At 64.6% G+C, this 57,671-nt stretch carries 50 protein-coding genes and 1 pseudogene (2 of these 51 running past the window's edge); 19 read left to right on the top strand and 32 right to left on the bottom strand.

Annotated elements, in window-relative coordinates; all coding sequences use genetic code 11:
• The 4 genes in view from CXQ91_RS18250 to CXQ91_RS18235 are tightly spaced (at most 59 nt apart) and all read right to left on the bottom strand, a layout consistent with a single transcriptional unit that may run on beyond the window.
• A protein-coding gene (locus CXQ91_RS18250) for an FAD-dependent oxidoreductase (protein ID WP_104175302.1) crosses the window boundary here: on the bottom strand, positions 1-840 show its 5' portion. 285 nt of this gene lie to the left of the window's left edge; only the first 840 of its 1,125 coding nucleotides appear in the window; it begins with the start codon at positions 838-840; its stop codon lies off the left edge, out of view.
• 59 nt (positions 841-899) lie between these two features.
• Positions 900-1,937 carry a cyclase family protein gene (locus CXQ91_RS18245; RefSeq protein ID WP_104175301.1) on the bottom strand — a complete coding sequence of 346 codons (1,038 nt, stop codon included), beginning with the start codon at positions 1,935-1,937 and terminating at the stop codon, positions 900-902.
• Positions 1,934-2,878: a fumarylacetoacetate hydrolase family protein gene (locus CXQ91_RS18240; protein WP_104175300.1), complete on the bottom strand. Its 945-nt coding sequence runs from the start codon at positions 2,876-2,878 to the stop codon at positions 1,934-1,936. Before CXQ91_RS18240 ends, CXQ91_RS18245 begins: the two co-directional genes overlap by 4 nt.
• A gap of 6 nt (positions 2,879-2,884) precedes the next feature.
• Entirely contained in the window at positions 2,885-3,904 is a 1,020-nt protein-coding gene (locus CXQ91_RS18235; protein ID WP_104175299.1) for a VOC family protein, read from the bottom strand.
• A 215-nt stretch (positions 3,905-4,119) separates the two neighbouring features.
• Between CXQ91_RS18235 and CXQ91_RS25785 the strand changes: the two genes are divergently transcribed.
• Both CXQ91_RS25785 and CXQ91_RS18230 read left to right on the top strand, forming a co-directional pair.
• Entirely contained in the window at positions 4,120-4,332 is a 213-nt protein-coding gene (locus CXQ91_RS25785) for a helix-turn-helix domain-containing protein (RefSeq protein WP_374953678.1), read from the top strand.
• Positions 4,329-4,910: a substrate-binding domain-containing protein gene (locus CXQ91_RS18230; RefSeq protein WP_104175298.1), complete on the top strand. Its 582-nt coding sequence runs from the start codon at positions 4,329-4,331 to the stop codon at positions 4,908-4,910. Before CXQ91_RS25785 ends, CXQ91_RS18230 begins: the two co-directional genes overlap by 4 nt.
• Before the next feature lie 196 nt (positions 4,911-5,106).
• Here the strand turns inward: CXQ91_RS18230 and CXQ91_RS18225 are convergent, their stop codons facing one another.
• Positions 5,107-6,792, bottom strand: a complete 1,686-nt coding sequence (locus CXQ91_RS18225; RefSeq protein ID WP_104175297.1) for a cytosine permease — start codon at positions 6,790-6,792, stop codon at positions 5,107-5,109.
• A 218-nt stretch (positions 6,793-7,010) separates the two neighbouring features.
• Positions 7,011-7,688 carry a GGDEF domain-containing protein gene (locus CXQ91_RS18220; RefSeq protein ID WP_258074104.1) on the bottom strand — a complete coding sequence of 226 codons (678 nt, stop codon included), beginning with the start codon at positions 7,686-7,688 and terminating at the stop codon, positions 7,011-7,013.
• Between the two features lie 20 nt (positions 7,689-7,708).
• Between CXQ91_RS18220 and CXQ91_RS18215 the strand changes: the two genes are divergently transcribed.
• The 3 genes from CXQ91_RS18215 to CXQ91_RS18205 all read left to right on the top strand — a co-directional run bounded on the left by CXQ91_RS18215 (position 7,709) and on the right by CXQ91_RS18205 (position 10,334).
• A complete protein-coding gene (locus CXQ91_RS18215; RefSeq protein WP_258074102.1) occupies positions 7,709-8,458 on the top strand; it encodes an APC family permease in 750 nt (249 codons plus the stop codon).
• Positions 8,459-8,536: 78 nt separating this feature from the next.
• Positions 8,537-8,752: a hypothetical protein gene (locus tag CXQ91_RS25385; RefSeq protein ID WP_258074101.1), complete on the top strand. Its 216-nt coding sequence runs from the start codon at positions 8,537-8,539 to the stop codon at positions 8,750-8,752.
• A gap of 568 nt (positions 8,753-9,320) precedes the next feature.
• The gene (locus CXQ91_RS18205; RefSeq protein ID WP_104175294.1) at positions 9,321-10,334 is read left to right on the top strand and encodes an isopenicillin N synthase family oxygenase; all 1,014 of its coding nucleotides are present in this window, start codon (positions 9,321-9,323) and stop codon (positions 10,332-10,334) included.
• A 666-nt stretch (positions 10,335-11,000) separates the two neighbouring features.
• Here CXQ91_RS18205 and CXQ91_RS18195 read toward each other — a convergent pair.
• Together CXQ91_RS18195 and CXQ91_RS18190 are read right to left on the bottom strand one after the other, a co-directional pair.
• On the bottom strand, positions 11,001-12,449 hold the full coding sequence (locus tag CXQ91_RS18195; RefSeq protein WP_104175292.1) for an SLC13 family permease: 1,449 nt from the start codon (positions 12,447-12,449) through the stop codon (positions 11,001-11,003).
• Between the two features lie 12 nt (positions 12,450-12,461).
• Positions 12,462-13,580, bottom strand: coding sequence for a PrpF domain-containing protein (locus CXQ91_RS18190; RefSeq protein ID WP_104175291.1), 1,119 nt, complete (start codon positions 13,578-13,580; stop codon positions 12,462-12,464).
• 240 nt (positions 13,581-13,820) lie between these two features.
• Between CXQ91_RS18190 and CXQ91_RS18185 the strand changes: the two genes are divergently transcribed.
• On the top strand, positions 13,821-14,759 hold the full coding sequence (locus CXQ91_RS18185; RefSeq protein ID WP_104175290.1) for a LysR family transcriptional regulator: 939 nt from the start codon (positions 13,821-13,823) through the stop codon (positions 14,757-14,759).
• 36 nt (positions 14,760-14,795) lie between these two features.
• Here CXQ91_RS18185 and CXQ91_RS18180 read toward each other — a convergent pair whose 3' ends face one another.
• Positions 14,796-17,426 (bottom strand): AMP-binding protein, encoded by a 2,631-nt coding sequence (locus tag CXQ91_RS18180; RefSeq protein WP_104175338.1) that lies wholly within the window; start codon positions 17,424-17,426, stop codon positions 14,796-14,798.
• 212 nt (positions 17,427-17,638) lie between these two features.
• Here CXQ91_RS18180 and CXQ91_RS18175 point away from each other — a divergent pair, with 212 nt between their 5' ends.
• Complete coding sequence (locus tag CXQ91_RS18175; protein WP_258074099.1) at positions 17,639-17,866, top strand: CGNR zinc finger domain-containing protein; 228 nt, start codon at positions 17,639-17,641, stop codon at positions 17,864-17,866.
• A gap of 65 nt (positions 17,867-17,931) precedes the next feature.
• On the opposite strand, the gene CXQ91_RS18170 is transcribed toward CXQ91_RS18175, so the two are convergent.
• Together CXQ91_RS18170 and CXQ91_RS24815 are read right to left on the bottom strand one after the other, a co-directional pair.
• Positions 17,932-19,314, bottom strand: coding sequence for an MFS transporter (locus CXQ91_RS18170; RefSeq protein WP_104175337.1), 1,383 nt, complete (start codon positions 19,312-19,314; stop codon positions 17,932-17,934).
• Between the two features lie 327 nt (positions 19,315-19,641).
• The gene (locus tag CXQ91_RS24815; RefSeq protein ID WP_374953676.1) at positions 19,642-20,424 is read right to left on the bottom strand and encodes a DUF998 domain-containing protein; all 783 of its coding nucleotides are present in this window, start codon (positions 20,422-20,424) and stop codon (positions 19,642-19,644) included.
• 161 nt (positions 20,425-20,585) lie between these two features.
• Between CXQ91_RS24815 and CXQ91_RS18160 the strand changes: the two are divergent.
• A pseudogene (locus CXQ91_RS18160) lies at positions 20,586-21,234 on the top strand (hypothetical protein); the annotation flags it as partial.
• A 68-nt stretch (positions 21,235-21,302) separates the two neighbouring features.
• Here the strand turns inward: CXQ91_RS18160 and CXQ91_RS18155 are convergent.
• Positions 21,303-22,115, bottom strand: a complete 813-nt coding sequence (locus tag CXQ91_RS18155) for an MBL fold metallo-hydrolase (protein WP_104175288.1) — start codon at positions 22,113-22,115, stop codon at positions 21,303-21,305.
• 198 nt (positions 22,116-22,313) lie between these two features.
• Between CXQ91_RS18155 and CXQ91_RS18150 the strand changes: the two genes are divergently transcribed.
• The gene (locus CXQ91_RS18150; RefSeq protein WP_104175287.1) at positions 22,314-23,369 is read left to right on the top strand and encodes a DNA polymerase IV; all 1,056 of its coding nucleotides are present in this window, start codon (positions 22,314-22,316) and stop codon (positions 23,367-23,369) included.
• A gap of 7 nt (positions 23,370-23,376) precedes the next feature.
• Here CXQ91_RS18150 and CXQ91_RS18145 read toward each other — a convergent pair whose 3' ends face one another.
• The 4 genes from CXQ91_RS18145 to CXQ91_RS18130 all read right to left on the bottom strand — a co-directional run bounded on the left by CXQ91_RS18145 (position 23,377) and on the right by CXQ91_RS18130 (position 30,206).
• Positions 23,377-24,516: an amidohydrolase family protein gene (locus CXQ91_RS18145; protein WP_104175286.1), complete on the bottom strand. Its 1,140-nt coding sequence runs from the start codon at positions 24,514-24,516 to the stop codon at positions 23,377-23,379.
• Complete coding sequence (locus CXQ91_RS18140) at positions 24,516-25,889, bottom strand: glutamine synthetase family protein (RefSeq protein WP_104175285.1); 1,374 nt, start codon at positions 25,887-25,889, stop codon at positions 24,516-24,518. Before CXQ91_RS18140 ends, CXQ91_RS18145 begins: the two co-directional genes overlap by 1 nt.
• Positions 25,890-25,978: 89 nt before the next feature.
• Entirely contained in the window at positions 25,979-29,341 is a 3,363-nt protein-coding gene (locus CXQ91_RS18135; RefSeq protein WP_258074097.1) for a glycoside hydrolase family 78 protein, read from the bottom strand.
• Positions 29,342-29,963: 622 nt separating this feature from the next.
• On the bottom strand, positions 29,964-30,206 hold the full coding sequence (locus tag CXQ91_RS18130; RefSeq protein WP_104175336.1) for a three-helix bundle dimerization domain-containing protein: 243 nt from the start codon (positions 30,204-30,206) through the stop codon (positions 29,964-29,966).
• Between the two features lie 163 nt (positions 30,207-30,369).
• On the opposite strand from CXQ91_RS18130, the gene CXQ91_RS18125 reads away from it, so the two are divergent.
• On the top strand, positions 30,370-30,621 hold the full coding sequence (locus tag CXQ91_RS18125) for a hypothetical protein (RefSeq protein WP_104175335.1): 252 nt from the start codon (positions 30,370-30,372) through the stop codon (positions 30,619-30,621).
• A gap of 79 nt (positions 30,622-30,700) precedes the next feature.
• On the opposite strand, the gene CXQ91_RS18120 is transcribed toward CXQ91_RS18125, so the two are convergent.
• Complete coding sequence (locus CXQ91_RS18120) at positions 30,701-31,945, bottom strand: cation:proton antiporter (RefSeq protein ID WP_104175334.1); 1,245 nt, start codon at positions 31,943-31,945, stop codon at positions 30,701-30,703.
• A 257-nt stretch (positions 31,946-32,202) separates the two neighbouring features.
• On the opposite strand from CXQ91_RS18120, the gene CXQ91_RS18115 reads away from it, so the two are divergent.
• Positions 32,203-38,244: an Ig-like domain-containing protein gene (locus tag CXQ91_RS18115; protein ID WP_104175283.1), complete on the top strand. Its 6,042-nt coding sequence runs from the start codon at positions 32,203-32,205 to the stop codon at positions 38,242-38,244.
• Between the two features lie 25 nt (positions 38,245-38,269).
• Here CXQ91_RS18115 and CXQ91_RS18110 read toward each other — a convergent pair whose 3' ends face one another.
• The 4 genes from CXQ91_RS18110 to CXQ91_RS18095 all read right to left on the bottom strand — a co-directional run bounded on the left by CXQ91_RS18110 (position 38,270) and on the right by CXQ91_RS18095 (position 40,705).
• A complete protein-coding gene (locus CXQ91_RS18110) occupies positions 38,270-38,701 on the bottom strand; it encodes a DUF309 domain-containing protein (RefSeq protein ID WP_104175282.1) in 432 nt (143 codons plus the stop codon).
• A 160-nt stretch (positions 38,702-38,861) separates the two neighbouring features.
• Entirely contained in the window at positions 38,862-39,731 is an 870-nt protein-coding gene (locus CXQ91_RS18105; protein ID WP_146072379.1) for an alpha/beta fold hydrolase, read from the bottom strand.
• A gap of 73 nt (positions 39,732-39,804) precedes the next feature.
• Complete coding sequence (locus CXQ91_RS18100; RefSeq protein ID WP_104175280.1) at positions 39,805-40,266, bottom strand: MarR family winged helix-turn-helix transcriptional regulator; 462 nt, start codon at positions 40,264-40,266, stop codon at positions 39,805-39,807.
• A gap of 181 nt (positions 40,267-40,447) precedes the next feature.
• Positions 40,448-40,705 carry a hypothetical protein gene (locus CXQ91_RS18095; RefSeq protein ID WP_104175279.1) on the bottom strand — a complete coding sequence of 86 codons (258 nt, stop codon included), beginning with the start codon at positions 40,703-40,705 and terminating at the stop codon, positions 40,448-40,450.
• A gap of 546 nt (positions 40,706-41,251) precedes the next feature.
• Here CXQ91_RS18095 and CXQ91_RS18085 point away from each other — a divergent pair.
• Positions 41,252-42,436 (top strand): glutamate--cysteine ligase, encoded by a 1,185-nt coding sequence (locus tag CXQ91_RS18085; RefSeq protein WP_104175278.1) that lies wholly within the window; start codon positions 41,252-41,254, stop codon positions 42,434-42,436.
• Positions 42,437-42,520: 84 nt separating this feature from the next.
• On the opposite strand, the gene CXQ91_RS25380 is transcribed toward CXQ91_RS18085, so the two are convergent.
• The 7 genes from CXQ91_RS25380 to CXQ91_RS18055 all read right to left on the bottom strand — a co-directional run bounded on the left by CXQ91_RS25380 (position 42,521) and on the right by CXQ91_RS18055 (position 46,478).
• Positions 42,521-42,649: a hypothetical protein gene (locus tag CXQ91_RS25380; RefSeq protein ID WP_258074096.1), complete on the bottom strand. Its 129-nt coding sequence runs from the start codon at positions 42,647-42,649 to the stop codon at positions 42,521-42,523.
• Positions 42,646-43,383, bottom strand: coding sequence for an aldo/keto reductase (locus tag CXQ91_RS18080; RefSeq protein WP_258074095.1), 738 nt, complete (start codon positions 43,381-43,383; stop codon positions 42,646-42,648). The genes CXQ91_RS25380 and CXQ91_RS18080 overlap by 4 nt, the downstream gene beginning before the upstream one ends.
• Positions 43,384-43,386: 3 nt before the next feature.
• Positions 43,387-44,019: an SDR family NAD(P)-dependent oxidoreductase gene (locus CXQ91_RS18075; protein ID WP_258074094.1), complete on the bottom strand. Its 633-nt coding sequence runs from the start codon at positions 44,017-44,019 to the stop codon at positions 43,387-43,389.
• 143 nt (positions 44,020-44,162) lie between these two features.
• Positions 44,163-45,170, bottom strand: coding sequence for an MFS transporter (locus tag CXQ91_RS18070; RefSeq protein ID WP_258074112.1), 1,008 nt, complete (start codon positions 45,168-45,170; stop codon positions 44,163-44,165).
• Positions 45,171-45,218: 48 nt separating this feature from the next.
• Positions 45,219-45,473 (bottom strand): hypothetical protein, encoded by a 255-nt coding sequence (locus tag CXQ91_RS18065; RefSeq protein ID WP_104175276.1) that lies wholly within the window; start codon positions 45,471-45,473, stop codon positions 45,219-45,221.
• 63 nt (positions 45,474-45,536) lie between these two features.
• On the bottom strand, positions 45,537-45,914 hold the full coding sequence (locus CXQ91_RS18060) for a hypothetical protein (RefSeq protein ID WP_104175333.1): 378 nt from the start codon (positions 45,912-45,914) through the stop codon (positions 45,537-45,539).
• A gap of 138 nt (positions 45,915-46,052) precedes the next feature.
• On the bottom strand, positions 46,053-46,478 hold the full coding sequence (locus tag CXQ91_RS18055) for an Hsp20/alpha crystallin family protein (protein ID WP_104175275.1): 426 nt from the start codon (positions 46,476-46,478) through the stop codon (positions 46,053-46,055).
• 136 nt (positions 46,479-46,614) lie between these two features.
• Between CXQ91_RS18055 and CXQ91_RS18050 the strand changes: the two genes are divergently transcribed.
• The 3 genes from CXQ91_RS18050 (at position 46,615) to CXQ91_RS18030 (ending at position 49,389) form a co-directional block, all read left to right on the top strand.
• Positions 46,615-46,914, top strand: a complete 300-nt coding sequence (locus CXQ91_RS18050; RefSeq protein ID WP_104175274.1) for a MerR family transcriptional regulator — start codon at positions 46,615-46,617, stop codon at positions 46,912-46,914.
• A gap of 613 nt (positions 46,915-47,527) precedes the next feature.
• Positions 47,528-47,719: a hypothetical protein gene (locus CXQ91_RS24810; RefSeq protein ID WP_181038945.1), complete on the top strand. Its 192-nt coding sequence runs from the start codon at positions 47,528-47,530 to the stop codon at positions 47,717-47,719.
• A 248-nt stretch (positions 47,720-47,967) separates the two neighbouring features.
• Positions 47,968-49,389 (top strand): MFS transporter, encoded by a 1,422-nt coding sequence (locus CXQ91_RS18030; protein WP_104175273.1) that lies wholly within the window; start codon positions 47,968-47,970, stop codon positions 49,387-49,389.
• Between the two features lie 53 nt (positions 49,390-49,442).
• Here CXQ91_RS18030 and CXQ91_RS18025 read toward each other — a convergent pair whose 3' ends face one another.
• The 4 genes from CXQ91_RS18025 to CXQ91_RS18010 form a co-directional block, all read right to left on the bottom strand.
• Entirely contained in the window at positions 49,443-50,180 is a 738-nt protein-coding gene (locus tag CXQ91_RS18025; RefSeq protein ID WP_104175272.1) for a fumarylacetoacetate hydrolase family protein, read from the bottom strand.
• A 373-nt stretch (positions 50,181-50,553) separates the two neighbouring features.
• Positions 50,554-50,763, bottom strand: coding sequence for a hypothetical protein (locus CXQ91_RS18020; protein ID WP_104175271.1), 210 nt, complete (start codon positions 50,761-50,763; stop codon positions 50,554-50,556).
• 28 nt (positions 50,764-50,791) lie between these two features.
• Positions 50,792-51,814, bottom strand: coding sequence for a D-isomer specific 2-hydroxyacid dehydrogenase family protein (locus CXQ91_RS18015; protein WP_104175270.1), 1,023 nt, complete (start codon positions 51,812-51,814; stop codon positions 50,792-50,794).
• Positions 51,815-52,783, bottom strand: a complete 969-nt coding sequence (locus CXQ91_RS18010) for a cyclase family protein (protein WP_258074092.1) — start codon at positions 52,781-52,783, stop codon at positions 51,815-51,817.
• 179 nt (positions 52,784-52,962) lie between these two features.
• Here CXQ91_RS18010 and CXQ91_RS18005 point away from each other — a divergent pair, with 179 nt between their 5' ends.
• From CXQ91_RS18005 to CXQ91_RS17990, 4 genes are all read left to right on the top strand, one after another.
• Positions 52,963-53,751, top strand: coding sequence for an IclR family transcriptional regulator (locus CXQ91_RS18005; protein WP_219816544.1), 789 nt, complete (start codon positions 52,963-52,965; stop codon positions 53,749-53,751).
• Positions 53,752-53,937: 186 nt separating this feature from the next.
• Positions 53,938-55,443, top strand: a complete 1,506-nt coding sequence (locus CXQ91_RS18000) for a sugar ABC transporter ATP-binding protein (protein ID WP_104175269.1) — start codon at positions 53,938-53,940, stop codon at positions 55,441-55,443.
• A 7-nt stretch (positions 55,444-55,450) separates the two neighbouring features.
• A complete protein-coding gene (locus CXQ91_RS17995; RefSeq protein ID WP_104175268.1) occupies positions 55,451-56,557 on the top strand; it encodes an ABC transporter permease in 1,107 nt (368 codons plus the stop codon).
• Between the two features lie 67 nt (positions 56,558-56,624).
• On the top strand, positions 56,625-57,671 hold the 5' portion of the coding sequence (locus CXQ91_RS17990; RefSeq protein WP_219816543.1) for a substrate-binding domain-containing protein. The gene runs 99 nt beyond the window's last position; 1,047 of the gene's 1,146 nt are visible here — the first part of the coding sequence; the start codon lies at positions 56,625-56,627; its stop codon lies off the right edge, out of view.

Here is a 57,671-nt window from a genome sequence, read left to right as displayed (position 1 = left end):
GCCGCGGTTCCAGGGCCCGTCCACAAGGTGGGTGGTGAAGCGGGTGTAGTTGATGCGGGCACTGTGGTCCAGGTTGGCGCGGATCTCGTTCCAGGGGCCTCCGTAGGCGGCGGCGAGTTCGGCCATGATGCGGGGGCCGTCCTCGTGGTTGCGTTCCTGGGCCTTTTCGACGAGGTAGGCGTAGATGGTGTCCGGGCCGGTGGGGCAGTAGCCGGCGATGAAACACGGGCCGCCGTAGGTAAGGTCCGTGCGGACCACGTCCTCGGGCCGCTCCACAAACGCACGCCAGATGCCCATGCCGGTGGCCTGGGGTTCGACGTCGATGCCGATGGCCTTGCGGACCGCGGAGTGCAGGCCGTCGGCGCCGATCAGGAGGTCATAGCGTGCGGTGGCGCCGTCGGTGGTGCTGACGGTGACGGATTCGCCGTCGTCCTCTATATCGGTGACCGTCTTGCCGTAGCTGATCCGGGCACCGGCCTGCTCGGCCCGATCGCGAAGGATGGCCGTGAGGTCCGGGCGGTACATGCCCAGGGTGGCGGGCAGGTCATCACCGCCGGTCCGGATGTCCTCCAGCACGGCGATGACGGTGCCGGCAGGGTCGGGGGCGCGGAGGCCGAGGGTGCTGAACGGGTAGCCCTTTGCCTCGATCTGCTCCCAGACGCCGAGCTGGCGGAAGATCCGCAGGGCGTTCCCCTGAAGGGTGATTCCGGAGCCGATGGTCTGCGGGGTTTCCGCCTTTTCCAAGACTTCCACGTGGATTCCGGCGTCCGACAGGAGGATGGCTGCGGTCAGTCCCGCGGCTCCCGCCCCGACGATTCCGACGTTCTGTACTGCTGCCATCGCTGACTCCTTTGTATTGACGGCGTTACTGCTGATTCTTGTTGCTGTTGGACTGAAAGCTACCGAACGGCGATCGGGTTGACGGGCGATCCGACGGCGCCGGTGATGGGAAGCGGTGCCGCGGTGAGCAGGAAGTCGTACCTGCCGTCGGCTGCGCAGGCTTCCGCGAGGCCGTCCGGGTTCCACATTTCGCCCAGGAACAGCCCCAGGTTGGGGATGGCGATCTGGTGGAGGGGCTGGAAGGCGCCGTCGAATTCATTGGGACGGACTTCGAAGCCCCAGGTGTCGGTGGCGATCCCGGCGATTTCGCTGTTGTGCAGCCACGGCGCGGTGCTGAAGGACAGGCCCGGGGCGGATCCTCCGGCGTAGTCGCCCCAGCCGTCGCGGCGGACCCGGGTGTGCTGGCCGGTGCGGATCACCACGATGTCGCCGCGTCGCACCTTGGAGCTGGGCCCTTGCCGTTCAATGGTCCGCTCGAGGTGTTCGGGGGTGATGGCGAAGCCGTCCGGCAGTTCGCCGTCGTTCCTGCCGAGTTCCGGGCCGAGCGCTCGGCCGACGTCGAGCAGCACGCCGCGGGTGACGATCTTGGCCGCGGCGGTTTCGATGCCGGTGACCAGGTCGCCTTCGGAGGTGACCACGTCTCCTGCCGCACGGCCGTTCCAGGCCTTGCCTTGGTCGAAGATGTGGCCCAGGCCGTCCCACTGGGTGGAGCACTGCAGCGGCATCGCGATCACGTCGTCTGCGCCGCCGAAGCCGTGCGGGAATCCTTGGTTGCCGCGTTCGGCGTCCACTCCGGTGTCGGTCATGGTGTGGACGGGGTTGGTGCGGCGGCGCCAGCCCTTCTGCGGGCCGTTGGTGTCGAACGGCTGGGACAGCGAGAACGCCTCACCCGTCTTTACCAGGGCCGCGGCTTCGATGCGCTTCGCGGCGTCAATGAAGTTCAGGGTTCCCAGGACGTCATCGTTCCCCCAGCGGCCCCAGTTGTTGTGGGCTGCGGCCATGGAGCGGATGCTGCCGAGCGGGTCCGCACGCCGGATCACCGGGGAATCCATTGATTCCCCGGTGCCGGTGATGGGTGCTGTGTCCTGCGAAGTCACTGGACCTCGTCCTTGCAGCGGATCAGCTGGGTGCCCAGGCCGGTGATGGTCCCTTCCATGACGTCGCCGTCCTGCAGCAGCCGGCCCCAGTGCTGGCCGTTGCCGGCGGGGCTTCCGGTCAGGACCAGATCACCCGGGCGCAGCGGCATGATCTGGGACGCTTCGCTAACCAGCTTGGCCACGCCGAAGATCATGTCCTGCGTGGATTCGTCCTGCATGGCCTTGCCGTTGAGCTTCAGCGTCACCTGGACGTTCTGCGGGTCGCCGAAGAACATGGCGGGCACCAGCAGCGGACCGGTGGGCAGGAAGCCCGGGGCGTTCTTGGCGCGGTACCAGTCCGAACCAATGGCAGGCATGTCCTTGCGGAAGACGTACTCACGGGTGGTGATGTCGTTGACCATGGTGTAGCCGAACACGTACTCCAGTGCTTCCTCGGGGGCGACCCGGAACGCCGTCCTGCCGATGACAGCCGCCAGTTCCAGTTCCCAGTCGTGGGACGTGGAGTAGGCCGGCAGGGTGAGGTCTTCCGTGGCGGACGCGATCGCCGTCGGGAGCCCGATGAAGAAGTACGGTGTGCCCTGGCCCGCCCGGTTGTCCATCATCGCGGCGGTTTTGGCGCGTACTTCCTCCTCGTCCTGGCCCGGTTCGCGGTGGGCTGCGGCGAGGTCGATCACGTGCTTGCGGTAGTTAGCGCCCGTCTGGAGGACCTGCACCGGCTCCACCGGGGCGAGGACCTCGACGTCGGCCAGCGCCAGGCCGGTGTCTTCACCGGCGGATGCGGCGAGGGTGTCGAGCTGGCGCTCGGTGGTGTCCCAGTGCTCGATCAGGGAGTTGATGTCCCCGTCCAGCGGCAGGACCCGCTGGCCGACAAGCAGTCCAGCGCGGGCCTTGCCGGCGCCCGGCTCCTGGAAACGGATGAGGGAATACGTAGCCTCTGGCATGGCGCCTTAGCCCCGACCCTGCTTGGCGTAGGGGTTCAGGAGGGCTTCCTTCATTTCCGGTGATGCTCCTTCTTCGGTGGCGGTGAAGCCCTCGGCCGGAGGGAACGATTGGGTCATGGAGTGCGGCATGGAGCCATTCTTGTAGAAGTTGTTGGAGCCCAGCGACGGCTTCCAGGTGTTGGCATCCCAGTCCGGGACGTAGTTGCGGTAGCCACCGGAGTTGAGCTCGACGCGCAGGCCCGAGGGGTCGCGGAAGTAGAGGAAGTTCTGCTCGCCCACGCCGTGGATGGAGGGACCGTATTCCATCGGGGTGCCGTTTTCCATCATGACGTCCGCGGTGCGGAGCAGGTCCTCGGTGGCGTCCACCCAGAAGGCGATGTGGTTGACCCGGCCGGCGCGGCTGGAGGTGTCCAGGACCACGCCCAGGTCGTGGGACTTTTCGTTGGTGGTCAGCACCGAGAAGACGGTGATGGGTGCCTCGTCCAGGTCCACGAAGGCCATGACGCGGAAGCTCAGGGCCTCGTTGTACCACTTGGCGAAGCCGCGGACATCGGAGGATGCCACGGTGACGTGGTCCAGGAAGCGGGGTGCGGCGGCGTGGCTGCTGCGGCGCTCCGGGCGGTCGGGGTAGGTGGACGCGAATTCGGGTTCGGCCAGGAACTTCTCCACGTCGAAGAAGAGGCGCATGGGGTGGCCGTAGGGGCCGGTGAATTCGTAGGACTTTCCGTAGCCGTGGCCGCCGGCGGTCCAGGTGCCCTGGACGCCCGTTGCCTCAACCCGGGCGGCAGCGGATTCGAGGGCCGCCTGGGAGTTGGTGCGCCAGGCCATCCGGCCAAGGGATGCTTCGGGGCCTTCGGTGATGACCAGGCTGTAGCGGTAGTAGTCGCCCCAGCAGCGCAGGTAGACGTTGCCGTCCACCCGGTCGATAATGCGCATGCCGAACTTTTCCTCGTAGAACCGTGCGGACGCTTCGACGTCCGGGGTGGTGATCTCGAGGTGGGCAAGATGGGAGAGGGGAGTTTCCACGTTGAATTCCTTCTGGATACTGGCTGCGCTACTCGTTGCTGCAGGTCTTGAGACAACTGTGACGCACCGCATGTATTTGAGGAAGGCGAAGTTCTTGATAGCAAGTATCTGTTCAGCGGATAGTTCGTCGGATATGCGGCCATCCCATCGGGGCTCGACACGTCTTCCCAATAACGGAAGCTATAGGACATGCCCCGCACCTAAGGGGAGAGTCAGTGCTCTCCCGCGCCGTCCGCATCGTAGAGGCCTTAGGCCCGGGTGCTGCGGCGTTGACCATCACCGAGATCGGCCGACGGTCCGGGCTCCACGGAGTGAAGCCAGGAAGCGATGCGGTCGAGCCCGGTGGCCATTGCAGATGTCGCTGGCCGGTTAAGAAATCCGCGCCGGGCCAGGCAGGCGGCGGAGGCCCGAAGACGTTGCCGACATGAAGTCACTTGGCATCCGAAACATCACCCCTTCACCGGACGAAACTGCGGCCCAGGTGTCGGCTGACTTCGCCTCCGGGCCCCGGCTTCAGGCCGAGTATCTTTTGGGCCTGGGCAGCCAGCGGCTGGGTTACGTTCATCCGGCCGATCCCGGGCTCGCGGAATTCATCAAAGCCAGGCTCCAACTGGTTAACGAAGTTTGCGTCGAAGCGGGTGTCCCCCGGCCGATCGTCCGGGAGGTCCAATACCAAGATGGCTCCGGACATGCCGCGACGGCCGCGTGGAAGCAGGCAGGAGTCACCGCTGTGATCGCCTACAACGACGAGACCGCCGCAGACGTCATTGCCGGCGCGGTCCGGACCGGAATCAGGGTCCCCGAGGACCTCTCAGTCGTTGGCCATGACAACTCTCCCCTCGCGGCACGCTTCATGCCTTCCCTCTCAAGCGTGGCGGTCGATATGGAACGGCTGCGTCTGTACATGGCGGGCATCGCACTTCATCTCGCCGAAGGCCATCCGCTGCCTGAACCTCCCAGTGGAGCAACATCACTTGTGCGGAGGGAGTCGGCGGTTCCGCTGTAGGTGACCTGCGCGAGCGAAGCTAGTGAATGTGTGCCGCGAGCGAAGCGCCAGTGGAGCTCACGGATGCCGGCCCAGCCAGGCGGCCGGCCACCGTACACAGTCGTCTACGTGACGAATTCAGCCGTGAACTTCTCGGGCTCCCGGGGGGCCGGCGAGGCGCGCAGGGCCAAGTGGGCGAGCTGGGCCGGTAACCGGCCTACTTCCGGGCAGGCAGCACGAACTCGCCCGACTTGTCCGTGGACAAGGCGAGGGAGGAGATGAACTGGGGTTCGCCGTCGGGCGCGTCCTGACCTGAGCGGAGCATGTCCGGGCGTTCGAACTCAAGTCCCGTGACGTGGCAGAGCAGCTTTGCATCGCTCGGGTTGCCGTCGGCGTCGAACATTGGCAGGTCAATGCCGTCGTCGGTGCGCCGAAGGTAGTAGCGGCCCTGCGTCGCCAGCGCGAGGACTGGCGGGAGTATGAGCGCCAACGCCACGGCGAAAATCGGCGAGTACGGCTGGACCCCGGCGCCGAACGCCCCGAAGAACACGGCGATGGAAACTCCGGCCGAGACCAACATGGACACGAAGCCAACTGGATTCACTGCGTGGAGCATGCCGCGGCGGAATTCTGGGACCTTCGGCGAGATCTTGAGCAGGTACTTGTTGATGGCGATGTCCGAAGCCACTGTCACCACCCAGGCCATGGCGCAGTTCGCGTAGAAGCCAAGGATCGTATTCAGGAATTCGAACATGTTCGACTCCATGAGTATCAGCGCGATGACCAGGTTTACCACCACGAACACCATGCGGCCCGGGTAAGTCTTGGTGATACGGGTGAAGCTGTTGGTCCAGGCGAGCGAGCCTGAGTAGGCGTTGGTGACGTTGATTTTGATCTGTGAAATGACCACGAGCACCACGGCGAGGGACATCGCCAGCCACGCGGGCATCATCTCCTGGTACACGCCAAGGAACTGGTGGACGGGCTCGTTGGCGTGGATGGATGCTGCGGGATCGAGGGTGGCAATGAGGTAGACGGCAATGAACATGCCAACGATCTGCTTGATGGCGCCGAAGATGACCCAGCCCGGTCCGGCGAGGATCACAGCACGCCACCAGGCGCCCTTATTTTCTGCGGTCCTGGGCGGCATGAAGCGCAGGTAGTCGATCTGCTCGGCGATCTGGGCCATGAGTGAAAGACAAACACCGGCGGCCAGCATCACCGACGCGAGGCTTGTGCCATCCTCACCGGAAGCGCCGGTATAGGCGAAGAAGGCGTCGATGCTCTCCGGGTGGGACAACAATAGGTAGCCAACGGGAACCACCATGAGCAGCAGCCACAGGGGCGTGGTCCAGACCTGCAAAGTGGCCAGCGTCTTCATCCCGTAGATCACCAGCGGAATGATGATGACCGTGGACACCGCGTAGCCAAGCCACTGCGGGACTCCGAGCCCCAATTCCAGGCCTTGGGCCATGATGGAGCCTTCGAGCGCGAAGAAGATGAATGTGAAGGTCGCGAAGATGACGTTCGTGACCACCGAACCGTAGTAGCCGAATCCGGACCCGCGCGTGATGAGGTCAAGATCGATGTTGTAACGGGCGGCGTAATAGGCGAGCGGGAAACCCGTGGCGAAGATGATCACGGCGGCCACGACGATGCCGAAGATGGCATTCGCGGTGCCGTATGCGATGCCGATGTTGGCGCCGATGGAGAAATCGGCCAGGTATGCGATGCCACCCAGGGCACTCGTTGCCACAACCCCGGCGCTCCATTTCCGGTACGAGCGCGGAGCGAACCGGAGCGTGTAGTCCTCCAGGCTCTCCGTTGTTGCGCTCATCGCGTCGGCGTTACCCGCCGTCGTCGTCGGCTCAAGTGTTCTGGTACTCGTCAGGTCCTCGCTCATGCGTTATCACTTTCGTCGGGGGTGCGTCGTCGCCCCCGACACTAGCCACGTGCGGCAACGATCCGATCTCCAGCGTGTTTCACACCTGTAACTTCTGAACCATTCGTCCCGCCACCCCCAAACACAGACGGGCTGGACTCGCCAAGGCAGGCTTCCGGCACGTCCAGGCCAGCACCCCTGTCTCTGAAGCGACCGTCCAGGACTGGCCAGGGGCCGATCTACTGTGCGAGTTCGACGCGGTTCCGGCCGGCGGCCTTTGCCGCATAGAGTGCGCTGTCGGCCTCACCCAGGATCTGCTCGGGGCTAAGCCGGTGGCCCGTGGTGCAGGCAGAAATTCCGGCGCTGAGCGTCAACGACCCGGACGGATCGCCGGAGTGCGTAATGTCCATTGCCTGCACGGCGGCCAATGCCCTCTGGACAAGGGTTCTGGCGCCGGTCGGCGTCTGGTGCGGTAGGACGAGGAGGAATTCTTCGCCGCCGAAGCGGTACACCCCGTCGCTCTGCCGTGCCTCGTTCGCCAGCGCGGCAGCCACTGTCCGAAGGGCAAGGCCGCCGGCCTGGTGGCCGTAGATGTCGTTGTAGCTCTTGAAGTTGTCCACGTCGCACATCGCGAGGCAGTAGTCGTGCTCGTACCGCTCGCTGCGCGCGTGCAACCGTTCCAGATCCTCGGCGAGCTTCAGCCGGTTGTTCAGCCCTGTTAGGGGATCGGTGCGGGCCTGTTCGGACAATACCCTCCGGTAATGGTCCAGATCGGCGTGCAACGTGGTCACTCGAAGGGCCACGAGCAGTCTGGCGCACAGTACGAAGGGATCCAGGGGTTTGGTGACGTAGTCGTCGGCGCCCGCCTGCAGTCCCGCGAGCATGTCGTCCCTGGATCCCTGGGACGTAAGCAGCACGATGTAGGGCCATCGTCAGTTTGAAACACGGTAAATGGCTGCCCTCGCTCGGAGCCATCCTCAAGGTCGCGTTTCTGACCTTCTTCATTATCGTCACCATGGCCTATGGGCTGCAGCACGGATTCAACGGACTCGAACTCGGTTTCTTCTCACCCACCCTGGCCGGCTTCCTTGGCGTCACCCCGCTGCTGCTTTTCTCGTTTCTTGGCTTCGAGTCCGGCAACAGTGCCGCGGGGGAGATGAAGAACCCGGCCAAGGATGTTCCCATCTCGATCGCCCGCTCCTCCATGATCGCCGCCGCGAGCTACCTCCTGCCGATCCTGGCGATCCTGCTGGTGGTGCCGCTCGACCTGATCACGGGCATCGGTGGCCTGTTCGGCGCTGTGGCCACCGTCTACACGGTGTTCGGCCCGGCCGCTGAGGTCATGCTGGCCATTTCAGCGGAGATCTTCTGCTTCGTCCTTGTATCGCAAGGCGCAGCATGGATGATCATCAGCGACCGCATGCAAGCCATGGCAGCCGCCGACGGCTCCTTCTTCGGAGGCTTCTTCGGCCGCTTCCACCCCAAGCTGGGCACGCCGATCCGCGTCAACACGCTTTCCGGGGTGATGGCCACGCTGTTCATGCTCGCGGGCCATGCAGCTCAGCGGGACCAGCAGCGCACTGTTCGGGGTGGTCCTGACCATCGCCATCTCAACGTTCCTGCTCAGCTACCTTCTTGCTATCCCGGCCGCAGTCCGGCTGCGGAGCAAGTACCCCCTGGCCGATAGGCCCTTCAAGGTTCCCGTCCCGGACACCGGTTTCCGTATTTTGGGTGCCATTTGCTTCGTCTGGATCCTGATCGGCTCGTGGGTGGCGATCTTCCCTGGAACACTCGAGGTCCTCTTCGGCCTGGAGACGACTTCGAGGCAACCTGGGGCGTCTCTCAGTTCACCTTCGAGGCCTTCGCGCTCGGCACACTCGGCTGCATCCTGGCCTTGGGACTCGTTGGTTATGCCCGCGGCAAGAAGGTCCGCGACGCTGTGGCGCCAGTGAGTACGACCGCTGAGCTGATCAACGACTGACTTTTTAGGGCGTACGACGGCGGCGGGTCACCTTGGGTTCTCATGGAACTTGTTGGTGGCCCGCCTACCGTTGGCGAGCGAGGCAGCAGGGACGCCAGGACAGTCCATTGCACGGACGTCGCAACCCAGTCTCCGGCAGGGGCAGCCAACAGAAGTCGCTCTTCCGCATACGGGTTTAGCCCATCCCTGCGGGGCCCGCCCAAGCGCCGCCGGCTCCCGTCCCGCCACCGCCGCGGTCGTCATCCTTGCCGCAGCGCCTGCATCGCTTGTACAGGCCACCGTCTTCGGTGTTCTCTACGTGCCATTCGTGGCGGATATTCAACTTGCACAGCAGAGCCGAAAGCATGAGCTTCTCCGATCTGAGGGCGCCCACAATCCGTGTTGCCAAGGCCAGTTTAAGGGCGCCCTCGGGCCGCCGCCAGTGACCTACCGGTTCTGATCCTTTGGTAGCGGAGTTCGGACGGATGCGGCATTTCGAAACGTTCATGCCCGACTTAGTTGCCCGGCCGTATCATGAAAGCAGACACATGCGCCGACTTGCCAAGTTCGCTGAAAAGGACTGGAGACGTTGCCACTCGAAACACTGCCCGTAGTCGACTTCTCCCGATTGAACGCGGGCGCGGAGGAGGCTTCCCGGTTTCGTGACGAACTGCGCAACGCCATGCATGAGGTCGGTTTCCTGTATCTGGCTGGCCATGGCGTCCCGCAGGGGCTCACGGACGCAATGCTGGACGTGTCCCGCCGCTTCTTCGAATTGCCCGAAGAACAGAAGCTCGCGATCGAGAATGTCCACAGCCCGCAGTTCCGTGGCTACACCCGTGTCGGCGGGGAACTTACGGACGGTGCAGTTGACTGGCGCGAGCAGATCGACATCGGCGTAGAGCGGGACGCGGTGGCGCCAGGCCCGGGCGTCGCGGACTATTGGCGCCTCGAGGGGCCCAACCTGTGGCCGGAGGCGCTGCCCGAAATGCGGGAGATTGTCGCCGAGTGGACGGAACGGCTGAGCACGATCTCATTGACTCTCCTGCGTGCTCTGGCCGTGTCCCTCGGCGCGCCCGAGGACACCTTCGATGAGGCATTCGCCGCACGGGCTTTCCCCATGCTCAAGGTTGTACGGTACCCGGGGTCATCCCACGAGGAACCCAAGCAGGGTGTCGGCTCCCACCGCGACGGCGGGGTGCTGACGCTCCTCCTGGTGGAGCCCGGCAAGGGCGGCCTCCAGGTCGAATACCAGGGCACATGGATTGACGCACCTCAGGTGCCCGGAACTTTCGTGGTCAACATCGGCGAGATGCTCGAGCTAGCCACGAACGGCTATCTGAAGGCGACCTTGCACCGCGTGGTCTCGCCGCCGCGCGGCACCGACAGGGTCTCTCTTCCGTTCTTCTACAACCCGGCACTGGACGCGAGGATGCCGCAGCTCGCGGTGAGCCCTGAGTTCCAAACCAAGGCGCGCGGCCTGTCAGTTGACCCGACGAACAGCCCGATTCTGGAAACCTACGGTGATAACGCCCTTCGCTACCGGCTTCGGGCCCACCCGAACGTAGCCGCGGTTCACCACGCGGACCTGATGCAACGCTGACAGCGCCAAGGGCTGGACTTGGACGAGCCGCTCCTGTTTGGATTCCAGTGTTGCCTCGAAGATCCGGACACTCCGGTGCTCGGGGCGCCGTCCGGACGAGCTGTGTTGGCCGAAACCTGGATTGTGGCGCATGGCGGCCAAATCTAGTTGTTGCTGTTTGCGGGTCGTCGGTAAACGCGAACGCCATCGCTACGTAGAAACAGCGAGCGGCCCTTTCCCTCATTTTGCTGAAGCCAGAGGACGCTGCCGTCCAGGGCGAGCATGTCGATGTGTCCTGAGCTTATGGGCTGTCCGTGACTGTGGATCTCCACTTCGTCGGCTCGGGACAGCTTGGACCAGTTGGGAACTGGTTCGGGGGCCGGGGATCCGGTAAGCGGATTGGCGGCGTAAGGGCGGAAGTTCATTGGTTTTCTCCTGGGGCGGGTCGGGCTGATGGACTACGTCCGGGGATGGTTGTGGGAGGAGGCAGGGTGACCTAGTGGTCACCCTGCCTCCTGTGCATGCTGCGCAGTTCTCGCGCCCGGCTTTCGGGCTACCTGTTGCGATGGAGTGCGGGAACGGCAGCATGCGTGCCGGACGTTGTGTCCGGCCGCCTGGGGCGTTTCCTCCGAGCTGGTCCGTGGCCGTGGGTGGTTTCGCCTGGGTTGCCCGGGCGGCGTGATCCGGTCACATGATGCCGGTGGGTACCAGCAAGGCCCATGCCAGCGCCGGGGCCACCAGGACCACTCCACCGGCGTACATCATCAGTTGCTTGTAGACGCGTTGGCGGTCGTTCTCCCGGGCGTTGGCTACAACGAGGGCACCGTCGGTGGAGAAGGGAGAGACATCCACCACTGTCGCGGCGATGGCGAGTGCAGCGACAGTTCCCGAAGCGCTCAGCGAACTGGACGCCAAGAGGGGACCGGCCAGGGGGATGAATGCGGTCAGCAATGCTGTGGAGGAGGCAAAGGCCGATCCGACGCCAATCACGTAGCAGAGCACCAGCGCGATCAGCAGCGGTGCCCCCAGTGCCAGGGCTTGTTCTGCAAGGGTATCGATGACGCCTACGTGCTGCAGTAGCGAGACATAGGTGATCATGCCGGCCACCAACAGGACGGTAGACCAGGAGATACCGCCGATGAAGGTCCGGTGTTCTTTGATGTTGATCAGTGCCAGCAGGAGGCCGGCGGAGAGAGCGACAAAGCCGATGGGCATATGGAAGCCCAGGGTGCAGATAAGCATCGCAACGATCAGCACCAGCGTGAGGATTTGCTGGCCGTGGGGACGCGTGGTGCGGGGCGCGTCAGCGTCGACATGCTGGGTACCCTCGCCGTCCCGCAGTTTGCCCAAAAGCGCAAACAGGACAACCGTCAGGGCCGAAAGGATGAGATTGAGGGCGAAGCTGGCGGCGAAGAGTGCGCCTTGGGAGATGGGAAAGCCGTTTTCCAACGCGATGTTGTGCACTAGTACGCCGGCCACGGACAACGGGGAAAAGCCGCCCGCGTGGGCTCCGTTGATGATGAACGCGCCCATCAGCACGGGATGGATGCGCGACTCGTAGGCGAATCCGATGGCCGCCGGCGCCAGCAGTGCGACGGCGGCGGGGGAGAAGGTGCCCAGCGCTGTCAGCGCGGCGGCCATAAGGAAGAACACCCAGGGCAGCAGCAGCGTCTTGCCCCTGACGAGGCGCACGCAGGTCTGGACGATGATGTCGATGGTGCCGTTCCTCTGGGCCATGCTGAAGAAGTAGGTGACCCCGATGATCGTCAGAACGATGCTGGCGGGGAAGTCCGCGAGAATTTCCTTGTCGGTCATTCCGAGCATGAAGTAGCCGACCCCGAAGGACGCGACCAGCCCCATTACGCCGATGTTCAGCGGCCATTTCGTGGCGACGACGAACATCACGACGAGGATGACGAGCGGGATGATCTGGACAGCGGTCATGGTCGGCTCCGATTCCGGGGTGGCCGCCGGGTTGAAGATGGCACCCCCGAACACGAGGGCGACCAGACCCAGGATCGCGATCGCGGCTACCGATATCAGCAGGATACGGCGGCGGCGGTTGGGACGCTTGGAACGGTCTTCCCGGACTTCGCTCTCTGCCTCGGGAGCAGGTTGGTAAATAGTCTTAGTCATGATCTTGGCTCCTCATTGAGTGGCTGATGCTAGTGAGGCTTCGACAGCGCTGCCGAGGGCCTCCGGGAGGTGGATGATGGTGGTGGCGATGGTGCGGGCCGTTCGGTCGACACCGACCAGCAGGGACCCGTCGCGCTCTTCGCTCCAGGTTTCGATCACTCCCGCGGGAGTGCGTAGTCTCAGGGTGGCCGGCGGCGTGTCGCCTGTGATGCTGTTGAGTACGGTGCCCGGGGTCCGTGCGGCGAGAGTCAGGGCGATGCTGCCGGTGATGGCCAGGGCCGGGTGGGGCTTGCCCATCGAGAGCATCATGACGTTGACGTCGCTGGCCGGGTCCGACTGGGTGGGGGAGGCGGCGATGGCGAGCTTGGGGATGGCGCGGGCAGCTTCGCCGATCGTTGGTGCCAGCCCCATCCGCACGGCAGCTTGTCGACGGATGTGCTCCAGGGTTTCCAGCTGTAGCTCCACCCCGGCGACCCAGCTGTCGTACCGGGCTGGGTCCAGGCCAAGCTCCTCAGCGCGGACGATCACTACCGGCGCTCCGGCGTCGACCATTGATACAGTCCAGCGCGTTCCGCCGGCGGTCATTGTGTCGGTTGCGGCGCCGGTGGGCAGTAGTTTTCCAGTGGTCTTGCCGGCTGGATCTTGGAAGCCGAGACCGACAAGGTAGCCGGGGAACGCAACCCCGGGCATCTGAGCGTCCGGAACGATGGGCAGAGCCCCTGCGGGAGTGGCGACCCGCTGGACGATGATCTGGCCGGTGTTTGTGTTGCGGGTGACGATGCGGGTGTTGTCCCCGTGGGGGATCACCCAGCCCTTTTCGATCGCGTAAAGGCCGACAACCGCGGAGCAGTTCCCGCAGTTGCTGCCCCAGTCCACCGCTGCCTCTTCGATGCCGACCTGGGCGAAGGTGAATTCGACGTCAACATCGTCGTCGGCGGCCCGGCGAAGGATCATGGCCTTGCTGGTTGTCGAAGTTGCCCCGCCGACACCGTCAATCTGCCTGGGGTCCGGGCTTCCGAACAGCCGGGGCAGCAACTCGTCCAGGCTGGTACGGGCTTCATCCAGGTGCTCCGTTTCGAAGACCCAGCACTTGCTGGTGCCTCCGCGCATCCATTCAGCTTCAATTTTCATCGTGTTTCCCTACATCTCCTAGTGCCGCGCATACGTTCAGGGCCCGCTAATAGAATGAGCCGGATCACAAATGAAGACAATGTTCAATAATTTATGGGGGATGTAGGGATACTTAAGTCATTGCGAGGACAGGTTTCCACGTTCGTCGCTGCGGGACCTCTTCGCGACAATGTCACAAAATCAGCCGCTTGATGGCGCACGATTGAATAGAATGAACCAAACACACAGAAGGGTGAACCATTGCTTAACGATGAAGGTCAAGATTTATTCGACATACGTCGGTTGGCGCTGCTGGTGGAGGTCGTTGAGCAGGGATCGATCACGGCAGCGGCCGAGGTGATGATGTACACGCCGTCAGCCGTTTCCCAGCAACTGCGCAAGCTCGAACAAGAGGTGGGGCAGCCGCTACTGAACCGCCGCTCCCGTGGGGTTGTGCCCACCGAGGCTGGACAGGTGCTGGCCGGCCACGCCCGCAAGATTGTTCGACAGATGAGCGCAGCTCGGTCCGACCTGGACCAGATCGCCGGCCTCAATCGCGGGTCCCTGACCGTCGGCACCTTCCCCACCCTCGCCGGGTCCTTCCTGCCCCTCGTCATCAGGACCTTCAAGAAGCGCTACCCGGCCATCAGCCTGTCGCTGCGCAGCGCCCGCTTTGACGAACTTGTGTCAGACCTCGAATCGGGAGTCACCGGATTGTGCCTGCTGTGGGACTACCCCTGGAATCGCTTCCGCGACGAGTCCATCCGCGTAACCGAAGTCTTCCAGGAGAGCACTGTGATTCTGGTAGCCAAGGGGCATCCACTCGCCGGCCGCAATGAAGTGAAGATGGAGGATCTGCGCAAGGAGTCGTGGATAGTCCGCGCTGAGGCGCACCCGGTGGTGGAGGTCCTGCAACGTTCCGCCCACGACGCCGGGTTCGAACCGGCCATTGGCTTCCTGGCGAATGATTACCAAGAGGCGCAGGCCATGGTCAGCGTGGGAATGGGCGTGGCCATGGTGCCCAAAACTGCCGTGGCCCTCCAGCACCCCGACGTGAGGGTGCTCAGTCTCGGGACCGCCGCGCCCCTGCGGCGGGTATTGCTGGCCCAACGCCAAGACAAGGTCTACGCCCCGGCAGAGGTCGCCTTCCACTCCACGCTGCTGGAAATCGCCCGCGAACGGGCCAGCGATTATCTCTAGAGGACAAGGCCGCGTGAGCGGTGCTAGCCAGGGTGCTCATACGTGCAGGCTGGTTCCCGCCCGGATTTTCAGCTGTGGTATCTGGCGTCTCCTGAGCCACTTTTCCGCCAGGCCCATGGACCGGGTGGCTGCGGCCCAGTAGAGGGTGCCTGCTGCCAGGGAAGCGATGACGGCCATGCCCTTCTGCGCCGGATCCACGAGCGGGTACACCAGCCAATGAGTGACGTAAATGTACAGGGACGCGCTTGCCAGCAGGGCGGTGAGCCGGTGGAGTCCGCGCGGGACGGACAGGGTGGGAAGCCAGAGCAGGATGAGGAAGCCCGCAAGGATCGTTGCGCTACGGTACTGGTCGTCGAAGGATTCAGGGATGGTGAGCAGGGCAATGGCTGTCACGGCTGCCTGCTGCCACAGCGTCCGCGACGCGGCAGCGGCCCAACCCAGACCGAACAGCCATAGGACTGGGCCCTGGCCCGGATAGCGGGTGTCGACAAGGTCGAAGAGCAACGGCAGGTCAAAGGCTATCAATGCCAGGGCGAAGGCCCACGGCCATCTGCGCTGGGCACGATCGGCCGCAGGGATCGCCAGCAGGGCCGCGAGACCTAGCAGGATGTGAACCAGGATCTCGATGAACCAGAACCGGGAATAGTCCGTCCATCCTTCCGGACCGAGCAGGGGATTGAGCAGGAAAACATTTGCCCAAGCATAGGTATCCGTGACTGCGAAGGCGAAGCCGATAACCACAACGCTGGGCGCGACGATCCGTGCAATGCTGCGCAGTTGCCGTCGGAGCCGGGCACGGCGGGTGCCGGTCAGCTGGAAGCGCGCAAAGTTATAGCCGGCGACTGCGATGAGTACGTGGGCGGTGCCTTCCCAGTGGAAGAAACCTATATGTGTCGAGACGATGAAGATGATGGCAACGGCGCGGAGGACAATCCCTGTTTCCATGGGGGCAAGCATCCGCCGGTACCAGCCCCGCGAAGTGCGCGCGGTCCGGCCGCCCGGCCGGCCTGCAGACTCGCCTGTGGTCGCGGCCGCCGGACTCTGCGGGCGGTGCGGGGCAGGCGCAAGTTTGCAGACAGGCATCAGGTGCCAGCCCTGGGGGATGTATCCGATCGCACGTTCCAGCCGGACCGACGCTGCCACGTAGGACAGTGAGTCACCGCCCAAGGACACGAATGTGTCCGTATCGGCGATGTCCTCCTGTTCAAGGACCTCCGCGAAGATCGTCCGGACGTCAGCCGGGTGTGCTACCGGTTCCGGTCCAGTGACAGTGCCGCTGCCGCCGTCACCATTTTGGGTCGCCAGGGCCAGGACGGCGGGGTAATCCGGCTTTCCGTTGGCGAGCCGCGGTACGCAGTCCACGGAATGAAGCTGCACTGCCGAGCGCGGCAGGCCCAGGTCCTGGGCAAGCGTTTTGGCCACCAGGGCAAGGTCGTGGTTGCCTTCCACCGCGGCGACCACTGCATCGTCCGAGCCTGTAGCCGCGGCGGTCAGGCCAAGATCGGCCAACAGCCGTTCGACCTGGCCCAGGTCTACGCGCAGACCCACGATTTTGACGAAACGGCTGCGCCTGCCAACGATTTCGTAGAGGCCGTTGGACCCGCAAGTGGCCAGGTCACCGGTTTGAAGCTCTGTGATGACCCGTCCCAAGGCAAGGTCTTCCGGCCGTTCGGCGTACCCCAGCATGACGTTGGGACCTGAGTAGACGAGCTCGCCGGCGTCCAGACCGGGGACGGGCTCCAGCCTGAAGGATCCGCCGGGCACGGCCACTCCAATGGCGTGGGGGTACTCTGCTGCCAGGTCAGGGGGCAGGTAGGCCATGCGGGCGGTGGCCTCGGTCTGGCCGTACATGACGAACAGGTCCCAGCCCTGCCGGCGGCCCAGTCCTGCGTAGGAACGTACGCGGTCCGGATCCAGCCGCCCGCCGGCCTGGGTGATGTAGCGCAGGCTGGGTATGTCCATGTGCTCAAATCCCACCCGGTCGAGGAGATCGAAGGTGTAGGGCACGGCGGCGAAGGACGTCACATTTTCGGTGCGGGCCAGTTCCCAGAAGCACGGGTCCACCACTGAGAGGTCGGTCAGCGCCAGGGACGCGCCCACCACGAGGTGGCTGTTCACCACACTCATCCCGTAGCAGTAGGAGAGGGGGAGCGTGGTGGCCGCGGTGTCGCTGGGACGCAGGTGCAGGTACTGTGCGATCGCTGACGCATTGGCCTGCACGGAGTCACCGGACAGGCGAACGAGTTTGGGCGAACCGGTGGATCCGGAGGTGCTCAGCAGAAGCGCCAGCTCCGGGTGCAGCTCATGCCGGGTTTCTTCCCGCCGTACGTCCAGTACCGCCTCACCGTGGGACGTACGGACCACGACATCCGGATCGTACGCGGCAACGAGCGTCTCGGTGGCCGTCCCGCCGCCTGTGGGCAGGATAAGCAATGGATTGCCGGAAGACAGGGCGGCGAGGTAGACCACCAGGGACGGCAGGGAGTTTTCGGCCTCGAGGGCAATCAGCCGCCGGCCGGGGCCGAAGGTACGGGTCGTGTCCTCCACGCGTCGTGCCAGTTCGCTGTAGCTCACTGATTGGTCTTTGGTCCTGATGGCGGGGCGGTCTCCGAAGCCGGCCAGCTTGGCGGCGAACGAGACGCCGGCCAAGTCTGGCTGTACATCCACGCCCTGCACAGTAGAAGGGAAAGCTAACCTAACTCAAGTGGACTTTGTCACCGGCCGCGAACGTTACGCGGCTTGCGTTCGTGCGGGCGGCATAAGACCAGTCTCAACCACCAGCCTCACGAGTCCAGCCGACGCGCCCGACTCGCGGGGAGGATCTCGCTGACGACGCTTCCCGCCCCCATCTGCATCTCTTCCCTGAGGGCGATGACGTTGTGTCCCGGGTCAAGGCCGTCACGGCCGGCGGCCTGGCATTGTTCATCGCCTGGAGCGGCGGACTCCGGATCGGCACCTGCGCCCGGCCGGCCTGCGTCAGGGCGTTCATCGACAACTCCAAGGCCGGAAGGCAGCGCTACTGCAGCGCCCGGTGCGGAAACACCGACGCAGTCGCCCGCCACCGACAAGCCGCCAACCAGCCCGCCCGGAACACGGCCAGGCCGTGATGGTCGCCTGCCTGTGCGACGTATGGAACATCGCAGCTCCCTTCACCTCCTCAAAGGAGTTCACTTCATGCGCGGGCGCTCCTAAGCGGCTGCGAATTGGCGTTGTGAGCTTCGAGGTCCTCGAGGGACTTGCCCTTAGTGTCGGGGGAGAGAAGGGTGGCCAGCGCCGCGACGAGGCAAATGCCGAACGTGGTGAGCCCGATGACCAAAGGAACGTTCGTTGACCCGGGGGGAGCGACCGCCGTGAAGATGCTCGGGAAGAACGACGCGATCATGAGGCCGACATTCTGCGACACCGCGAACCCGGTCACTCGGATCCGCATAGGGAACTGCTCCTGGAAGAACGTGGCGAATGTCGCGTTCCACATCTGGAAGAAGATTCCTTGCACTATCACGATGCACACGAAGACCAGCGGCAGGCTCCTCTGGTCGATTGCCCACAAGTATCCCCCTGCCAACAGGCCGCCACCGATCCCGCCAGCCACCATGAGCCCACGCCGGCCGATCCTGTCGGACAGAGCGCCGAACAGCGGGATCGTCACTACGGCAGCCACGTTAGCCACGAGGGTTACCCAGAGGAACTCGCTGCTGGAGTATCCGATGCCGTAGCCCTCTTGGGTCGCGTAGGACACGCCAAAGATGAGGGTCGCCATGCCGATCACGTTAGTGAAAGTCATGATGACGCAGCGGACAAAGACCCGTGGGTGGGTGCGCAGGAGGTCAACGAGCGGGAACCGGGGCTTCGCCTTACTCCTACCGGACTGCGCCAGGTACGCGGGCGGCTCCTGTACCCGACGACGGATAAGGTAGCCGGCCAGGATCACGAGGGCGCTAAGAAGGAACGGGATGCGCCAGCCCCAGGTTTCGAACTGGTCGTCGGGAAGAAAAGCGGCGAGCGGAAGCAGCACAGCGGTGGCCAAGATGGAGCCGACCTGCGTGCCCTGGAGACTGAAGCTGGCGAAGAAGCCGCGCTTGGCATCGGGGGAGTGCTCAACGATCATCGCGCTAGCACCGCCGAGCTCGCCTGCGACCGCGAAACCCTGGATCAGCCGGAGGATCACCAGCAGGACGGGTGCCAGGATGCCGACCTGCCCGTACGTGGGCAAGAGTCCGACGGCGAAGGTCGCGAAGCCCATTAGTAGCATCGCGAAGACGAGCACCTGCTTGCGGCCGCGCCTGTCGCCATACGCGCCCAGGACAACAGCGCCAACCGGACGAGAGAGGTAACCCACCGCGTAGGTCGCTAGCGAGGCGATGATCGCTACGGTCGGGTTCTCGGACGGGAAGAAGATGGCGGGGAAGATGAGCGTCGCGGCCAATGAGTACAACGCGAAATCGTAGTACTCAAGGGCGCTTCCGATCCAACCGCTCATCGCGGCTTTCTTCGGGTCCCTCGGGCCGGTGTCGGCTTTGAGGTCTGCGCGGATGTCTCCGGGGGCGGTGCTCATTCGATAAGATCCTTCGTCGTCTTTGGCAAGGAACCGGAATTCCATTCTGCGGGTGTGCTTCGTGATCACGATTGTCGAAGTGGCCGGAAAGCCCTTTCCATTGAATCGATTCATTTAGCATATGAGGTGATGCGGATTACGTCAACGTCTACACGAAACTGCACCAAGGGCCCGCGTAATTGCAATAGCCGGGGGAGTGGCATTGAAGGAGACGGGCAGATGGGCGTGATGATGCGCAAGCGAAGGCGCCGGTCGCCATCGTGGGATTTCGGCGCCGGGACGTCGCCATGTCACACCATTTTCGGGTTCGGAGAACGGGATCTGAACCTAGGGCTGCGCTTGGCGGATGGTTGCCCGACCCGCGTAGCGGTTACCCAGGCGGAATGCGACCGCGAAGATCCACGTCATGAATGTGACCAGAATGATCCGTTGGACGAGGCCTTTCCATTCAAACAGTCCGTTCCCGGGCTGCTGGCTGATTCTGAGCACGGCTACTCCGAGGGTGAGGGCCATGCCGCTGGCCAGTGTCCATCCAGCCAGCGGGCGCCAGACCGGGTCACGGCGGAAGCGCCGGTAGAATACGAAGCAACTGATCGGCGCGAATGTGAATACCAAGGCACCGAAGATGCCGTGCACGATGCCGTGGACGCTGTGTTGGTCGAACATCACGGACGGGTCGGTGGTGAATGGTCCGGAGGCCATCAGGCTGACTCCGATTATCTTTATCAGCGCGGGGCCGAACCGGGACGCCGCGCCGGTGCTGAAGTGCGCGGAGAGTCCGACTCCGAACACCAGCATCAATGCGCCGGTGAGGACAAAGTTGAGCATCTGCACCCAGCCGTAGGGGCCAAGGGACAGTTCGCTGACGAACATGCCCGTCGGGGAGTATCCGGGGGACAGCCACCCGTAAATTGTGAAGACGGACACAAAAAGGACTGCCCCGATCATGCCCGCCGCGGCGGCCAGGCTGACACGATGACGTCCACGCGCCCCCCGTCCGGGGGCAGGGTTCGAGATCACAAGGTGAAGCCTAGTGCGGCCGATGAACATCAGGGCCATCAGCACCCATTGGGCACTGGGCGGCAGGTGGTAGGTGATTCCGGTGCTCACTCCCACCGTGGCGAACGCGGAGATGGATTCGAAGAGGACCGCTGTTGAAGCCTGCGGTGCGAGGAAAAACAGTGCCTGCCAGGGAAGCGAGGAATTTCCCGCCTGTACTAAGCCCGCCTAGAGTTTCGGGCCGGTTCCACTCGAAGGCTGCGAAGAGCGTGAAACCCATCACCAGGAGTGCGACCCGACAGCTGCTGACCACCGCCGCCGTGATCATGAGTTCGTTCCTGGTCACCACCAGCTTCACCACGGTGATGCTGATCCCGGAGCAGGAATTCCAGCCCGGCGGTCAGGCCAACGGACGCGCGCTGGCGTTCCTCGCGCACGAATGCCTGGGTCACGGCTTCGGCACCGCCTACGACATCAGCACCATCGCCATCCTCTGGTTTGCCGGCCCGTCCGCGATGGCCGGCCTGTTGAACCTGGTGCCCCGCTACCTTCCCCGGTACGGGATGGCCCCGGGGTGGGCCAGGGCTGTGCGCCCGCTGGTGCTGGTCTTCACCCTGATCGGGCTCCTGATCACCTGGCTGTTCGAGGCCGACGTCGACGCCCAGGGCGGCGCGTACGCCACCGGCGTGCTGGCGCTGATGACCTCGGCAGCGGTGGCCGTGACGCTCTCGGCCCGCCGCCGCCAGCAAGGAAAACGCACTGATGCCGCACACCTACTTCCGCTGGACCGAAGGGAACCCGGTCATGAACCTGCTGAAGTTCCTCTTGCTGGGCGAGGGCGAAATCGCCCCGGTCACCCGTGAGGTTCTGCGGGAAGCAGAACCCGCCGTCACCCGCCGTCCGTGGGTCCATGTCGGCTGACCCGCGCTGAGGCGCCCTGATCGTCCTGGCGCGCGGGCTTCCCTGCCCTATGGAGTGGGGATGAGCGGTCAGGTCAAGTGGTCGAAGTCTCCTCGCGCCCAAGCAGCGTGCCGTTGGGCGGAATCGTGGAGAACCGCCTTGGCTCCGGACGCGATTGCATTGTTGAAGTTGCCGTAGATCCTGTCGAACTTGAGCTCTCCGAGCTGCGCGGCGATTCGCAACGCCACCGCGCCGGATAGCGGCAAATGATTCGGGTAGCTGCGCATGAAGGCGATGGAGCGACGGTCTGGATTCGGGAACACGCTGTCGCCGGTGAGCAGAACTCCTCTGCCGGCCGCTCCGGCAGCCCAGTGCACCACTGCGCTGCCGGGGAAGTGCCCCCCGGTCTGGTGCAGCGTCAATCCTTCGGCGATGGTTTGATTGCCGGACCAGTAATCGATGATCGGATCGTGGCGCCCGAGCCATCGCCGGTCTGCATCCGCTACGAGGACAGGGATGCCACCGAGCCGATGCGACCATTCGACCTGCACCCCAAACATGTGCGGATGGCTAGCAGCGATCGCCAGGACCGGGCCCCGCTCGAGCACTGCGTTCACGGCGCTGTCATCGACATATCCGACCGGATCCCACAGCAGCGAACCCTTGGGTGTCACCACAAGCTGAGCGGTCTGGCCGATCCCGACTTTTGGCTCCGTCCTGATCCCGATAAGTCCCGGCTCGTTCTCCTTCAACAAGATCTGCTGGCCCTGCCGTCCCAGCGCGTCCAGGGTGAGCCACTTTTGTCCGTCCTCGGGCACGTACTGCCGCTCATCGGTGCAGATCGGGCAGAGTTCCGGGGTAGGTTCGTCGCGTTCGACGGCGCAGGTTGCGCAGATCAGCATGGTTGGTCCCTTCCAAGCGTCTTGTGGCCCGCTTTCCCGCCTTCTTCACCTTCGGCCGCAGGCTGGCGTGCCCAGACTATGGCATGCCAAAGTCTCCTAGGAAGAGAGATCCTTGAGGTATCAAGCCAAGCTCGGGGGAGGGCCGATGCTTGCCGGGGATGTTTAGGGCAGACTGGTGGCGTGAACGGAATCCGGTGGGTGCTGCACGTCGATCTCGACCAGTTCATCGCGGCGGTCGAAGTGCTCCGGCGGCCGGAGCTTGCGGGCAAGCCGATCATTGTCGGCGGTCGTGGCGACCCCACGGAACGAGCTGTGGTGTCCACCGCATCCTATGAAGCCAGGGCGTTCGGTGTGGGTTCCGGAATGCCCTTACGCATTGCCGCCCGGAAAGTGCCCGACGCAGTGATCCTGCCCGTGGATCAGGAAGCTTACCTCGCGGCGTCTGAAACGGTGATGGCTACCCTGCGCGCGCAGCCCGGCGCCACCGTGCAGGTGCTGGGTTGGGATGAAGCCTTTGTTGGCGCTGAGACAGAGAATCCGGAAGCCTACGCCCGGCAGGTGCAGGCCGCTGTCCTGGAACGAACTCAGCTGCATTGCAGCGTGGGCATCGGCGACACCTTGGTCCGGGCCAAGGTCGCCACCGGTTTCGGCAAGCCGGCCGGCGTCTTCCGTCTCACTGCCGGGAACTGGCTCGAGGTCATGGGCAGTCGGCCCACCAAGGACCTGTGGGGCGTCGGAACCAGGGTGTCGGGCCGGCTGGCCAAACTCGGCATCAACACAGTCGCCGAGCTCGCCGCGTCCGACCCCCAGGACCTGGTCCCGGAGTTCGGCCCCAGGATGGGTCCTTGGTACGCGGAGCTCGGCCGCGGGGATGGCGCAAGCGTTGTGGACGACACCCCGTGGGTTGCCCGCGGGCATAGCCGGGAGACCACCTTCCAGCGGGACCTGACCGAGCCCGCCCAGGTGGTGGATGCCGTGAGGGAGCTGACAGCACGTGTCCTTGAGGATGTTGTGGCCGAAGGGCGGCCCGTCGTTGGGCTGACCCTGAAGGTTCGGTACGCACCGTTCTTCACGAAGACGCACGCGAAGAAGATTCCCGAGACATTCGACCGGAACGAAATCCTGGCGCGGGCCTTGGACCTCGTAGCCGGAATCGAAGCGGACCGTCCGATCCGACTCCTGGGCCTGCGGGCCGAAATGGCAATGCCCGACGATGCCCGAAAGGGACATACGCCGACGCGCGGCGGTTGGTGACGGCGTTTTATGGCAGTCCGTAGATCCTGCGGGCGTTGTCCCGCGCGACAAGCTCCACAACGCGGCGGGCATCGGCCTCCGACCACTCGTCATCGTCAATCCACCGGCCGAAGATGGAAGTGATCGCGTTGCGCCACAGCCGCGCGCCGAGGTAGTGGAGTTCAGCCGGGCCGATGGCATCGGACGAGTAGAGGATTTTGGTGAACGGGGCGAGTTCGAAGGAGCGCGCGATGAGGCTCCGGCTTCGGACTCCGACGTGGTTCACCGCCAAGCCGACGTCGAGGTAGACGTTGTCGAAGGCCTGGGCGAGATAGCCGGCCTCACGTTCGAACGGGTAGCAGTGCAGGAGCAGGACGGGGACCTTGCTGGCCTCCACCGACCGGAGAAAGTCGAGCAGAAGCAAGGGGTTCGCCTGGTCAAGGTCTAGCTCCCGGTCCCCGAACCCGACGTGGAGCTGGAGTGGAAGCCCGAGTGAGATGGCGCAGTGCAGGCCGAAACGGATGAGGGTAGGGTCATCAAGGCGCACCGCCCCACCGGAATCGATCCGCTGCCGCCACAGCTTCGCGGACTCAGCTACCTCGCGGTCGGCCGGCCTGGTGAGGTCGTGCTTGAAGCCGGTCCGATAGGCAAGAACCGACTTCGCCCCCACGACAATTTGAGGATGGTTGGCCAGCAGCCCGGTGAACGCGTCCACGTAGCCGCCCGGATCCTGGTCCGATTGGATCAGGGTTTCGGCGAGGGTTTCCAGGCGTACGATCTCGTGGACAGCGGCCCCGGCAATTTCCGCCATTGCGGGTGGATCCAGCATGGCACCGGTCTTGAAGCCGGCATCGATTAGCCAGTGACTGACTCCGGCTGCCCGAGTCATCCGTCGGCCGATTTCCAGTTCGCCGAGTTCGCTGCGGCGCCGCCAGTAGAGATCCGCCGTGACGTGCCGGGGCAAGTCGATGATCTCCGCGCACCAGCGGCGGAGGGCGAAACCCAGCTGGGAGTCGTAGGCCGCCGACGGTTCTGCGAGGAGTTCGCTGTTGCCCTCGTTTAACGAATTCTGAAAGCGTGCTTCGTCGCCGTCGACCCCATACGCGCCGTGCACGTGATGGTCGATGAGCCGCACGGCTTCGACAAATCCGGCGAACGACTCCGCCATCAGATCGACCAGGCCAGGCGGAAGAGGGCCGCGAGTTCCTTTGGGTCCCTGGCCCCGTGCGTCTCCTGCTCATGGCGCCGCACCGCAACGGTGGCGTCGACCACCTCGTTGCCCAGCAGCCTACGGGCGTACGCGGAGTTGTCCAGGGCCGTGATGATGGCCGCCGGCGAGTCCGAGACGGTGCCGATCCCTGCGGCCTCCCTTTCCGCCGCGGTGAGGCGGCTTGGGTCGCCGGCAACTTCATCGGGCAGGCGGCTGCCGCTGGCGATGCCCTCGAGCGCGAGGGCCAGGATGGCGGCGGAGGCCAGGTATACGTTGGCGGACGGGTCGATGACCTTGACTTCGACGCTGGCCCCGTGGGGGTTGCCCGCACCGCCTTGGACGAAACGGACGGATGCTTCACGGTTTTCCAGCCCCCAACACAAGAAGGCGCCCGACCATGCTCCGGGCGCGAGCCTGATGCCGGACAGGATCGAACCGGTGAGCACTCCCTGCACCTCGGGAAGCCCTTGGATGATTCCGCCGATCGCGGCCCCGCCCTGCTCCGTGATGCCGTACGGACCGGCACCGCCGCTGAAGAGGGGCGCCCCGCCACGGGAGAAGGAGAAGTGCTGGTGGGCGCCATTGCCGACCGAGCCAGGGAAGGGCGCGGGAGAGAAGGAGGCCTGCAGCTTGTGCGCACGGGCGACCCTACCGACAATGGTCTTTGCCAGCACCACGGTGTCCGCTGCATCGAGCGGCTCCCTCGGGGCAAGGGAGATCTCAAACTGGTTGCGACCGTATTCCGCGTGAAGCTGTTCAACCTGAACACCCGAATCGTCCATGGCGGCCAGCAACTCGGCCAGGAATTGCTCCCGGTCAAGCAAACCGGTCAGCCCATACGGAGCCCAGGGGGCGTCGTCGAGCGCCCTCCCGTCGGCGGCCACGAGAACGAACTCCAGCTCGTGGCCCACGACTGCCCGATAGCCGGCGTTCGCGGCCCGCTCCTGGACGCGGGCCAGCGTGCCACGCGTACAGGCCGGATCCCGGCTCCCGTCCTGAAGGAACATGTCCGCGGGCGCCCACGCCAGGCTTCCGCCGAGACTGCGCAACCCGTTGGGATCGATCCTCAGGCGCAGGTCGCCAACGGCGCTGATGCTGTCGGTGAAGGCGATTCCGCCGTCGATGCAGAACACATGCCAGACCGGAGCGGCACCCATGCCGGCCCGGTGGAACGAGCCGAGCCGGGCCAGCGGGACACTCTTGGCAAGCGTGATTCCGGCCGCGTTCACCATTGATCCGATGACCAGTCGGACGCCGGCCTCCTGGAGTCGGCCCGCTGCCTGATCCAGGCCGGTCGCGTCGAGAGCAGGAAAACCCGAACCATCGCTCATAGGGATATTCTGCACCTTCGTCGACACCACGGCAGGTTCCTCGACGACACGGCGTCGTTGTGGTTTCTAGCCCGCCAACCGGGCCGCTCTCAGGATTTGTCGGTCGGCGTGAAGGTCCAGGTTCCTGCGTGGACCCGGAAGTCACGCGTTGTAGGTCTGTTGGTCGAGGCCGTGCTGGAACGCACGACGGCGGGTCCCGCCGTCGGCCCCTGGATTCCGTAAGTGCCGGCGGGGAGCCGGACGGTCACCGTGACGCCGGCGGGTACCGTGCATTCCAGCTGGGTTCCCGCGGCCGTCCGCCGCCAGTTGGCCGCTACGGTGCCGTTGGGCAGGGGGAGACTTCCCTCGGCGTGCTCGAGCCGGCAGAGCGGCGGTTCGATCAGCAGTTCGCTGCCTCCGGGAACAGTCACGCGCACGCCGAGCAGGGACTCGAGGATTTCCTTGACGACGGACACGGACCAGGCGTGGGACTGGCTGTAGTCGGTGCCGACCTCCAGTTCCCAGGCTTCCCAGGTGAAGCTGGCGCCCTGCTCAAGGAGCCGCGCCCAGCCGGGCTGGCCCGGGTTGGTGAGCAGGTCAAGGACGGCGTCCGTGAGGCCTTCGGACAGCAGCGCCCGCACCAGCCGGTGCACGGTCATGGGTCCCTGGCGCATGCCCTGGCTGGCGATCCTGTGCGCATCGGCACCAGCGTGCGCAGGATCGGTGATCCCGAGGGACAGCGGGAAGGACGTTGCGTGCTGGGAGGCGTGGGCGCTGGGTGTTCCGTCGGCGTGCAGCCCGTCCACCATCACGCCATCCACGCGCAGTCGGGTGCGGATGGTTTCCGCGAGGGCAGCGGCATGCCCGGCGTACCGCACGGCTGCGTCCTCCTGGCCGGCGACGCTGCAAAGCCGCGCCGTGGATATGAGGGCCGAGTAGGCCTGGGCGTTGACGGTGGTCTTGGCAGCGCACTGCATGTCATAGCCGAAGCGGCCGGGCGCGGGCCAGTCAACGATGCCGTGAAGGTAAGGGCCGGAGCCGCCGCCCAGTTCGGTGACCAGCCCCGCCGTCGGGCCGTCCGTGGGGAGGTACCGCAGCGCGTAGTCGGCGGTGTTCCGGAGGTGCGGGAGCAGTTCCGTCACGAGTGCGAGGTCGCCGGTGCGGAGGTGGTATTCCTCGGCCCATTCCGGCATCATGAGCGAGAAGTCGGGGATGTCCCGTTTGCCGTCGCCGTTAGGGTAGACCGCGTTGTAGCGCCCCCGGTCCTCGCCGGCGGTCCAGTAGCGCGCCGCCGACCAGCCGAACTCCCGTAGCGCCTGAGCCGTGTAGGCGTGCTCGCCGAAGAGGGCCATGGTGGCGTAGGAGATGTTGACGGCGTCGGCCAGGAACTGGCCTTTCTCCCGCGTGGGCGTGTCCACGAACTGCTCCTGGACCCCGTACAGTGCCGAATCGCGCAGCAGCCCGAACACGGCATCCAATGTGGGGTCCGAGCTGCTGAAGCTCCCCTCATGCGGGTGCCGGCCATGGACGATGACGGCGCCCACCCGGGATAGGTCCGACGCCTCCACACCGGGGAGTTCCAAGTACCGGAAGCCCAGGTGCACGCTGGCACGGAACTGCTGCGGGCCCTCGACCTGGGTATAGGGGAAGGACATGTCTGTGTTCTGGCTGGCCGTCTTACCGCTGTCCACCCTGCCGTCCGCGTCCAGGGAGTAGCCGGCCCGGATCATCAGGGTCCGCCCGGCGGTTCCGGCGCGGAAGTCCACTTCCGGGCGGGCCGGAATGACCCTGCCGAAGTCCGCCACGAGCGTTCCGTCGGCCGCGGTAAGGAAGGCCTCGGGGGCAACAAGAGTCTCGGACAGGAAAGTGCGCCGGGGGTGCAGGGCCGGGAAGTGGGAGATGGGGTGGGTGCCGTAGCTCAGGGTCGGGAGCATGTCCTGGCCGGAATCCAGTGCTGCCGCGGCCTCGGCGTCGAGGTGCTCCACGGGGTCGCCCTCGTCATTCCGGTAGCCCGCCTGGCGGTATGGGGCCTCGGTGGCTGTCCAGTCCGGGCCGGAGCCGAAGACCTCGCGGCGGCCGTCGGTGTAGTCCACGCTGAGCCGCACGAGCAAGCCCGGGAGACTGGCAGCCCTGCCCTGGCCGGGGCCGTACCAGTGCAGCAGGGCCGTAAGGGGAACCTGCGAGGGTTGCTGCTGGACTGGCTCTGTCCCATGGCCGGGCCGCGCAGGTGAGTCTTCCGGTGAGTAGGCGGCGAGCAGCGCGGTGACGTCGGCGGCGTCGTAATATCCCTCGCCGGGGTAGCCGAAGGAGGTGGTGCTGAGGCAGGGCATGCCGTTCACGGCAAGCTGGGCATGATGGCTGGCTGCGGCGAAAAGCCGCGCACGGGCAACGGAGCCCGTGAGCCGGATGGTGGTGCGGAAGAGCGTCCATTCATCGGGCTGCCGGTGAACCGTGGTGCGCGCCCAATGGCTCAGGAAGGCACGGGCTTCCTCCGGTCCGGCGTCGTACCTGTGGTCAACGAGCACCATGCTGCTGATGGGATCCGCAATGCGTGTGGGACCGGCGTCGGATGTGGGTCCAGCGGCGGCGACCCGCAAGGAGGCGTACTCGGCTTGGCTGCGGGGTCCCTGGTGGAGTGCCAGCGATCCCGCCTCTCCGGCAGGGGAGGGTTCAGCCATGGTAAGCAGCTCAACGCCGTCGAGGCTCACGGTGATGGTGACGCCGTCGTCGGTGACCGTCAGGTCCTGCCACGTGCCCGGGACCAGGTCCTTGCCCGGCAGTCGCTCCTGGCTGGCCACGGCGTCGTGTTCCAGCTGCGCGCTGGCCAGGACTTCGGTGTCGGGAGTAGCAGGGGTGGGGATTTCCCAGGCCGGGGCACGGCGGAGCACAACGCTGCCCGCCGTGTTCAGTTCCAGCAACAGTCCTGTGCCTGGGCCGCTGCTGCGGAGAAGCAGACCGGCCCACCCCATCACGGGCCGGAGGCGGGCCTCCAGAGTGAACTGCCGGACGGGCGTGCAAGGGACGGGAAGGAATGGCGAGCCTGCAACACGAAGGGCGCCGTTCAGGACGTCCAGCGGAGCCCGGCCGCCTGCCGCCCGGTGGAGCCAGTGGGCGCCCCACCCGCTGTCCGAAAGTCCGGTACTGAAAACCACCGATTCGGACCAGGGGCCGGGGTTCCCGGCGGCGTCACTCACGCGTACACGCCAGCTGTAATCCGCGTCCTCAGCCAGTGCCGGTCCACCGTAGGGGATCCCGGATTGGCGCGACGACGGGACGGGCCCGGAATACCAGACCTCGGCGCCAGCCGCGTCCTCGACGGCGATTTCGTAGCCGGTCTGCCGGGCGGCGGCGGGCTCGGCGTCCTCCGGCTGGCTCAGCTGCCAGCCAAAAAGCGGATACGGCGACGCCGTGAGGCAGGGCGAGATTCCGTCAGTCAGCAGGCCGGCAGCCTGTAGTTCGCTCTGGCGCGTCATGGTTGGGATTGCTTCCTGGGTGGGGGAGACGCCCATCAGGTAGCGGTTCCGTACGATGGGCGGACCGGCTCGGCTGCGGATGGCGGGGACGCGAATGAATCTCGGCGCTGGACAGGACCTGCACTCGGGGACAGTGACTCGGCGGCGGTGCCGGATGATGTTTTCAATGGATCTCCGTTTCTGCCCGCAGGCACAAGCTTGCGCCCCGGCTTCATCGTGTTGGTGCCCCAGGGCGACGAGGCTTCACCACTTTGGCCTGACGGATACGGGGCTACTTAGCATGAGCGCAACGAATCCGCGACAATCCAGAAAACGCTTTCTGCGGTCCAAGTCTGGACCACGAGTGAGCGGCGAGTCAAGGAATGTAACGATTCAAAGAAGGCCGTGACGCAAATCAACTCCTCGGACCATACGAAGTCGTCACCACCGGCCTCAAGTCCCTGGAATGAACGCAGGCGACTTCGATCTGGTGGTCGGCCCGACAGAAGGCCAGGCTTACTACTACATCGAGCGGGTCCACAGCCAGATGACCTGCGCAGATCTCACCCCCGGCTACACCGGCGTCACGGGCTTACACAATCCACTTCCGCGGGCCAGGCAGCATGCCAGCCGCGAAGGTCACTCATACGTTGGGAAGATCTAAAGAAAGGAACTGCCCCGGGGCAGTCCCGAACTCGCGTTTGAGTCTGTTCTTGGCTCCGTGTTCGACCAGGGTCGGGATGTAAGTCGGGATCCTGCTGGCATCCAATGATTCGTATTCCTCCGCGACGACCCGGGCTACGCGGGAGCGGGGGGCGTCGGGATAGCGTGCGGCGAGCCGGTCAGTGACTTTGGCGATGGTATCGCGCTTTTCCGTGTCGTCCATCAGACAAGTTTGATGCCCGGGGCCGCAGGCGTCCATCAGCTTCCTTAGGGTTTGCGCGGCCCAGGCGCGGGCACGAAGAAATCATGCGGCGGAAACTTTCGTGCAACCTTGAACGTGCACTCTGTGAGAGCCGAACGCTTCGGAAAGGATGCGACTCATGACCATGAGTGAAGAAACTGTTGTGGGTACCTGCCATGAACTCGCTGCCGGGGATTTCATCGTCGCGCGGTACAAGGGTGCCCTCGTTCACCGCGGGCGCGTGACCGAGCGGGTCCCGGACTACGGCCTGTTCTGGATCCTGGACGAATTGACCGGCGGGCGGCGTTTGCTGGACATGGCCGACCTTGAGATCGCCCTTGTGTGCAGCGGCGTCACCGCACCGAAGGCCCCGGGCGCTGAACCGGCCGCTGCCTGACGAGGGCAGGGTCCGATGAGCTCCGGTCGATGAGCTCGGCGCGTTTAGTGACGGCGCCGACGGTTTTTGGACCAGAGGCTCACTTTGGTGCACCACCGGCGACGTCGGCCTGGTCCGGTCTCCTAGGGGATTTCCTGGTGCCGCGTTGGCGCCCCGATGGTCTGCGTTGATGCTGACGGAGTGCGAGCAGGGGAAACAGGAGTACCGAGAGCGTTCCTGCTCCAACGAGTGCCGACGCGATTCCGCCTGAGATCAGCCCCTCGTCCCGGCCGATGCCTGTCACCGCCACGATAATCGGCAATCCTGTTGCCCCAAACAGCATGGCGGCCCGTTTATCGGCAGAGGTGGAGTTGGGGGGAGCGGCGAGCAAGGACGGCAGACCGCGGATGATGAGCAGGAGGAGCAGGAACAGGGGGACCAGTGCGAGAGCGGCTGGGCTTGCGGTGAGCGCGCGTAGGTCGAAGTCTATGCCGGTGTCGATAAAGAAGATCGGCACCAGGAATCCGAATGCGATAGCGTCGATTTTCGTCTCGATGACCTTCCGGTCCTGTTCGGGAGCGCGCGCGATGGCAACCTTCCAGAGGACTCCGGCGGCGAATGCACCCAGCAGCATGTCGAGTCCCAGGACCATGCTCAGCACAACGAGCACGCTGAGGATAAACATGATGGACCGGACGGCGAACTGGCCGCTGGTGTGGAGGGTCCTAGTGACTTGGGAGTGGAGCAGTGAGTGCCGTGCGCGGGAGGCGAGATAGATCGCCAGGCCGGTCAGGAGAACAAACCCGAGGAGTACTGCTGTTGCCGGTCCCAACTGCCTGCCACTAAAGAACAGCGAGATCGCAACCAGAGGACCAAACTCACCAGCCGCACCCAGTGCGGTGACCGCGATGCCGATCGGGGATTTCGATTCGCCGGCGTCGCGAAGGATAGGCAGCAGCGCGCCCAAAGCTGTGGAGCACAAGGCGACGCCGATGATCACGGCCGCCTCCGGTGTGGGGGCCAGGACGAGGCCAGCGCCAATGCCTGCCGCCAAGGAGATTACCCAGCCAGCAGACGCACGGTTGGCGGGCCGGCCGCGGATTAGGGCGAAATCAATCTCGTTGCCGGCAACGAAGAAGAGCATGGCCAGCCCGAATTCGGCCAGCGTATCCGTGAACTCGGTGGACTGTATCCACCCCAACAGGCTGGGGCCGAGCAGGATTCCGAGGACAATCTCGAACACCACGATCGGCACCTTAACCACACGATCAAGAAAGCGGGCCGCGAGGGGCGCAGCGACAGCCAGCAAGGCGATCAGAACCAATGATGTGGACAACCCTTGCATCAGCGGTACCTCCGGCACCTCGGCTGCTTCCTAGGAAAAGTAATCCAAAGCTACCGCCAACGTAAGTGGTGGCGCCATAACAGCCAACGGTCTACGGCCCCAGCAGGACCACTCAGCATTGGAACTGGATTTACCGCAGGCTGGATTACCACAGGACCGTACTGTTGCCGCCCTCGGCACCAGCGTTGGGTCCGACCCGCGTATATTGGCTTCGGGCTAATTATGAGACTGGGGGACAGATGCGGCTTCGTTCATGGGTGCGCGCAAAACAACGGGCACTGGCAGCGGCAACAACGTTTTCCGCAGTTGGACTGCTTGTTGCAACGGCAGTTATCCACCCAGGGTTCACCACCACGCACGTCGACCTGAACGACGGCGGTGTGTGGGTGACCAATTCTGGCAAGAACCTTGTGGGCCACCTGAACTTCCAGTCGAAAACCCTGGACGGCGGCCTCATGGCAGCCAGCGGCGACTTCGATGTCCTCCAACACAGCAGCAGTGTGCTCGTCTCGGATCGCGGCAATGCCTCCTTGGGCAGGGTCAAGGTCTCCAGCGTCACTCTTGAACAACCCCAGCAGCTTCCGGGAACCGCGGTCCCGGCCTTCGGGGAAAAAGCGGTTGCCGTGGCTGATCCGAGCTCGGGCCGTCTCTGGGTGACGCAGAGCAACATGCTGGGGTCCATCGACTACGACACCCAGGAACCCGTGGTCACCGACGCCCAGGGAATCGTCGCGACGGTAGGAACTGACGACGTCGTCCACGCCGCGGATCCCGCCCGCGGGGAGGTGACCTCCCTCAGGGTGAATGCAACCGGTGGAGTGGACTCCCGGGACTCCGTCCAATACGAGGCCATCCGCGACGTCGAGGACCTGCAGATCGCCGCAGTGGGGGACAAGCCAGTCCTATTCGACCCCGGGAACGGAACACTCCACCTTCCCGGCGGCCGCCAGGCGCAGTTGCCCGACGCCAAGGACGCAAAACTGCAGCAAAGCGGGCCCTCCGCTGGCTTCGTCGCCGTCGCCACGAAGACGGGCCTGATCAAGCAGCCTCTGGACGGCTCAGCCGCAACCATTGTGGAACTCGGAACCTCCGGAAGCCCTGCCACTCCGGTCCACGTCAACGATTGCGTCTATGCGGCCTGGTCCGGCGCAGGCAAATACCTCCGCGAATGCACGAACCCCGCCGATAACAGCAGCGCCGACATCCCCGGCGCGAGTGCCCGGTCCAACCTCGTCTTCCGGGTAAACCGGGACCTCGTGGTCCTCAACGATGTCACCACGGGCAATATCTGGCTGGTCACCGAGAACATGAGGCTTGTAGCCAACTGGGACGACATCATTCCGCCGCCGGACAAGACCGAGGACCAGGACGAACCGGCTGCTGATGACAACCCGGTGAATACCCTCCCGGACCGCACCAAAGAAAACCGGCCGCCGTCCGCCGTTGACGACCAGTTCGGAGTCCGCCCCGGCCGAACCACCCTCCTGCCGGTGCTGGACAACGACTCCGACCCCGACGGCGACGTCCTCACCGCGCAGGTCCAAGGCAACAACCCCGCCGTCGGAATCGTGCAGGCTGTCTACAACGGAACCGGCCTGCAAGTGAAGGTTCCGGCCGATGCCACCGGCACGTCGCCGTTCCAATACCAAGCCAGTGACGGCCGCGGCGGCACCGGTGGGGCGAAGGTCACCTTGACCGTCAAGGACCCTGCCAGCAACGAGGCGCCGAAGCAAAAGCGGGTGCCCACGATCATCCTGGAACAGGGCAAAAGCATCTCCCAGAACCTCCTCACCGACTGGATGGACCCCGACGGCGACGACCTGTTGCTGCTGGGTGCCCGCGCCACGAGCGACGGCGACCAGGTGCGGACCCGGGCCGACGGCCTCCTGACGTTCCAGGACGTGGGGGCAAGCCTGGGCAAGAAGGAAGTGGCAGTCACTGTCTCCGACGGCCGTGACCAGTCCGAGGGCACGGTGGTTGTGGACGTCCGCGCCAAGGGCAACCTTCCGCCCAAGGCCAACGCAGACCACGTTTCGGGCGTCGCGGGGCAGGACATCCTGGTCTCTCCGTTGAAAAATGACACGGATCCGACCGGAGAAGGACTCCGGCTGACCCGCGTGGCAGGACCTCCTGAGCACGCGATCACTCCTGATTACCAGGCCGGGACCTTCACCTTCCGTGCGACAAACCCTGGAACGTACTACGTGACGTACCTGGTAACGAACGGACCGGACAGCTCTGAGGGGCTCGTCAGGATCGACGTCAACGCCGCCGGAGGCGAGGGCGAGCCGGTGGCCGTCGCGGATCTGGCGCTGCTGCCGGTGGGCGGCGAAGTGCTGCTGGACGCTCTTGCCAACGACTCCGACCCAGCCGGCGGCGTCCTCGTCATCCAATCCGTGGGCCTGCCCGGGAACTCAGCGGTCTCGGTTGCTGTCCTGGACCACCACATCCTGCGCATCACCGATGTCCGCGGCCTCAGCGCTCCCACCAGCCTGACCTACACAGTGTCCAACGGCGTTGCCTCCGCCACCGGCGAAGTCACCATCCTGCCCATTCCGGCGCCCGCCAAACTGGTCCCGCCCGTGGCGGCCCCAGACGAAATCACCGTCCGGGCAAACGACGTCTCCACCATCGCAGTCCTCGCCAATGACTCCCACCCCAATGGCGCCAAGCTTCAGCTCAGGCCGGTCCTCGTGCAGGGAATCGACCCCGCCCAGGGCCTCCTTGCCGTATCGGGGGACGTGCTGCGGTTCAAGGCAGGCGGAGCAGGCGGAACGGTACACGCCATCTACGCAGTCGCCGGCCCGGACGGGCAGGAAGACTCGGCGCAGGTCACCATCCACATTCGGGGAGAGGGCACGAACTCCAGGCCGCTTCCCCAGCATGTCACCGGTCGGGTCGTTGCCGGCAACACGACGAGGATCGCCATTCCCTTGGACGGCATTGATCCCGACGGCGACTCGGTCACTTTGGTGGGACTGGAGCAGGCGCCGCGCAAGGGAACAGCGGTGGTGGGTGCCAGCTACGTGGAATACATGGCGCCGAAGAACGCCTCCGGGCAAGACAGCTTCTCCTATGTTGTTGAGGACCGGTACGGGGCACGATCCACAGCGCTGGTGGCGGTAGGCATCGCCCCCGCGCCTGGATCCAACCAGAGTCCGACGGCCGTTGAGGACAGCATCACCGTTCTCCCGGGCCGCCACGTGGCAGTGGACGTGCTGGCCAATGACTCTGATCCCGACGGCGACAACGTCACCCTCGCAGCCAACCGGCTGGAAGCTGCCGCGGAATTGAAGGCCGACGTCATCGACGGACGGGTGCAGCTCACTGCCCCGTCGCCTGCCGGCACCTCCGCCACGGCTATCGTCAGGTACGAGATCAGCGATGGCCGAGGCGGCACCGCCGTCGGCACCCTAAAGGTCCAGGTGCGCAGCGATGCCGCCGCTCTGGCGCCCATCGCCCGGGACGACCGCGTGACGTTCGCCGAGACTCTGGGCAAGACCGTCGTCGAAGTTCCCATACTGAAGAACGACGAAGACCCTGACGGGGTGGCAAGCGAACTGCGGATAACCTTCCCCGAGGGCGCACCTACGGCTGGCATCTCCGCCCCGGGCAAAGTTGCCGTGCGGCTTGGGGATCAACCGCAGATCATCGCGTACACCGTTACCGACATCGACAATCTCAGCTCGACGGCGTTCATCCTGGTTCCCGGCCTCGGAGGGCAGGCACCCGCACTGCGGAGCACTGCCCCGCTGGAAGTCGTCAGCGGCCAGCAACTGACTCTGAACCTGCAGGACCTGGTGGTAGTCCGGCCCGGCAAGAGTCCACGCATCACCCAGGATACGAAGGTACAAGCGGTCGCTTCCAATGGAGCGCCGCTGGTGAAGGACGCGACCACCATCGTGTTCACCTCTGCCGACGACTACACCGGCCCGGCGGCTGTTTCCCTCGAGGTCACCGACGGCGCGAGCGTCGACGACCCTGACGGGCGCACGTCGGTACTCACGATCGGCATCACGGTCCTGCCCGACCCCACCCGCAACCATCCTCCAACGTTCCCCTCGAGCACCCTCGAGGCAGCGGTGGGCGAGGACTCCAGCCTGGAGCTACGCGACGTTGCCTCCGACATCGATGAAGGCGACAAGGACAAGCTCACGTTCGCGCTGCAAGGCACGCCGCCTGCCGGGATCAACGCCGCCCTGGACGGCAGCCTCTTCAAGGCCACAGTCGATGGCGCAGCCAAGGGCAGCACGCTCACCGTCCCGGTCACCGTCTCGGACGGGCGCAGCGCACCTGTCGCAGGTGCCGTGGACGTCCGCGTGGTCGCGTCGAAACGTCCTCTGGCCGCGGCCAACGACGACGTCATCGCCGGTGCACGGGCCGGACAGTCCCAGCGGGTACAGGTGCTGGACAACGACATCAACCCGTTCCCGGAGGCTCCGCTGAAAATCCTCAGCGCCGCCGTCGAAACCGGAACAGGCACGGCCACAGTGGACGGTGACGCCGTCATCGTCACGCCCGCCGAGAAGTTCGTGGGCACCATGGTGGTCCGCTACCGGGTCCAGGACAAAACCCAGGACGCCGAACGCGAAATCGACGGCCGCATCCGGCTCACCGTCAAGGACAAACCGGATGCTCCGACGACGCCGACGGTCGGCGAGGTGCGCGACCGCACTGTTGTCCTCAACTGGTCACCTCCCGCCAACAACGGTGCAGCGATCACCGCGTACAAGGTCAGCGGCAGCCGAGGGTTCTCCCAGCAGTGCCCCGCCACCACTTGCACCCTCACGGGCCTGACCAACAACGTCGAGTACACCTTCACGGTGGTGGCCACGAACGAAGTGGGCGACTCCCCACCGTCTCCTGCCTCCGCGCCTGCCCGCCCGGATGCCAAGCCGGACACCCCGGCAGCGCCTGCGCTCGTTTTTGGCGATCGGTCCCTCACGGTGAACTGGGTTCCGCCAAACAGCCCCGGCTCACCGGTGGAGAGCTACAGCCTGGAGATCTCACCGGCGCCACCCGCTGGAAACATCCGGGCAAGCAACCTTACGGGCACGTCCTACCAATGGACGGGCCTGCAGAACGGGACGCCCTACCAAGTCAGGATCCAGGCCTCCAATAAGGCGCCGGACCCCTCGGAATGGAGCCCCTATTCAGCGACGGCCATCCCGGCTGGTGTACCCGGCGCCCCGGGGAAGCCGACTGTCACCCGTTCCACCTCGGGCGGCTCGGAATCGATCATGGTGGTGTCATGGGCTCCCGCGGCGGACAACGGAGCCTCCATCGACACGTACACCGTGAATGCCGTTCAGGGAGGATCCACCGTAAAAAGCAGCACGGTGTCCGGCAGCCAGTTAAGCGTGCCCGTGACAGTGAGCAACTCCACCAGCGATTACTCCTTCACGGTGGTAGCCAAGAACAAGGCAGGCACTTCGGCGGCCAGCCCGCTCTCGGACCCCCGCCGCGCATTCGGCACTCCCGGTGCCGTTCCCAGTGTCCGTGCCGATCCGCTCGACAACGCGGTGCAGCTTTCCTTTGGGGCGGCCGCGGGCAACGGCGCAACCCCGAGCTACCAGTACCAGGTCAACGGAAACGCCTTCCAAACCGTGCCCTCGGACAGGGTCATCCGCACGGGCGTGCCCAATAACGGCAATTACACCATTGGAGTGCGGGCCGTGAACAGCATGGATGGCGCAACCTACGAAGGCCCGGTCACCAACTCAAATCCGGTGGCGCCGTACGGCCAGCCGCACGCCGCGAGCATCAACCCCGTTACGGTCACCACGACGGTGAGGTTCGATGTCGGTGCCGTGGTCAACAACGGGCGCCAGGTCGTGGCGCTGGAGTACCAGTCGTCCGACGGGAAGTCGGGCGCGTTGGGGGCAGGAGGTGGATCTGTCACCACGGGGAACGGGTACGACCAGTCCATCTCCATCACAGTCACGGTCGTAGACGACCTCGGACAGCGCACGGCTGTGTCGGCGACCGGAAGGACAGCTCCCGCGAAGTACCTCACGGTGGATAACGGTTCGGCCAGCCCCGGCACCTGCGAATGGCCCACAAACGGCACTTCGGCGTCAGACACGCCGGCGAACTGCGCCGCGGGAGGCGGAACGTTCGTAGCCCAGGGCTCCCGCGTGCAGGTCCAGTGCGTAACCACCGGTGCCGCGTACACCATCTACGACGGAGCCACCGGCCAGCCCACGGGGGCCACCAGCAATGTTTGGTACAAGGTGATCAACAACCTCTGGATCCGCCCGACCGACGGGCCCGTGGATTCGGGGGTCCCGGCCTGCTGATGCAGCTTCCGGACCTGCCGGCATCTCAGTGGCCGGTGTGCATCCGATCGCGTGCGCAATTCACAACGGCGGACAAGTCGAGCCCGTAGGTCGGCCCTTCCCCGGAACTGTACTCCTCGAGGCGGGCCGCGCCGCGTTCGAAGAGCCGGAGCGCGCCAACACTGTTACCCCGGGCGGCGTGGGTCAGCCCGACGCAGATTTGGGCGAGTCCTTGCCAAAGGTTGCGTTCTTCGGCCGGCCCGGCTTTCCAGCGGGCCTCGAGTACCTCATGGGCGGCGAAGGGCCGGCCGGCTTCCACCAGACTCCGGGCTGAGACCAAAGTCTGCGCCGGCGGCAGCGGCTCTTCCGAGACCGGTTCGACGCCGGCGCTTCCGTACGGCAGCGGCCGCCCCAGCGCGTCACGCGGCCGGGCCTGTCGCGGACGCCTTGAAGCGTCCCGATCCCTGTCACCGGTCATTGCAGTTTCCGCCCTGAGCGTCCCTGGACTTTACGAACCTTCATACGCCCAATGCTACGACCCGGCCCTTCGAACATCCGTCACTCCTCGGCCATGTCAGTGGAGGTCTCCGACCCCGTCGGATCAAAGACACCTGCTGCTCCGAAGTCAAAGGAGACGTTTAGGCAGGGGATGCCATGAACGCATTGACGGCGGCTTGGGCTTCTTCGCCTGCCGGTCCGAGCCAGAACAGGTGGCTGGGCGCCGACAGTTCGACGAGCACGGCACCGGGGATGGTGTCCGCGTAGTCCTCAGCGTGGGCGAAAGCGACACCGGCATCCTGGCGTGAGCCGGTCACCAAAGTCGGGCAGGTGGTCCGGGTTTGGACCAGCCGGCGGTAAGAGGCACGATCGGGTCGGGCCTGCTGCAGATCGTTGACGAACCCGCGACCGGAGCGCATCGTGCGGAACAGTTCCCGTGCCCGACGCTTGTCCTCCACGGACCAGGTATGCCACCAGTTGGTCACTGGCGTCTTTGATAGTGCGCCAACCATCCGACGCAGCCCGGCATCGGACCTGACGACACATGCCACCATCGCCCAGGTGAGGCCCTGCAGGGCCGGAGAGAAAGCCAACGGGCCGAAGAGTGATTCGAGGCGGGTGTCTGGGTACGCGAGCGTCGAAGGGGCGCAGCTGTGCAGGACCAGTCGAGGCACCAATTCCGGCAGGGACAATGCGGCGTGAAGGGCCTGCATCCCACCGAAGGAGACGCCAACGGCCGCTGCGGTCCGGTCGATGCCCAGCTCCTGGCAACACTCAGCCACCGCGGGAACAAACTCTGCGGCATTCAGCCGTCCCACGTCCGTGTTCCCACAGCCGGGGCGCGAGAACGCCAGCACCCCGTGCCCTTCTGAGGTGTAAAGGCTCCAACCGCAATCGCTGGCCGCAGAGCAATGTCCACCGGGGAAGAACAGCACGGCCGGCTTGTCCCCGGGCCGGTACATGACTTCCACAGGACCTAGCCGCGTGTGGATCACTCGAGTCTCGCTCACTGTCCAACCCTACGGTGCTCGTCTCGAGCCCCACCATGGGAGCGGCGGTCAACGAATTCTTTCTTACCAGCGTCTAGCTTCCGGGATCCCTTGGTTCAGCGACATGGGTTGTCTCTTCCTCCCGGGCTGCGAGGCCGCGCACGATGGCCTGCAGTTCTGTACGCAGTGTGTCGGTGTCGACGTCCGCGTTTGCCAGGACTGAGCGCTCCAGGTCGCGTGCTTCTTCGCGTGCAGTGGTGCCGGCGACGGTGATGGACACGACTTGGCTGCGCCGGTCGGACTGGCTGCGCTGGCGAACGACGTAGCCGTAAGCCTCCAGGCGCATGAGGGTCTTGCCGATGGTCTGGGCCTGCACCCTGACGATCTGCGCAAGTGAAGCCTGGGTCATGGGGCCGTTAGCCGCCAAGACGTCCAGGGCGATCACCCCGGCATGGGTCAACCCGATATCGCCCAGCTTCTCGTTCCACGCGTGCTCGACGAGCCTCGCGGCGGTCGACAACAGGCGGCCTGTGGGCCAGATGCTGATATCAGGCATGGGCGCAGTATAGAACCCGGCGGGTCTGCATGGTGGTGCCTCTCGTGTGGTGCAGTCAAAGTAGACGTGAGGAGGCCTGTCGATGGGGAACCAGCGGGGCCTTCACACGCTCAACCGTACATCGGCGCGCTTTGATCAACCGATCGAATAGCTCCGCGAAGGGGTCTTGAGGGTTAGCGCATCAGACAAGGTCCGGCGCGCTGGCCAGAATGTAGTCCGTTGCCGCGGCTCCCGTCATGGCCAGATTGTTATTGCCGGGGTCTATCCGCTGTGCCCGCAGCGCCTCCCAGAGCTCGCGGGGAGGCTCGGGCTGGAGCAGGTTTATCAGGCACCAGCTGGTGTACAGCCCGTACAGCTCATCTGCGGTCAGTCCCGACTCGGATTCCCGATCCGTGGTCACCGCTTCCACGAGGAACCGTTCAAAGTGTGTCGAAGTCATATCAGTTCCTTTACGCCGTTCATATCAGGACGCCGCTGCTTCAGCGCAATTGACTCCGGTCCCATCCCGGTGATCACAACAAAATTAGTGAAAGACAGACCGTTCTGTCCACTCGGCGCTCAGATGCGCCCTTACTCCAAGTTCCGCGGACGGTCCTGCGGGTCGGTGTCGTCAGGTGTCGACAGGCGTGCCCTCCGGAGCCAACAGGACAGGGTCGTCGTCGTCATCCAGCGCAGTGAATCCATGATGGGCCAGGTCAAGAACGTTCATCGAGCGAACATACGTTGCTCCCATGAACATTCCGTGAACATACTGGCCGAGAACGCGGGGGAGGAGCCCCCAAGTTTCCCCGGCCTGCGTTGCCGCGGGCGAAGTTGGCGAGAGGTGTCGGCGTCGGACACCTGCAAACGCGGCTAGGTCCGCCTGGCGATTGGCCGCTTGGGATGGGTAAGCCTTTGGCCCGCATCGGAGGTCTCTGCGACAAAAGCTTTCGTGGACGTGGGAAGTTGGTCATTTGCTCGTGGTTTCGTGGGCCACACTTAGCACGTGCGTACTTTTGGTGTTGAGGAAGAATTTTTAATTGTTGATCCCCGCGATGGCGGTCCGCTGCCGATAGCAGGCGAGGTCCTACGCCTTCATGATTTGGGCCGTGCGGCTGAGGCTCCTCCCTCGTACCCGATGCTGGCTGTTGAGCTCCAGCAGGAACAACTCGAAGTAATCACGGGACCACACAGTCGCCTGGGCGGGCTGGTCGGCGAAATATGCGCCGGACGCTCCTACGCAGACGCGCTGGCCCGAAAAGCGGGCGCGAGGATCTCTGCCCTTGCCACGTCCCCGCTGCCGGTCACGCCCCGGTACACCCGCAACGACCGGTACGACGCCCTTCTGGCAAAGTTTGCGCTGACGGCACGGGAGCAGCTGACGTGCGGGTACCACGTCCATGTTTCCGTCGGATCGGACGAGGAAGGCGTCGCCGTCCTGGACCGGATCCGGTCCTGGCTTCCGTCGCTTATCGCATTGAGTTCGAATTCCCCGTTCTGGAACGGCGCTGACAGCGGCTACGCCAGTTTCCGCACGCAGGCCTGGAATCGGTGGTCGACGGCGGGTCCGACGGACGTGTTCGGCTCTGCTGATGCGTACCACTCACTGGTGGAGCGCCTGTCGGGCACCGGGGTCGTCGCCAGCCCGGATTTTGACGCCCGGCTGTCTGCCCGGCACCCAACAGTGGAGATCCGTGTGTCCGATGTGTGCCTTGATGTCCGGGACGCAGCCCTCATCGCGGCTCTGGTTCGGGCATTGGTGGAGACCGCGGCCAGGGAATGGGAGGCCGGACAGCCGGCGGACATGGTTCCCGCAGCGATCCTGCGACAGGGAGCCTGGCTGGCAAGCCGGTTCGGTATCGACGGGAACCTGCTCCACCCGATAGCTCACAAACCGGACACCGCAAGAAATGTTGTCACCACACTCTATGACCACGTCAGGGACGCCCTCGACGAGGCTGGGGACACGGCCTACGTGGAGGAGTCCCTGCACCGAATCCTCAATCAGGGCACCGGCGCCACGCGGCAGCGGCAGGCTTACAAACGCAGCGGCAGCCTCGCAGATGTGGTTGCCCACGCCACCGGCGTCACCCACGATGAAACCGACAATCAGCACGTTCGCGGGGAACGGTTCTTCAGAGAAGCAGAGAACGCCGGCCGACGTTCCGACTTGGTGGCCCTCTCGCACTGATACGTCCTGTACGGACCTTCTGGACCGGGCCGGACGCCAAGCACCAGTACTGGTTGCCTCCGGGGACCGATGCAGCTGTCCCGTTCAGTATCCGGTGGGCAACCGCAGGGTGTAGGGCTCTTCGAGCTGGCGTGCCTGCTCGTCGGTAAGTTGGATCTCGAGGGCGGCGGCCGCGTCGCTCAGGTGGTGGGTCTTGGTCGATGGGCTGGTCATCGTCGCTGAAGAAGCGGCGCTTGTACGGGGTCGGTGTCGGCGCGTTTGGTGTGTTCGCCCCACGGCCTGGTCAGCCGTCCCTTGGCGAGCGGACTCCAGGGGATGCTGCCGATGGCTTGGTCGGCCAGGATCGGGAACATTTCGTGTTCCTCTTCGCGCTGCATGAGGTTGTACTGGTTTTGCATGGAGACGAACCTGGTCCAGCCGTGCAGGTCGGCGGCGTGCTGCATCTTCGCGAACTGCCACGCCCACATGGACGAGGCCCCGATGTAGCGTGCCTTGCCGGCCTTGACGACGTCGTGGAGGGCCTCCATCGTTTCTTCGATCGGCACTTCAGGATCGAAACGGTGGATCTGGTAGAGGTCCACGTAGTCGGTGCCGAGGCGGGACAAAGACTCGTCGATTTGTTCCATGATGGCTCTGCGGGACAGACCGGATCCGCCAGGGCCGTCGTGCATCTTGAAGTGCACCTTGGTGGCGAGCACGATGTCTTCACGGCGGGTGTATTTCCTGATGGCGCGTCCGACGATTTCTTCCGAACTTCCGAAGCCATAGACGTTGGCGGTGTCCCAGAAGGTTATGCCGAGATCGACGGCCTGCCGGAAGATCGGCTCGGCTTCGTCGTCGCCGAATGCCCATCCGCTGAAGCCTTGGGACGTGTCGCCGAAACTCCTGCAGCCCAGGGCGATGCGGCTGACTTTCAGGCCGGACTGGCCCAGGCGTGTGTACTCCATATCTCAGCCCTCGATCCCTGTGCTGAGGCTGAGGTCCCGCCATTGCTCCAGCTCCGCGCGCTGCGCCTCAGCGACGGCGGCGAACGCTTCAAACGCGTCCTGCCCGAGCACCAAGAGCGACGGCGGGTTCGGACTTTCGACGACCGCCAGGATGGCTTCGGCGGCCTTCGCCGGGTCGCCCGGCTGGGTGCCGTGCATCGTGTCGTTCTCCTTGCGCCGTTTCCCGGCCGTCTCCGCGTAGTCCCCGATCGGCGTCGCCGACTGGGTCAGTGAGCGCCCGGCGAAGTCCGTGCGGAACGCGCCCGGCTCGATGACGGTGACGTTGATCCCCAGCGGCTGCAGCTCCTTGTGGAGGGATCCGGACAGGCCCTCTAGGGCCGCCTTGGTGGCCGAGTAGTAGCCGGAGCCGGCCGGTGAGATGCGTGCTCCGATGGAGGAGATGTTCAGGATGGACCCTGACCTGTTCGCACGCATGCCCGGGAGGACTGCCTTGATCATGTCAACCGCGCCGAAAACGTTTGTGTCGAACACTTGCCGGATGTCGGCGTCGTCCGCTTCCTCAACCGCACTGCGGTAACCGTAGCCGGCATTGTTGACCAGCACGTCGGTTGGGTCCTGCCGGACCGGGTCGGGCACACATTCTCCACCCGCACATCGCCGGCGCCATACATGAAAGTTGCTCGCATCCGTATGCCTCTCCGTTTTTCGGTTGGTAGATGGAAGAGGTTCCAACTCCACTGATCAGGAGACAGCAGAACCGTTCAGGTGAACAGGTACTGTCAGGGCATCGTTCGGGAGTTGCGGCGTTCGGCGGGAACGATGAGCACCAGGACAATGAGCAGTGCGGCTGCCAGCATGAACGATCCGCCGGTATAGGCCACGGCGACGGTCCCGGCGAGTGAACCCGCGTTGGCTGAGACCGCGACCAGGACACCGACGCCGAGGGCGCTCCCGATCTGGTGTGAGGTGTTGACCAGTCCGGAGGCGGCTCCGACGTCCTTGGCGCTGGCGCCTGCGATGCCGGCAGAAGTGAGCGGGGCGAAGGCGAGGCCCTGGCCGACGCCGATCAGCACCATTGGGAGCGCGACACCGGTGAGGTACGGGGTATCGGCGGTGATGGTGCTGAGCCAAGTCATGCCGGTCAGGGTCAAAGCGAGCCCTGCGGCCAGCAGGGATGCGTTGCCGAAGCGGTGCGTGAGTCGCGGAACCGCCAGTGCGACGAAGAAGTTCACTACCGTCATGGGGAAGAAGGCGACGCCGGCCTGAAGGGGGTTGTAACCGTAGACGCCCTGCAGGAACTGCGTGGTGAAAAAGAAGAAACCGATCATAGTGCCGGCAAAGAGTAGCCGTGCAGCGTAGGCGCCGGCCCGTTCCCGGCTGGCGAACAGATGCAACGGCATGATGGGCTGCTTCGCTTTCCGTTCGTTGATCACCAGCACGGTAAGCAGCACCGCGGCTGCGGCAAGGGCCATGATCGTTTCCGGAGCGGCCCAGCCGGCATCGGTGGAGTTGACGATGCCGAATACAAGGGCCCCCATGCCCAGCGTCGAGCAAAGGGCTCCGAGGACGTCGAAGCGGCCCATGGCACGCGGGGACTCCGGGATGACCCGTACGGCCGCGATGATCATGGCGGCGCCGATAGGCACGTTGACAAAGAAGCCGGCCCGCCACGAGACCCATTCGGCCAGGGCGCCGCCGACAACCAGCCCAAAGCTGGCACCGATCCCGGCAACAGCGCCGTAGGCTGCAACGGCGCGGGTCCGTTCCCGGCCCGCGGCGAACGTCAGGAAGCCTTCGGCTGACTGGCCTGTAATGATCGCGGGTCCGGCGTCCGTTCACCATTGACCGGTGCTGGCGAGGATGTAGTCGGTGGCGGCGGGCCCGATCATGGTCAAGTGGTTGTGCTTGGGGTTGATGCGGTGTTGTTTGAGGGCCGCCCAGAGCGAGCGGGCCGGCTCTGGCGTGGCCTGATTTAGCAGGCACCAGCTGGTGTAGAGGCCGTATAGTTCGTCTTTGCCCAGTCCGGCATCCGTCTCCCGCTCCGTGATGAGGGATTCGCGGAGGAACCGGTCAAAGTGGGTTGCGGTCATGTCAGTTCCTTTCCTGCCTGTCATCGGATGGCCCGGATGCGGGGCCAAGTTGAAATCCCGCCCTCAGGGCTGGGGGCCGTAGATAAAGTCCTTCGCATGGCTGACGGCTTTTCTGAAGGCGTCATTGCGGAGGGAAATTTGCTCTTGAGTGCTTGCCTGCCCGTTTTCGGTGTAAGCGGTGAGCCCGGGCCGCAGCACCCAGATGTCCCCGTCCGGAGGGAGGTAGAAGACCCCGAAGGAACGGTGACGCGGGTCCTCGGTCCATATGGGGACTACGGCGAGGGCCGCACCGGTGTCCGGGTTGATCCATTGGGCACGCGGCAGGGGTTGCTCGTGCACTTCGGGGTCAAGGAACGGTGCAGTACCTTTTCCCCAGCGTTGTTCGAACCGTTCGTAAAATGCCGGCAACAGCTGGCTGTCGTACGGGCGCCAGGCGCTCATGATGGACTCCTTCCCGGATAGGGCGGCTGCGTGGGGGAGCGGGGCCGGCCACTGTGGATGCTCAAGCTGTCCGTGCCGCTGCGGGATGGTCCCCGATCTGCGAAGGGCCGGGGCCATCCCTGTGCGAGGCGTCTCCGGTCAGGCGTTGATTTCCTGGCGCTGGTTCTTGCTTGTTTCGATCTCGATCCGGCGGGGTTTTGCTTTTTCGGCCATCGGGATCCGCAGCGTCAGCACTCCGGCGTCGTAACCGGCTTTCACGGCGTCGGCGTTGAGGGCGTCGCCGAGGATGAGCTGGCGGCTAAAGACGCCGCGGGGACGCTCTGCGGCAATGAGCTCCGTGTTCTCGCCCGTCGGGCTTTTGCGTTCGGCCCTGACGGTCAGGACATTACGTTCGACGTCGATGTCCACCGAATCGACGTCCACTCCGGGTAGGTCGAAAGCAACAACGAATTCTTCCCCTTCCTGCCAGGCGTCCATGGGCATCGCGGCCGGCCTGGCCGTTGTGCCGAGGACCTGCTGGGTGAGCCGGTCGAGCTCACGGAACGGGTCGGTTCGCATCAGCATGTCTTCCTCACTCCTTACAGATCGTGTTTGACTCATTTTTCACCAGCCAGATTATCTATCGTGGTTGGGATAGATTTTTTATAGCACCCGTGTGAGACTGCTGCAAGAGGGTATTTTGGGTTTCAAGGAGGGGTCGATGGTGCAGGACAGCGGCAGGGTCACGGGGGTTTATGCCATTTCCGTGGCGGCTGAACTGGTGGGGATGGGGCAGCAGAACCTGCGCCTGTACGAGCGCAAAGGGCTGCTGGAACCGGGGCGGACCGTTGGCGGGACCCGCCTGTACAGTGAACAGGACCTGGCGACACTACGCCGAATCAGCGCGCTCCTCCAGGACGGGCTAAACCTTGCCGGCGTCCGGGCAGTCCTCGAGCTGGAATCCGCCAACCGGCACCTGGAACATGAACTCGCCGCGGCCAAGGCACGGAGCAAGCGCTGACCCTGGGCGGGCCGTGAACGCCCCCGCCGGTCAGCGGCAGCAGGGAGCCGGGGGATGAAGCCAAGTGGCCTGTTGGGACCTTCTCGCCGGCCCGTCTTAGATCCGCTTTTGCCTTGTCGCCCTGCCCCTCGGCTTTCTCTGGCTGAGTGCCACAGCCGATCCGCCGCGGCTGACTGGATCTTCGTAAGCCGGACCTGGCTGCTGTCCATTCTCGGCGCTGTCATCGTGCTGGGAATTTTCGGCGCCGTCACGCGCAGGAGCCGGGTCTGACCCTGGCAACGCTGCCGGGCTCCGCGATCGCATCGACGGTTTCCCCTCGCAGTGAGGAAATCACCCGCAGCGGCCACTTCCCCATGTACCCCAACGCCCCGGAGATGTGGAAAAGAATCGCAGCCTTCCAGCGCCAGACAGCCACGGCACTGGAACCACGGCCAGCAGCCCCAGTCCAGCCATAAGTATCGGCCCACAATGACGTGCAGCCCGAACCTTCCGGAGAAACCAAATGCATCCCCACAGACAGCCTGAGTGCATACCGAGACACCGCCGGCGGACTGTCCGTTGGAATGCCCGCCTTTCGCCGGCCACCTGCCCAGGGTGAATCAGTAACTTTCCGGTGAGGCCCAGCCGCCGCTGCCTTTCGGCATCACGTGCCACAGCAGCCGGATCGAACGGCGCACTGCTGGTCGCAAACGTCCCTGAGGACCAGCGCGCCAGCACTTACAAGGCACTGCTCATGTGGGGTTTCGCCCTGATCCTGGTGGCACCGCTGTCCAGCTGGGCTCTGTTCGTCCTGATCCCCTGGTGAGGGGCAACAGCAATGACGACGGCGGGAGGCCCCGCCGTCGTCCGGCTATGGCGCGGTCGCCTTGGGCCCGGAGCGCAATGGGGCTGGACGGTCTTCGGACTGAGTATGTTCAGGGTATTGACTTGGTTCGGTACGGTGTTAGATTTCCGCTAGCGGGCACCGCCCGCGTGGGGGCCGACGCCCCGAGCCAACGGTGGCTTTCACTGCACAGCCGCTGCCCCGGGGCCGTACAACGGAGGCACGTCACTATGAGTTCCGGCGCCGGACCACACGTCGGCAGGGGTTCCACCGATCCCGAGTATGCAGCCAACCTTCGCCGGGCCACCTTCGCCTCGAGCGTGGGCAGCGCCCTGGAGTACTACGACTTTGCTCTTTACGGGCTGGCGTCAGCCCTGATCTTCAGCAAGGTCTTCTTTTCCAACCTTGACCCCGCCACCGGCACCGTGGCCAGTTTCGCCACGTTCGGTGTGGCCTTTGTGGCGAGGCCACTGGGCGGCCTTTTCTTCGGCACTGTTGGCGACCGGCTTGGCCGGAAATGGGTTCTGGTGGCCACCATCCTGCTCATGGGCGGTGCCTCCACGCTGGTCGGCGCGCTGCCGACGTATGACCAGGCCGGCATTCTGGCTCCGGCGTTATTGGTCCTCATGCGCCTTCTCCAAGGCTTCGGCGCGGGGGCGGAGCAGGCCGGTGCCACAGTGCTGATGGCCGAATACGCGCCGGTCCGGCGCCGGGGCTTCTTTGCCGCCTTGCCGTTTATCGGCATCCAGGCCGGTACCCTGCTGGCCGCCGGCGTGTTCATCTACCTGGGCACACTGCCGAGCGAAGTGCTGCTGTCCGGGGTGTGGCGGATTCCGTTCCTGGCCTCGATCCTGCTGATCGCGATCGCCCTTTTCATCAGGCTCCGTCTGAGGGAAAGCCCCACCTTCATCGTGCTCGAAGAGCAGGACCAGATTGCCCAGAGTCCTCTGCGCGAGGTCTTCAGCCGGTCTCTCCCCAACGTGTTCCGCGGCATCGGCCTCCGCATGGCCGAGAACGGCGGTTCCTACCTCTTCAATACGCTGGCCGTCAGCTTTGTTGTCACAACTGTTGGCGTCGGCGCCTGGATCGGTCCGCTGGCCGTTGCGGTCGGATCACTCGTCGGCATGGTCTCGGTCCCGTGGGCCGGTGCGTTGTCGGACCGCTTCGGGCGGATCCCTGTCTACCGCTTCGGAGCCGGCGTCCTGTTGGTGCTTGCTTACCCCGGCTGGTGGCTGCTCTCTCTGGGGAACCCCATCGTCATTATCCTCGTGATCGCCGTTGCCATCGGCTTCGGGGTGAATACGATGCTGGGTTCGCAGTGCGCCCTCTTGCCCGAACTTTTCGGCAACCGCCACCGCTACATTGGTGTGGCCACGGCCCGGGAGTTCAGCGCGGTGCTCGCGGGCGGGCTCGCCCCGGTGGCCGGTGCGTGGTTGATCAGCATAAGTAGCGGAGCCTGGTGGCCGGTGGCCACCTATGTGTTTGCGCTGTCCGTTATCACCTTCATCACAACGTTTCTGGTGCCGGAAACCCGTGGCCGCGACCTGACATTGATCGAGGACGCCTCACGGGACACCGACGAGCAGGTCAGCCTCCGGCCGACGGCGACCAGCCCGCGCAGACGGGATCGCGGGACCGGACAATTGGCCTAGTCTGCAGCCGCCGTGCCCAACCCCACAGTGTGTACCGCTCCCGGATGGCGCTACTAGACAATTGCGTTCGTGAGGGTTCCGATTCCGCCGAGGACAACGTCGACACGATCACCGGGCTGCACGGCAACTGCTGTCCCGGGAGCCCCTGTCATCACGACATCCCCCGGTTCAAGCGTCAACCAGGACGTGACGTAGACAAGGCACTCCGACACGGATGAGGGCAGGTTGAAGGAACCTGATTTCGCCCTGACCTCGCCGTTGACGAACACGTCGATCCCCACGAGGTCGGGGTCCGGGATCTCCGTTTCAATCCATGGGCCCAGAGGTGTGTAGTTGGTGCCGGCCTTGCCTTGGAAATTCCGCTCGTCCACGGCGCCCTGGTCCACGTTGGTGACGTCGTTGACGCAGGTAAAGCCGAGGACGTGCTCCAGGGCGTTCCCGGCTGTCAGTTCCGTCGCACTTTTTCCGATTACGACGGCGAGCTCGCCTTCGACGTTGACGGTACCGCGCCCGCGGGCCGCCGATACCTGATCCCCCGGGGCGGCTACCGTGTGAACAGACTTGTGCCACGCCTGGATCGGCAGGGGATGACTGTTGAGCGTGCGGTTGTGAGCAATGCCGAGCACCACCGCGGGCCGGACGGGAGCGAGGAAGACCGCTTCGGCGTCGGGGGTTGTGTCCCCGGTATAGGTGAGCGGTTCCACGAACGGGTCAATAATGTGATCCCAGCTACCGTTCCGCTCCACCGCATGTTGCGGACCTGCGGCAGTCTGTAGTCTTGCAATGCGCATTGCGCTCCTTGGTGGTGGTTGTGCATCTGGTCGGGCGGCCGTGGCGGCCGTGGTGCTATTGCAAATACTTGAAAACGCTCCAGGGAGACTGGGCTACGAAGTCGCAATTGCGGCTGTGCCTAGCTCCGAAGCTGGGGCGGCGGTCGTTGGATTCAGCCCGGAAGAATGCAGGCTCCCCGCAACCCAAACAACTGAGGCGCTGGCGGCGGGGGCTCCGCCACGCTTCCTCCCTCGCTGCGAATTCCGAGGCATCCCAATCCCTGCCGTCAATTTCACTCATGGCGCGTTTCACTGTCTGGATTCCTTCACAAAAGTCGGTGCCCCTCCGCGGCCCTGCCGGCGACACCGTACGAACGTGGCCGTGAGCCGGTAGTCAGGATTTCTCGTACGTGTAGCCGAAGGGAACGTCGTGGCTCAGTTCGAGGGTGAACCGCCCGGGCGCGAGCTTCGTAACGAGAATTCCCGCGGTCCCGTGCGTGGAGGCCTTCGCCTGGAGGTCCCGGATCCCGGAATTCAGGGCCTGATCCAACTCGCGGGCGTGTCGAACAAAAATTTCAGTTTTCTCGAGTGTCGTCTCAGTCATGGTGTCGCTTTCTGCTTGGGGAGGGGATTTAGCCGGCTCTGAGGCCGAGCCGGTCATTGAATGCAGCCGTTTCGAGCACTTCCCGATTGATCACGAAGTCGGGGGTGCGGCCGTTGGCCACGGCTACGATGGCGCGCACGCAGCTGCTGCCGTTGCCGAGCGACATTTCATCGGTCCAGGAGAGGCAGTGCGGGGACAGCGTTACGTTGTCCATACCGACAAGTTCGTTGGTTACGGGTTCCGTTTCAAACACGTCCAGCCCGGCTGCCGCGATGCTTCCGCTGGCCAGGGCCGAAATAAGATCCGGTTCATTGATGATCGGGCCGCGTGCCATGTTGATGACCACTGCAGTGGATTTCATCCGGTCCAGGATTGCGGCGTTGACAATGTGGTGGGTCTGCTCGGTCAGCACTGCCATCACAATGAGGGCGTCGCAACTGGACGCAACATCCTCCAGCTCCATCAGTTCCACACCCAGGTCGCTGGCGCGCTCGGGCGGACAGAAGGGATCGTAGCCCACGCACCGGACGCCGAAGGGCTGCAGCAAGCGGATCAGCTCGCCCCCGGTGTTTCCGACGCCGAGCAGGCCAATGGTCTTCCCGGTCAGGCCGGTGCCCATGAATCGTTCGCGGAGGTCCCAGGACTTTTCACGGACCAGGCGGTCCTTCATCACGGTGTTGTGCAGTACGGACAGGAGCATGGACAAGGTGGCTGTGGCGACCGGGCCGCGGGCGCCGTCGGGAGTGATAGTAGCTACCGTTCCCGCACGGGTGCAGGCCTTGAGGTCCACTGCGTCGAACCCGACACCGAACCGGGCCAGAATGAGCGGCGGATTCTCCACCCCTGCAAAGGACGCTGCCGTGACGGCGGGGGCGGCGTAGAGGATGGCGTCGTAGCGTTCCATTTGCGCGGGAGTGAGGACCTCGGCCCCTTCCTCCATGTACTCCCACTTCAGACCCGCGTCGTCGAGTCCGGCAAGTCCGATGTCGCCCCACACGTTGTTTCCGGCGGAGTCCAGGAAATCGGAGGAGATGCCTACTGTGAATGTCATTTAGAAGACCGCCAAGGGGTTTACGGGCGAACCAGTGCCGCGGGGGATGTTGAGGGGAGCAACCACGAACATGAACCGGTACCGGTCCTCCTCGGCGCAGGCGGCGCCAAGATCCTCGAGGTCCAGGTTGTCAAGAAGGGGCAGGCCCATCGCAGTGATCGCCAGGATGTGGATGGGCGAGTGGATGCCGGGAGTGGGGGAGGGGCGAACGTCGGAATCGCCGTCGCCACCCAGAAGGACGATTCCACGTTCTGCCAGCAGCGGCATGCAGTCAACGTGCAGCCCGGCGCTCAGGTTCGAAGAGTCCCAGATCCCGAGTTCGCGGGCGCGGCGGAAGTGGCCGGTGCGGACCAGAACGGCGTCGCCCTGCCTGATGTCCAAGCCGAGACGCGCTTCCGCGGCCAGGATGTCCTCGGCGTGGATGGCTGTTCCCGGTTCGAGCCACGGCACGTCGAAGAGGACCGTGAAGTCGAGCAGTACGGCAGGTGCCACCAGCGCGCCGAGCGCGCTGACGGACCCAAAGTCGGCGCCGGTTGCGGTCACAACGTCTTTTGAGGTCTGTCCCTCATACAGGAGTCCCTTGTAGGCAATATGGCTAAGGGCATCCAGGTGGCTGACGGCTTTCCCGTGGTAGTCGACACCGATGAAGTCCTTGTTACAGGACGGTTCCGGGGCTTCGCGGACCCCAAGGTCCGTCATGTAGTGCAGGGCTGGGTTGGTGTTGGACGGTCCGCTCACGGTGTTCCATGGCAGCGCAGTCTGCACGACGCGTCCGCTGCTGACGAGGGAGGCCGCATCCACCACCCTTGCGGGGGTCACGGTCTGCCAGGCTCCGGCGGAGGGGTTGCCGTAACGGCCCCAGGTTTTGACCTGTTCGAATACCTCCTCGAAGCGGTCCTGCAGGACACTGAAGCCTGGATCGGTTGGGGCTGGATAGAGTGAGCTTGCCCTGATGTCTTCCGCGCACACGGTTTACTCCTTGAAATTTTGGGGACCGCCCTGGAATCCCGGGTCGGCAACTTCGCGACGGAGGACCGGGCGGACATGAGAAGCCACCGGTCCTGAACGGGAACGAGGAGGGGTGACTCGGTAATGATAAGCCAATATACTGGTCGAAAGTCAATATCTTGGATAAGGGGAGGAAAGAAATGACGACAGAAGCACTCTCGGGCGCTCAGAGCTCCGTTCCGGCCATCACTAGGGCGATGGCCATTCTCGACCTGGTCGCGGCCGCTGGCCAGGCCGGCATCAGCGTGCCCGAAATTGCGAAGTCGATGGAGTTGGCCAAATCTTCCACGGCCAACATCTGCGCGGCGCTGGAGGGTGAAGGCATGCTCCGTCGCTCCGATGGCCGGCTGATACTGGGGCGGCGGATCCTGTCGCTTGCCGGCGATTACCTCCGCTCAGCCGACCAGCTCTCCGAGTTCTACGCCTTGTGCCGCCGCTCCCGCCTGATCTCCCGAGAAGCGGCCCGACTGGCGCTACTGGATGGAACCGATGTCCTCTACCTGGCACGCTATGAGGGAACCAACCCGATCAGGCTCACCGCCAACATCGGGGACCGCTTCCCAGCCCACGTGACCGCTACCGGCAAGGCCGTCCTCTCCACATTGCCCGACGCCGTCGTGGAGGACCGGTACCGCGGCAAGGCCTTTGTGCCCTTCACGTCGCGCTCACTGACCAGCATCTCCGAGCTCATGTCCGACCTCCAGAAGTCGCGCCACCGCGGTTACTTCATGGATGACGAAGAGACCAACATTGGAGTGGTGTGCTTCGCGGTCCCCGTGGTGGACATCCCGGGCGAACCCGCCCAGTTTGCCATCAGCGCCACGCTGCTGAAGGCGCGTGCCGATGAGCTGAACCATGAGGAAGTCGTGGAGGAACTCCAGCAAATCGCCCGTGCCCTCGCCAATCCGCTGAGTGCGCATTCCCTCTAGCCTCCAACAAACAGGGCCACCTTTAGGGGTGGCCCTGTTTGTTTTAAGACGCGGATTGCCGCGGACAGAGACCCGGCACGCAATTCGCTATTGACCAACATATTGTTCGTAGTACAAGATATTGGTCAAACAGGTCATTGGTGACCACCCAGAATTTAGGCAGCACTGGGGCTGCAAGGAGCGAACATGGGACTCACCCCTCCCGCGATGCCGCTGATTCACATCGAAGAATTATCCAAACGCTTTGGCGTTAACGCGGCGCTACAGGACGTCAACCTCACGCTGGAAGCCGGCAGCATCCATGCGTTGCTCGGCCAGAACGGCGCCGGCAAGTCCACACTGATCAAGATCCTGTCCGGACTCTACACACCCACTAGCGGCCGCATCACAGTCGGCGGGCACCCGCTGGGATCTGCGGAAGCCAGCGCGAACATGGCGTTCATCCACCAGGACCTCGGCCTGGTGGACTCCATGACCATCGCGGAGAACATTGCGCTGAGCACAGGTTTTGGCCGCTCTGGCGGATTCATCTCCTGGCGCCAGGTCCGCGATGACGCCGCCCAGGCGCTTCAGACGGTGGCCTCCCACCTCGAACCCGACCGGTACGTTTCGGAATTGACCCGGGCGGACAAGTCGCTGGTGGCCATCGCCCGGGCACTGGCCTCGAACGCTTCGGTGATCGTCCTCGACGAGCCGACGGCAAGCCTTCCCGCAGCTGATTCCCGCAGGCTCTTCGACGTGCTGGAAAAGCTGCGGAGCCAAGGGCATGGGCTGCTGTACGTGAGCCACCGCCTCGATGAAGTCTTTGCCATCTCGGACACCGTGACGGTATTGAGGGACGGCCGGCTCATCCACAGCGGTCCTATCGCCCAGAAATCCCCGCGCGAGCTGGTGGTGGACATCGTGGGCCACAAACCCGTCAGTTACAGCTCCGGCGGCGGCGTCCAAAAAGACGTGCAGCGTTTGGAAGTCAATGAGCTCACCACCTCGCAGACTAGAGCCGTCTCCTTTTCCGTCCACGCGGGCGAGGTGGTGGGAATGGTCGGGCTCACCGGCGCCGGGCACATGGAACTCGGGAGGGCCCTGGCCGGAGCGCGCAGGATCACTTCGGGCAACGTCCTGCTCGATGCGAAGAACTATTACCCCCGGACGCCGTCGGAAGCTGTCGACTCAGGCGTCGGTTTCGTCACCAGCAACAGGATGGAGGAGGGCTGCGCCCCCGAGTTGACGCTCCGGGAGAACTTCCATCCGAATCCCGGCATCCGAACCAAAAACCCCTTCGCCTGGATCAGCCCGCGGGCCGAACGGAAGCTCGCCGGGGACCTCGTGGAGCGGTACGGCGTCAGGCCCCCGCTGACCGAAGTGGCCATTGCCACGCTCTCCGGCGGCAATCAGCAGAAGATCATGATCGGCCGCTGGCTCAGTACGCGCCGGAAGCTCATCATCCTGGAGGAACCCACCGCGGGAGTGGACGTCGGCGCCAAGGCGGACATCTACACGCTGCTGGAAGAGTCCCTAGCGGATGGCCTCGCCGTCCTGATGATCTCAACCGACTTCGAGGAAGTTGCCAACGTCTGCCACCGGGCACTCGTTTTTGTCCAGGGAACCGTCACCGCGGAATTGTCCGGCGCTGACCTGTCCATCGCAAACCTAACGGCGGCCGCCTCCGGTGCTGCTCTCACTTCGGAGTAATCCTCACATGAACCAGATGAACACCAACCGCCAGCGGGGCAGCGTCGCCCACCTCCTCGGACCCTATGGACTCGTCGTGATCCTAATGGTGCTGTTCGCGGTCTTTGCCCTGATCCTGCCGCAAACATTCCTTTCCGGCCGCAACTTCAACGCCATTCTCAGCAACCAGGCAATCCCGGCATTGCTGGCGCTGGGGGCAATGATTCCCATTGCCACTGGAAAGTTTGACCTGTCCATCGGCTATGGGCTGGGGCTCTCCCACGTGATTGTCCTCAAGCTCATCGTCGACAGCAACTTGCCGTGGGGGATCGCCGCCGTCGTGGCCATCGCCGTCATGGCACTCGTGGGCGTGATCAACGGCTTGCTGGTCGAATTCGGTCAGATCGACTCCTTCGTAGCGACGCTGGGCACCGGAACCGTGCTGTACGCGATCACAGGAGCCATCACGAACGGGGCCCGCGTCGTACCGGGCGACGGCGGGCTGCCCGTGTCCTTCAAGGACCTCTACGACTCCAAGATCGCCGGCGTGCCGATCGTTGCCGTGTACCTCCTGGTCGTGGCCGTGATCCTGTGGATACTGTTCGAACGGCTGCCGCTGGGACGCTACTTCTACGTGCTGGGTTCAAACCCCCGCGCCGCAGCACTGATCGGCATCCCCACCAAGAGGTACTCCATTTACGCCTTCGCCTTCTCCGCAGTGGTTACCGGCGTCGCGGGAGTGCTGCTTGCCTCCCAGCAGCAGATCGGAAACCCCAGCGTCGGCATGGACTACCTGCTGCCCGCCTTCGTGGGAGCGCTCCTGGGGGCTACAGCCATCAAACCCGGACGCGCGAACGTGATCGGAACTCTGGTTGCAGTCATCACTCTGGCCATCGGCCTGGCCGGCATCTCCCAGTTGGGCGCCCAATTCTGGGTCACCCCGCTCTTCAACGGCGTCACCCTGCTGATTGCGGTCGGTCTTGCCGGCTACTCCGCCCGGCGCAAACTGCGTGCCGGTGCGGTGGCCGCGCCGCCGCCCAACCTCCCCGCCGCAGGCGACGCCAGCCCTCCAACTCCCGGAGGACCTTCCACGGGCGCGGGGCTACCGGCCGCCCCAGCCACCACCGCCGTCTAGCACCGCAGCACCACCACGTACACCCTGCACCACATTAGGTAATTTTCCATGACCGAAAGGCTTCACCATGAACAACTCCGCCCCAAGACTGCTGCTCGCTGCCGGCGCCATCATGGCGCTTGGACTCACGGCCTGCACCAGCGGTTCGGCTGAGTCAGCCGCCGCCGGCGCAACCGCTGGCGGGGACAGCGGCTGCTCCGACGTCGTCGCCACCGCGCAAAAGGCCATTGACGCCGCATCCAAAACGGACAGTCCGTGGGATGGGCCCGCCTCAGGACCCAAGGCCGCAGCGGGGAAAACCCTCGTCTACGTGGCCCAGTCCATGACCAATCCTGGTGTCGCTGGAGTGGCCAAGGGACTTCAGGAGGCAGCGGCGACCATCGGCTGGAACGTCAAAGTCATCGACGGCCTGGGAACTCCCGCCGGGATCCAGAGTGCCTTCAGCCAGGCGCTGACCACGAAACCGGACGGCATCGTGATCGGCGGCTTCGACCCCAAGACCACAGCCGCCCAGGTTTCCGAGGCCAACTCGGCTAAGATCCCGCTGGTAGCGTGGCAGGCGCTCTCCACGCCCGGTCCCAGCACCGATCCGCTGCTGTTCACCAACATCACCACCAAGGTTGAGGATGTTGCGAAAATCAGCGCCGACTTCGTCATCGCCAAATCCAACGGCAAGGCCGGCGTCGTCATCTTCACCGACTCCTCCATCCCGTTTGCCGAAGGCAAATCGCAGATGATCAGGAAGGAACTGGAAACCTGCTCCGGCATCAAGGTCCTGGAATACGACAACGTTCCCCTCTCCGACGTCAGTGCAAGAATGCCGCAGGAAGTGTCCTCGCTGCTCAGCAAGCACAACGAAGCCTGGACCTACTCCGTGGCCATCAACGACGTCTACTACGAAAACGCGACTGCAGCACTGCGTGCAGGCGGTGTGAAAGCGGGCGGGGCTCCGTTCAATGTGGGGGCGGGCGACGGCGATTCCTCCGCACTGCAGCGGATTAAGACCGGCGAATACCAGACTGCCACGGTCCCGTCACCGCTGAAATCGGAAGGATGGCAACTCGTGGACGAGCTCAACCGGGCCTTCAACAACCAGCCCGCCAGCGGCTACGTC

The sequence above is a fragment of the Arthrobacter sp. Y81 genome, assembly GCF_002929335.1.
GTDB lineage: Bacteria > Actinomycetota > Actinomycetes > Actinomycetales > Micrococcaceae > Arthrobacter.
Note: the sequence above shows the minus strand (reverse complement) of the source record. Positions and strands in the feature narration are given on the sequence as shown.

What these genes read in the sequence shown, in the direction of transcription:
- CXQ91_RS18240 (WP_104175300.1), bottom strand. Translation starts at nt 2,878, where the DNA reads ATGCCAGAGGCTACGTATTCCCTCATCCGTTTCCAGGAGCCGGGCGCC.
- CXQ91_RS18230 (WP_104175298.1), top strand. Translation starts at nt 4,329, where the DNA reads ATGAAGTCACTTGGCATCCGAAACATCACCCCTTCACCGGACGAAACT.
- CXQ91_RS18225 (WP_104175297.1), bottom strand. Translation starts at nt 6,792, where the DNA reads ATGAGCGAGGACCTGACGAGTACCAGAACACTTGAGCCGACGACGACG.
- CXQ91_RS18195 (WP_104175292.1), bottom strand. Translation starts at nt 12,449, where the DNA reads ATGACTAAGACTATTTACCAACCTGCTCCCGAGGCAGAGAGCGAAGTC.
- CXQ91_RS18190 (WP_104175291.1), bottom strand. Translation starts at nt 13,580, where the DNA reads ATGAAAATTGAAGCTGAATGGATGCGCGGAGGCACCAGCAAGTGCTGG.
- CXQ91_RS18170 (WP_104175337.1), bottom strand. Translation starts at nt 19,314, where the DNA reads ATGAGCACCGCCCCCGGAGACATCCGCGCAGACCTCAAAGCCGACACC.
- CXQ91_RS18155 (WP_104175288.1), bottom strand. Translation starts at nt 22,115, where the DNA reads ATGCTGATCTGCGCAACCTGCGCCGTCGAACGCGACGAACCTACCCCG.
- CXQ91_RS18145 (WP_104175286.1), bottom strand. Translation starts at nt 24,516, where the DNA reads ATGGCGGAGTCGTTCGCCGGATTTGTCGAAGCCGTGCGGCTCATCGAC.
- CXQ91_RS18140 (WP_104175285.1), bottom strand. Translation starts at nt 25,889, where the DNA reads ATGAGCGATGGTTCGGGTTTTCCTGCTCTCGACGCGACCGGCCTGGAT.
- CXQ91_RS18135 (WP_258074097.1), bottom strand. Translation starts at nt 29,341, where the DNA reads ATGACGCGCCAGAGCGAACTACAGGCTGCCGGCCTGCTGACTGACGGA.
- CXQ91_RS18130 (WP_104175336.1), bottom strand. Translation starts at nt 30,206, where the DNA reads ATGGACGACACGGAAAAGCGCGATACCATCGCCAAAGTCACTGACCGG.
- CXQ91_RS18125 (WP_104175335.1), top strand. Translation starts at nt 30,370, where the DNA reads ATGAGTGAAGAAACTGTTGTGGGTACCTGCCATGAACTCGCTGCCGGG.
- CXQ91_RS18120 (WP_104175334.1), bottom strand. Translation starts at nt 31,945, where the DNA reads ATGCAAGGGTTGTCCACATCATTGGTTCTGATCGCCTTGCTGGCTGTC.
- CXQ91_RS18110 (WP_104175282.1), bottom strand. Translation starts at nt 38,701, where the DNA reads ATGACCGGTGACAGGGATCGGGACGCTTCAAGGCGTCCGCGACAGGCC.
- CXQ91_RS18100 (WP_104175280.1), bottom strand. Translation starts at nt 40,266, where the DNA reads ATGCCTGATATCAGCATCTGGCCCACAGGCCGCCTGTTGTCGACCGCC.
- CXQ91_RS18095 (WP_104175279.1), bottom strand. Translation starts at nt 40,705, where the DNA reads ATGACTTCGACACACTTTGAACGGTTCCTCGTGGAAGCGGTGACCACG.
- CXQ91_RS25380 (WP_258074096.1), bottom strand. Translation starts at nt 42,649, where the DNA reads ATGACCAGCCCATCGACCAAGACCCACCACCTGAGCGACGCGGCCGCC.
- CXQ91_RS18080 (WP_258074095.1), bottom strand. Translation starts at nt 43,383, where the DNA reads ATGGAGTACACACGCCTGGGCCAGTCCGGCCTGAAAGTCAGCCGCATC.
- CXQ91_RS18065 (WP_104175276.1), bottom strand. Translation starts at nt 45,473, where the DNA reads ATGACCGCAACCCACTTTGACCGGTTCCTCCGCGAATCCCTCATCACG.
- CXQ91_RS18060 (WP_104175333.1), bottom strand. Translation starts at nt 45,914, where the DNA reads ATGAGCGCCTGGCGCCCGTACGACAGCCAGCTGTTGCCGGCATTTTAC.
- CXQ91_RS18055 (WP_104175275.1), bottom strand. Translation starts at nt 46,478, where the DNA reads ATGCTGATGCGAACCGACCCGTTCCGTGAGCTCGACCGGCTCACCCAG.
- CXQ91_RS18050 (WP_104175274.1), top strand. Translation starts at nt 46,615, where the DNA reads ATGGTGCAGGACAGCGGCAGGGTCACGGGGGTTTATGCCATTTCCGTG.
- CXQ91_RS18030 (WP_104175273.1), top strand. Translation starts at nt 47,968, where the DNA reads ATGAGTTCCGGCGCCGGACCACACGTCGGCAGGGGTTCCACCGATCCC.
- CXQ91_RS18025 (WP_104175272.1), bottom strand. Translation starts at nt 50,180, where the DNA reads ATGCGCATTGCAAGACTACAGACTGCCGCAGGTCCGCAACATGCGGTG.
- CXQ91_RS18020 (WP_104175271.1), bottom strand. Translation starts at nt 50,763, where the DNA reads ATGACTGAGACGACACTCGAGAAAACTGAAATTTTTGTTCGACACGCC.
- CXQ91_RS18015 (WP_104175270.1), bottom strand. Translation starts at nt 51,814, where the DNA reads ATGACATTCACAGTAGGCATCTCCTCCGATTTCCTGGACTCCGCCGGA.
- CXQ91_RS18005 (WP_219816544.1), top strand. Translation starts at nt 52,963, where the DNA reads ATGACGACAGAAGCACTCTCGGGCGCTCAGAGCTCCGTTCCGGCCATC.
- CXQ91_RS18000 (WP_104175269.1), top strand. Translation starts at nt 53,938, where the DNA reads ATGGGACTCACCCCTCCCGCGATGCCGCTGATTCACATCGAAGAATTA.
- CXQ91_RS17995 (WP_104175268.1), top strand. Translation starts at nt 55,451, where the DNA reads ATGAACCAGATGAACACCAACCGCCAGCGGGGCAGCGTCGCCCACCTC.